The 57,671-nt window shown below is 70.4% G+C and carries 49 protein-coding genes (1 of these 49 running past the window's edge); 21 read left to right on the top strand and 28 right to left on the bottom strand.

Going from position 1 to position 57,671, the window contains the following annotated elements; genetic code table 11:
• Window positions 1-993 (top strand): HNH endonuclease signature motif containing protein (locus E3T33_RS14025; RefSeq protein WP_134575587.1); only part of this gene is annotated, 993 nt, incomplete at its 5' end.
• 49 nt (window positions 994-1,042) lie between these two features.
• Here E3T33_RS14025 and E3T33_RS14030 read toward each other — a convergent pair.
• The gene (locus tag E3T33_RS14030; protein WP_241982964.1) at window positions 1,043-1,882 is read right to left on the bottom strand and encodes a CPBP family intramembrane glutamic endopeptidase; all 840 of its coding nucleotides are present in this window, start codon (window positions 1,880-1,882) and stop codon (window positions 1,043-1,045) included.
• Between the two features lie 57 nt (window positions 1,883-1,939).
• On the opposite strand from E3T33_RS14030, the gene E3T33_RS14035 reads away from it, so the two are divergent.
• From E3T33_RS14035 to E3T33_RS14045, 3 genes are all read left to right on the top strand, one after another.
• Window positions 1,940-3,100 (top strand): M20/M25/M40 family metallo-hydrolase, encoded by a 1,161-nt coding sequence (locus tag E3T33_RS14035; RefSeq protein WP_134575588.1) that lies wholly within the window; start codon window positions 1,940-1,942, stop codon window positions 3,098-3,100.
• A gap of 191 nt (window positions 3,101-3,291) precedes the next feature.
• Window positions 3,292-4,527 carry an NRAMP family divalent metal transporter gene (locus tag E3T33_RS14040; protein WP_241982965.1) on the top strand — a complete coding sequence of 412 codons (1,236 nt, stop codon included), beginning with the start codon at window positions 3,292-3,294 and terminating at the stop codon, window positions 4,525-4,527.
• 10 nt (window positions 4,528-4,537) lie between these two features.
• Window positions 4,538-5,380 carry a putative hydro-lyase gene (locus tag E3T33_RS14045; protein ID WP_092323557.1) on the top strand — a complete coding sequence of 281 codons (843 nt, stop codon included), beginning with the start codon at window positions 4,538-4,540 and terminating at the stop codon, window positions 5,378-5,380.
• Between the two features lie 23 nt (window positions 5,381-5,403).
• On the opposite strand, the gene E3T33_RS14050 is transcribed toward E3T33_RS14045, so the two are convergent.
• The 6 genes from E3T33_RS14050 to E3T33_RS14075 form a co-directional block, all read right to left on the bottom strand.
• Entirely contained in the window at window positions 5,404-5,556 is a 153-nt protein-coding gene (locus E3T33_RS14050) for an LPXTG cell wall anchor domain-containing protein (RefSeq protein ID WP_134475482.1), read from the bottom strand.
• 70 nt (window positions 5,557-5,626) lie between these two features.
• Window positions 5,627-6,325, bottom strand: a complete 699-nt coding sequence (locus tag E3T33_RS14055; protein ID WP_134575590.1) for a GntR family transcriptional regulator — start codon at window positions 6,323-6,325, stop codon at window positions 5,627-5,629.
• 35 nt (window positions 6,326-6,360) lie between these two features.
• Complete coding sequence (locus tag E3T33_RS14060) at window positions 6,361-8,133, bottom strand: biotin carboxylase N-terminal domain-containing protein (RefSeq protein WP_134575592.1); 1,773 nt, start codon at window positions 8,131-8,133, stop codon at window positions 6,361-6,363.
• Window positions 8,134-8,138: 5 nt separating this feature from the next.
• A complete protein-coding gene (locus tag E3T33_RS14065; protein WP_134575594.1) occupies window positions 8,139-9,782 on the bottom strand; it encodes a 5-oxoprolinase/urea amidolyase family protein in 1,644 nt (547 codons plus the stop codon).
• A 1-nt stretch (window position 9,783) separates the two neighbouring features.
• Window positions 9,784-10,542, bottom strand: coding sequence for a 5-oxoprolinase subunit PxpA (locus E3T33_RS14070; RefSeq protein WP_092323578.1), 759 nt, complete (start codon window positions 10,540-10,542; stop codon window positions 9,784-9,786).
• Between the two features lie 90 nt (window positions 10,543-10,632).
• A complete protein-coding gene (locus E3T33_RS14075; RefSeq protein WP_092323551.1) occupies window positions 10,633-11,262 on the bottom strand; it encodes a hypothetical protein in 630 nt (209 codons plus the stop codon).
• Between the two features lie 63 nt (window positions 11,263-11,325).
• On the opposite strand from E3T33_RS14075, the gene E3T33_RS14080 reads away from it, so the two are divergent.
• A complete protein-coding gene (locus E3T33_RS14080; protein WP_092323550.1) occupies window positions 11,326-12,786 on the top strand; it encodes a PLP-dependent aminotransferase family protein in 1,461 nt (486 codons plus the stop codon).
• Between the two features lie 90 nt (window positions 12,787-12,876).
• On the opposite strand, the gene E3T33_RS14085 is transcribed toward E3T33_RS14080, so the two are convergent.
• Window positions 12,877-13,080 carry a dodecin family protein gene (locus E3T33_RS14085; protein WP_092323549.1) on the bottom strand — a complete coding sequence of 68 codons (204 nt, stop codon included), beginning with the start codon at window positions 13,078-13,080 and terminating at the stop codon, window positions 12,877-12,879.
• A 130-nt stretch (window positions 13,081-13,210) separates the two neighbouring features.
• Between E3T33_RS14085 and E3T33_RS14090 the strand changes: the two genes are divergently transcribed.
• The 5 genes from E3T33_RS14090 (at window position 13,211) to E3T33_RS14110 (ending at window position 20,347) form a co-directional block, all read left to right on the top strand.
• Window positions 13,211-16,423 (top strand): efflux RND transporter permease subunit, encoded by a 3,213-nt coding sequence (locus E3T33_RS14090; protein WP_134575595.1) that lies wholly within the window; start codon window positions 13,211-13,213, stop codon window positions 16,421-16,423.
• Window positions 16,424-16,528: 105 nt separating this feature from the next.
• Complete coding sequence (locus E3T33_RS14095; protein ID WP_092323546.1) at window positions 16,529-17,023, top strand: DNA starvation/stationary phase protection protein; 495 nt, start codon at window positions 16,529-16,531, stop codon at window positions 17,021-17,023.
• Window positions 17,024-17,070: 47 nt separating this feature from the next.
• A complete protein-coding gene (locus tag E3T33_RS14100; protein WP_134575597.1) occupies window positions 17,071-18,183 on the top strand; it encodes an acyl-CoA dehydrogenase family protein in 1,113 nt (370 codons plus the stop codon).
• The gene (locus E3T33_RS14105; RefSeq protein ID WP_134575599.1) at window positions 18,177-19,613 is read left to right on the top strand and encodes a PIG-L family deacetylase; all 1,437 of its coding nucleotides are present in this window, start codon (window positions 18,177-18,179) and stop codon (window positions 19,611-19,613) included. Before E3T33_RS14100 ends, E3T33_RS14105 begins: the two co-directional genes overlap by 7 nt.
• Window positions 19,610-20,347, top strand: a complete 738-nt coding sequence (locus tag E3T33_RS14110; RefSeq protein ID WP_092323542.1) for a glycosyltransferase family A protein — start codon at window positions 19,610-19,612, stop codon at window positions 20,345-20,347. Before E3T33_RS14105 ends, E3T33_RS14110 begins: the two co-directional genes overlap by 4 nt.
• Before the next feature lie 96 nt (window positions 20,348-20,443).
• Here E3T33_RS14110 and E3T33_RS14115 read toward each other — a convergent pair whose 3' ends face one another.
• The 8 genes from E3T33_RS14115 to hutH form a co-directional block, all read right to left on the bottom strand.
• Window positions 20,444-21,016, bottom strand: coding sequence for a HutD family protein (locus tag E3T33_RS14115; protein ID WP_134575601.1), 573 nt, complete (start codon window positions 21,014-21,016; stop codon window positions 20,444-20,446).
• 21 nt (window positions 21,017-21,037) lie between these two features.
• Window positions 21,038-22,216, bottom strand: coding sequence for an imidazolonepropionase (gene hutI, locus E3T33_RS14120; protein WP_134475426.1), 1,179 nt, complete (start codon window positions 22,214-22,216; stop codon window positions 21,038-21,040).
• Window positions 22,213-23,727: a formimidoylglutamate deiminase gene (locus E3T33_RS14125; RefSeq protein WP_134575603.1), complete on the bottom strand. Its 1,515-nt coding sequence runs from the start codon at window positions 23,725-23,727 to the stop codon at window positions 22,213-22,215. The genes hutI and E3T33_RS14125 overlap by 4 nt, the downstream gene beginning before the upstream one ends.
• Entirely contained in the window at window positions 23,724-24,938 is a 1,215-nt protein-coding gene (locus E3T33_RS14130; RefSeq protein WP_174775360.1) for an allantoate amidohydrolase, read from the bottom strand. Before E3T33_RS14130 ends, E3T33_RS14125 begins: the two co-directional genes overlap by 4 nt.
• Window positions 24,939-25,041: 103 nt before the next feature.
• Complete coding sequence (gene hutU / locus E3T33_RS14135) at window positions 25,042-26,697, bottom strand: urocanate hydratase (protein ID WP_134575605.1); 1,656 nt, start codon at window positions 26,695-26,697, stop codon at window positions 25,042-25,044.
• On the bottom strand, window positions 26,690-27,361 hold the full coding sequence (locus E3T33_RS14140; protein ID WP_092323538.1) for an IclR family transcriptional regulator: 672 nt from the start codon (window positions 27,359-27,361) through the stop codon (window positions 26,690-26,692). The genes hutU and E3T33_RS14140 overlap by 8 nt, the downstream gene beginning before the upstream one ends.
• A gap of 168 nt (window positions 27,362-27,529) precedes the next feature.
• Entirely contained in the window at window positions 27,530-29,257 is a 1,728-nt protein-coding gene (locus tag E3T33_RS14145) for a M23 family metallopeptidase (RefSeq protein ID WP_241982967.1), read from the bottom strand.
• A gap of 133 nt (window positions 29,258-29,390) precedes the next feature.
• A complete protein-coding gene (gene hutH, locus E3T33_RS14150) occupies window positions 29,391-30,941 on the bottom strand; it encodes a histidine ammonia-lyase (RefSeq protein ID WP_134575608.1) in 1,551 nt (516 codons plus the stop codon).
• Between the two features lie 97 nt (window positions 30,942-31,038).
• On the opposite strand from hutH, the gene E3T33_RS14155 reads away from it, so the two are divergent.
• Window positions 31,039-31,848, top strand: coding sequence for an IclR family transcriptional regulator (locus tag E3T33_RS14155; protein WP_092323535.1), 810 nt, complete (start codon window positions 31,039-31,041; stop codon window positions 31,846-31,848).
• Between the two features lie 91 nt (window positions 31,849-31,939).
• On the opposite strand, the gene E3T33_RS14160 is transcribed toward E3T33_RS14155, so the two are convergent.
• From E3T33_RS14160 to E3T33_RS14170, 3 genes are all read right to left on the bottom strand, one after another.
• Window positions 31,940-32,941 carry an alpha/beta hydrolase gene (locus E3T33_RS14160; protein WP_166784507.1) on the bottom strand — a complete coding sequence of 334 codons (1,002 nt, stop codon included), beginning with the start codon at window positions 32,939-32,941 and terminating at the stop codon, window positions 31,940-31,942.
• Between the two features lie 74 nt (window positions 32,942-33,015).
• Entirely contained in the window at window positions 33,016-34,161 is a 1,146-nt protein-coding gene (locus E3T33_RS14165) for an FUSC family protein (RefSeq protein ID WP_092323532.1), read from the bottom strand.
• Complete coding sequence (locus E3T33_RS14170) at window positions 34,136-34,594, bottom strand: GNAT family N-acetyltransferase (RefSeq protein WP_092323530.1); 459 nt, start codon at window positions 34,592-34,594, stop codon at window positions 34,136-34,138. Before E3T33_RS14170 ends, E3T33_RS14165 begins: the two co-directional genes overlap by 26 nt.
• 260 nt (window positions 34,595-34,854) lie before the next feature.
• Between E3T33_RS14170 and E3T33_RS14175 the strand changes: the two genes are divergently transcribed.
• On the top strand, window positions 34,855-37,068 hold the full coding sequence (locus E3T33_RS14175) for a DEAD/DEAH box helicase (protein WP_134575612.1): 2,214 nt from the start codon (window positions 34,855-34,857) through the stop codon (window positions 37,066-37,068).
• 171 nt (window positions 37,069-37,239) lie between these two features.
• Here E3T33_RS14175 and E3T33_RS14180 read toward each other — a convergent pair whose 3' ends face one another.
• The 3 genes from E3T33_RS14180 to paaI are packed head-to-tail and all read right to left on the bottom strand — an operon-like array spanning window position 37,240 to window position 39,668.
• Window positions 37,240-37,866, bottom strand: a complete 627-nt coding sequence (locus E3T33_RS14180; RefSeq protein WP_092323529.1) for a TetR/AcrR family transcriptional regulator — start codon at window positions 37,864-37,866, stop codon at window positions 37,240-37,242.
• Between the two features lie 32 nt (window positions 37,867-37,898).
• Window positions 37,899-39,218 carry a phenylacetate--CoA ligase PaaK gene (gene paaK / locus E3T33_RS14185; RefSeq protein ID WP_092323527.1) on the bottom strand — a complete coding sequence of 440 codons (1,320 nt, stop codon included), beginning with the start codon at window positions 39,216-39,218 and terminating at the stop codon, window positions 37,899-37,901.
• A gap of 24 nt (window positions 39,219-39,242) precedes the next feature.
• Window positions 39,243-39,668 (bottom strand): hydroxyphenylacetyl-CoA thioesterase PaaI, encoded by a 426-nt coding sequence (gene paaI / locus E3T33_RS14190; RefSeq protein WP_198414455.1) that lies wholly within the window; start codon window positions 39,666-39,668, stop codon window positions 39,243-39,245.
• Between the two features lie 128 nt (window positions 39,669-39,796).
• On the opposite strand from paaI, the gene paaA reads away from it, so the two are divergent.
• From paaA to E3T33_RS14220, 6 genes are read left to right on the top strand one after another with little or no spacing between them, the layout of a single operon-like run.
• Window positions 39,797-40,789, top strand: a complete 993-nt coding sequence (gene paaA, locus E3T33_RS14195; protein WP_092323526.1) for a 1,2-phenylacetyl-CoA epoxidase subunit PaaA — start codon at window positions 39,797-39,799, stop codon at window positions 40,787-40,789.
• Window positions 40,789-41,094, top strand: a complete 306-nt coding sequence (paaB, locus tag E3T33_RS14200; RefSeq protein ID WP_092323524.1) for a 1,2-phenylacetyl-CoA epoxidase subunit PaaB — start codon at window positions 40,789-40,791, stop codon at window positions 41,092-41,094. Before paaA ends, paaB begins: the two co-directional genes overlap by 1 nt.
• On the top strand, window positions 41,091-41,948 hold the full coding sequence (paaC, locus tag E3T33_RS14205) for a 1,2-phenylacetyl-CoA epoxidase subunit PaaC (RefSeq protein WP_092323523.1): 858 nt from the start codon (window positions 41,091-41,093) through the stop codon (window positions 41,946-41,948). The genes paaB and paaC overlap by 4 nt, the downstream gene beginning before the upstream one ends.
• Entirely contained in the window at window positions 41,945-42,472 is a 528-nt protein-coding gene (gene paaD, locus E3T33_RS14210; protein WP_277870651.1) for a 1,2-phenylacetyl-CoA epoxidase subunit PaaD, read from the top strand. The genes paaC and paaD overlap by 4 nt, the downstream gene beginning before the upstream one ends.
• Before the next feature lie 2 nt (window positions 42,473-42,474).
• The gene (gene paaE / locus E3T33_RS14215; RefSeq protein WP_092323521.1) at window positions 42,475-43,605 is read left to right on the top strand and encodes a 1,2-phenylacetyl-CoA epoxidase subunit PaaE; all 1,131 of its coding nucleotides are present in this window, start codon (window positions 42,475-42,477) and stop codon (window positions 43,603-43,605) included.
• A 26-nt stretch (window positions 43,606-43,631) separates the two neighbouring features.
• Window positions 43,632-44,405, top strand: coding sequence for an enoyl-CoA hydratase/isomerase family protein (locus tag E3T33_RS14220; RefSeq protein ID WP_092323520.1), 774 nt, complete (start codon window positions 43,632-43,634; stop codon window positions 44,403-44,405).
• Between the two features lie 81 nt (window positions 44,406-44,486).
• Here the strand turns inward: E3T33_RS14220 and E3T33_RS14225 are convergent, their stop codons facing one another.
• The 5 genes from E3T33_RS14225 to E3T33_RS14245 form a co-directional block, all read right to left on the bottom strand.
• Window positions 44,487-45,194: an ABC transporter ATP-binding protein gene (locus E3T33_RS14225; RefSeq protein WP_092323518.1), complete on the bottom strand. Its 708-nt coding sequence runs from the start codon at window positions 45,192-45,194 to the stop codon at window positions 44,487-44,489.
• Window positions 45,191-47,107 carry a branched-chain amino acid ABC transporter ATP-binding protein/permease gene (locus E3T33_RS14230; protein WP_092323517.1) on the bottom strand — a complete coding sequence of 639 codons (1,917 nt, stop codon included), beginning with the start codon at window positions 47,105-47,107 and terminating at the stop codon, window positions 45,191-45,193. Before E3T33_RS14230 ends, E3T33_RS14225 begins: the two co-directional genes overlap by 4 nt.
• A 4-nt stretch (window positions 47,108-47,111) precedes the next feature.
• On the bottom strand, window positions 47,112-47,984 hold the full coding sequence (locus E3T33_RS14235) for a branched-chain amino acid ABC transporter permease (RefSeq protein ID WP_166784508.1): 873 nt from the start codon (window positions 47,982-47,984) through the stop codon (window positions 47,112-47,114).
• 2 nt (window positions 47,985-47,986) lie between these two features.
• Window positions 47,987-49,171: an ABC transporter substrate-binding protein gene (locus E3T33_RS14240; RefSeq protein WP_092323514.1), complete on the bottom strand. Its 1,185-nt coding sequence runs from the start codon at window positions 49,169-49,171 to the stop codon at window positions 47,987-47,989.
• A 354-nt stretch (window positions 49,172-49,525) separates the two neighbouring features.
• On the bottom strand, window positions 49,526-50,419 hold the full coding sequence (locus E3T33_RS14245) for a DMT family transporter (protein WP_134575614.1): 894 nt from the start codon (window positions 50,417-50,419) through the stop codon (window positions 49,526-49,528).
• Between the two features lie 211 nt (window positions 50,420-50,630).
• Between E3T33_RS14245 and E3T33_RS14250 the strand changes: the two genes are divergently transcribed.
• Window positions 50,631-54,353, top strand: a complete 3,723-nt coding sequence (locus E3T33_RS14250; RefSeq protein ID WP_134575616.1) for an ExeM/NucH family extracellular endonuclease — start codon at window positions 50,631-50,633, stop codon at window positions 54,351-54,353.
• A 160-nt stretch (window positions 54,354-54,513) separates the two neighbouring features.
• Here E3T33_RS14250 and E3T33_RS14255 read toward each other — a convergent pair whose 3' ends face one another.
• On the bottom strand, window positions 54,514-55,170 hold the full coding sequence (locus E3T33_RS14255; protein WP_092323509.1) for a fasciclin domain-containing protein: 657 nt from the start codon (window positions 55,168-55,170) through the stop codon (window positions 54,514-54,516).
• A gap of 330 nt (window positions 55,171-55,500) precedes the next feature.
• On the opposite strand from E3T33_RS14255, the gene recQ reads away from it, so the two are divergent.
• Both recQ and E3T33_RS14265 read left to right on the top strand, forming a co-directional pair.
• Window positions 55,501-57,372, top strand: coding sequence for a DNA helicase RecQ (recQ, locus tag E3T33_RS14260; RefSeq protein WP_241982968.1), 1,872 nt, complete (start codon window positions 55,501-55,503; stop codon window positions 57,370-57,372).
• 3 nt (window positions 57,373-57,375) lie between these two features.
• Window positions 57,376-57,671, top strand: the 5' portion of a protein-coding gene (locus E3T33_RS14265) for a class I SAM-dependent methyltransferase (RefSeq protein ID WP_134575618.1). Its footprint extends 289 nt past the window's final position; the window shows 296 of its 585 coding nt (coding positions 1-296); its start codon is at window positions 57,376-57,378; the stop codon falls past the right edge of the window.

Below are 57,671 nucleotides of genomic sequence, written 5' to 3' on the forward strand. Positions count from 1 at the left end.
CCCGCCGAGGCAGCCAAGCAGCTCGAGCAGGAGGCGTTGCCGTCGGCCGGCCGGTTGACGGCGTCGCAGTTCGAAAGGAAGACCAGGAAGCTGCGGGAGCGGATCCATCCGGAGTCGATCACGGCCCGGCATGTGCGGAGCGTGGCCGACCGGGCGCTCAGGTTCGACCCGGCCCGCGACGGGATGGGCTGGCTGAGCGCCTACCTGCCGGCGTCGGACGCCCTCGGCATCTATGGCCAGGTGACGGACCGGGCGATCGCCCTGCAGGGGCCGGACGAGCCGCGCACGCTCACCCAGCTGCGGGCGGACGTGTTCCGCGACCTGCTCCTGCAGGCCGGCTGCGCGGGGACTGGTTGCACGCAGTCCGGTTGCACGCAGGCCGGTTGCACGGAGTCCGGTTGCACGGAGACCGTAGGGATGGCCGGCAGCCTGGGCGGGCTGCGGCCGAACCTGATCGTGACGGTCCCGATGCTCACCCTCCTCGGTGTCACCGAGGAGCCGGGCAGCCTCGACGGGTACGGGCCGATCGATCCCGACACGGCCAGGGCGCTGGCGGCGAAGTGTCCGAGCGCGGTGCGGATCCTGACCCACCCGGAGACCGGCGCGGTGCTCTCGGTGGGCCGGGACCGGTACACGATTCCCGCGTCGCTCCGCACGCTGCTTCAGGTGCGGGACGGAACCTGCCGGCACCCCGGGTGCAGCCGGGCGGCCAGCCGCTCGGACATCGACCACGGCCTCGACTGGGCATTCGGCGGACGAACCGACCACAACAACCTCGCCCACCTCTGCCCCGCCAGCCACGCCCTCAAACACGAGGCCGGCTGGAAAGTCAGCCAGGCCACCGACGGAACCGGCACCCTCACCTGGACAACCCCGACCGGCCACACCTACGTGACCGAATCGGAGACCATAATCGGCACCGCCATCAGCGCCGAACTCCGACAGAAGGCCACGCGAACCGACGCATCAGCTGGCCCGGCCCGCGAGAGGTGAAGGGGACGCCGGGCAAGAACGGGTGATTTCCGGGCGCAGGCCTGGCGGTTCAGTAGAGGAAAATGGGCAGCCACTCGCGGGTGTGGGCGTGCACGATCACCAGGAAGACCACCAGGTCGAAGAGGAGATGCACGCAGACGACATAGGTCAGGGACTTGGTGACCTTGAAGATGTAGCCCTGCAGCAGGGCGAACGGGAACGTCATCAGGGGTCCCCAGCTTTGGTAGCCGAGCTCCCAGAGGAACGAGGTGAAGATCACCGCCTGCAGCAGGTTCGCCTGCCAGTCCGGGAAGTGCCGCCGGAGCAGAGCGAACACCGTGCAGATGAAGAACAACTCGTCCCAGATGCCCACGAAGCCCACTCCGACGAAGAGGCGGCCGATCTCGTCGGGCGCGGTCACGGCCGGCCAGTTCTCGTAGGAGCCCGAGCGGATGAAGTACGTCGGCAGGATGAGCCAGCCCAGGATGACCACGATCACCAGGTACCAGCGCTCGAGCACGCTCCACCGCTGTTCGGTCCGGATCGGAAACCGGATCGCGTGCGTGCGGTAGACGTAACGCGCGATCAGGTACGGCCCGAGCACGGCCAGGCCGAGCACGATGCCCATCAGCGCCATGTTCGGGTAGCTGATGTCAGCCTCGACCGAGATCGTGCTGACGATGGCCAGGCCGAGCGCGATCAACAACAGGTCCCTGAACAGGGCGCGATTGATCACGAACGCGAGCAGCAGGGCGGCGCCCAGCACGACGTAGCCGGCGAGCTGGAACTGCAGGCCGAACAGCAGCACGGCGGATGCCGACACCAGGCCGGCCGGCACCAGCCCCCACGACGCGCGCGGCGGCATCCGCGTGGCCGTCCCGCTGCCAATCGGACTCTTGTCGACACCCATGGTAAAACCCTACCGAGTGCGCCCGGTTCACTCCCATCGGGCAGGTAGATTCGACGCGTGCCCCAGCGAGAACTTCCCCGTGACCTTGACCCCATAGCGGTCGCCCAGCAGCTCATCGCGATCGATTCGGTCAACCCCGACCTCGTGCCCGGCGCCGCGGGCGAGCACGCGATCGCGGCCTGGTGCTCCGACTGGTTCGCCCGGCAGGGGTTCGAGGTGCACCGGCTCGAGGACCGTCCCGGCCGTCCGTCCGTCGTCGGCATCGCGCGCGGAAGCGGGGGTGGGCGCTCGCTCATGCTGAACGGCCACCTCGACACCGTCGGTGTCGCCGGCTACGACGGCGACCCGCTCTACGGCGAGGTGCGGGGCGGGAGGCTCTTCGGCCGCGGCGCCTTCGACATGAAGGGCGGGCTGGCGGCCATCCTGGTGGCCGCGGCGCGCGCATGCGCCGCGGGCCTGGCCGGCGACGTGATCGTCACCCTTGTCGCCGACGAGGAGTTCGGCAGCCTCGGCACCGAGGAGGTGCTGCGCCACTTCCGGGCGGATGCCGCCATCGTGACCGAACCCAGCGAGCTCTGCCTCACCGTCGCCCACCGCGGCTTCGCCTGGTTCGAGGTCGAGCTGACCGGCCGGGCGGCGCACGGGTCGATGCCGGAGCAGGGCGTCGACGCTATCGCCCACGCCGGGCTCGTGCTCCGGGCCCTCGACGGACTGCGGGACCGCCTCGAATCGGCCCCGGCACACCCGCTGCTCGGCCAGGGCACCGTGCGCGTGTCGATGATCAGGGGCGGGGAGGACGCCGCGACGGTCGCGCCATCCTGCACGCTCACGGTCGAGCGGCGCACCCTGCCCGGAGAGGCTCCGGATGCTGTGGAGGCCGAGCTGGCCCTGCTGCTCGAGCGGTTGGCCGCAGCCACGCCCGAATTCTCCTTCCGCCTCACCCGGCTCGTGGCGCGCGGTGCATTCGAGGCCGACCCGGACTGGCCGATCGTACGTGCGCTCAGCGGCCAGGCCGAGCGCGTGCTGGGCGTCCCGCCCGCCCGCCGTGGCGAGCCCTTCTGGACCGACGCTGGCCTCATCCACGAGGCGGGCATCCCGTGCCTGCTGCTCGGGGTTCGCGGCGGCGGCGCGCACGCCGACAAGGAATGGGCGGAGGTGGCGTCGGTGCATCGGCTCACCGAGATCCTCACCGGCACGATCGCCGACTTCTGCGGCTGAGCCGGGGACGTGGACTGGTCAATCCCGAGGACGGCCTGTGCCGGCAGGCACCTCCAGTCCGCCACGTTCCGCCCCGGCTGATCAGCGACTTTGGCGCTGAGGTTGCGGTGATTGTTGAACAATCGTAGGCTTTCACGAAATCAGTGACCTCCGGTGCTGACGCATTTCCCCACAATGAAGTGAGCGCACCCATGGCCACGACCGCCGTACCAAAGCTTCAGCGTCCGAAGAAGACGCGTCCGAAGAACAAGCACAGGAGCGCCCTGCTCGGCGCGATGTTCCTGATGGCCACGAGCGCCGTCGGCCCCGGCTTCATCATCCAGACCACCACCTTCACGGTGCAACTCGGTGCGGCCTTCGCCTTCGCGATCCTGGTCTCGATCCTCGTCGACATCGCCGTGCAGCTGAACGTCTGGCGAGTCATCGGCGTGAGCGGCAAGCGCGCCCAGGAGCTCGCCAACACCGTGCTCCCCGGCGCCGGCTGGTTCCTCGCCGCACTGATCTTCCTCGGCGGACTCGTCTTCAACATCGGCAACATCGCCGGCACCGGCCTGGCCACCAACGTGCTCTTCGGCGTCGACGCGAAGATCGGCGGCATCATCTCCGCCGTCATCGCCATCGCCATCTTCCTGAGCAAGCGGGCCGGGCTCGCGCTCGACAAGATCGTCGTCATCCTCGGCGCCGTGATGATCCTGCTGATCGCCTACGTCGCGATCGTCTCGCAGCCGCCGCTCGGACTCGCGCTCAAGAACGCCGTCATCCCCGACAACGTCGACTTCCTGATCATCACCACCCTGATCGGCGGCACCATCGGCGGCTACATCACCTACGCCGGCGCGCACCGGATGATCGACGCCGGCGTCTCCGGACGTGAGAACGTTCGGGAGATCACCCGCAGCTCGGTGCTCGGCATCATCATCACCGGCGTGATCCGCGTGCTTCTGTTCCTGGCCATCCTCGGCGTGGTTGCCGGCGGAGTCGCCCTGACCGGCGACAACATGCCGGCCGAGGCCTTCCAGGCGGCCGCCGGCGAGGTCGGCCTCAAGCTGTTCGGAATCGTGCTCTGGGCGGCATCGATCACCTCCGTCATCGGGGCCGCGTACACCTCGATTTCCTTCGTGACGACCGCGAAAACCAGGCCGCGCACCCGCAGCATCGCCACGGTCGTCTTCATCGCGGTCTCGACAGTCGTGTTCACCCTGCTCGGCCAGGCCCCGGCCACCCTGCTGATCATGGCCGGCGCGATCAACGGGCTGATCCTCCCGGTCGGCTTCGCCGTCATCCTCTGGGTGGCCTGGCGCCGCCGCGACCTGCTCGGCGGGTACGTCTACCCCAAGGTGTTGCTCTTCATCGGCCTCGCAGCCTGGTTGCTCACGCTCTTCCTCGGCTACAAGTCACTCAGCGGCCTCGCGCTGCTGTGGGTCTAGGCGACACCGGATGCCTCCGCGCAGGCGGCCCGGCACGGCCGCGGTCCCGGGCGGCACGGCCTCACTCCCGGGCGACCCGGCCTCGCTCACCCCGGCGGAGGCCCGCGCCCTGTTCCGGGGCGGCCTCGCCTCGCCCACGGCCGGCTGGTCGCGGGGGTTCACCCAGGCGAACCTGATCATCGTCCCGCGGGCCCAGGCCTTCGACGTGCTTCTGTTCGCGCAGCGCAACCCGAAGTCCTGCCCCATCCTCGGTGTGCAGGGCGCCGGTGAGACGAGCGGTCCGCTGCTGCCCGGCGGCGACATCCGCACCGACCTGCCCCGGTACACCGTCTACGAGGACGGCGTGCTCGTGGCCGAACCCGGAGACATCACCGACTGGTGGCAGGACGACCTCGTGACCTTCATCATCGGCTGCAGCTTCACCTTCGAGGCGGCGCTGCAGGATGCCGGCATCCCGATCGCCCACATCGAGCAGGGCGTCAACGTGCCGATGTACCGCACCACCGTGCGCTCGGCATCCGCCGGCGCCCTGTCCGGGCCGATGGTCGTCTCGATGCGGCCGATCCCGGCCGCGCAGGTGGAGGACGCCGTGCGGATCACCGCCCGCTACCCGGCCGTGCACGGGGCGCCCGTGCACGCGGGGGACCCGACGGTGCTCGGTATCGCCGACCTGGCAGCGCCGGACTTCGGTGACGCCGTCGAGATCCAGCGCGGCGAGGTCCCGGTCTTCTGGGCGTGCGGGGTCACCCCGCAGGCCGCTGTGATGGAGTCCAGGCCGTCGCTGGCGATCGGCCACGCGCCCGGCTTCATGCTGATCACCGATGCCCGAGACTCGGACTACCTCGTCCCGTAGACGGTGTACGGCGCCGCGCGCCGCTATTTCGCCGTCTTGCGCTTCACCCAGCCGTACGCGGCGGTCGCCAGGAACAGGACGATTCCGATGACGGCGAGCCAGAACAGGCCCTCGATCACGAAACCGAGCACCGATAACACAAGCCAGACAACGAGCAGGAACACGATCAGGTTCATCATGGATGCCACGCTACTATGCCGATCCGGCGCGCACCGGTAATCAACAGCCGCCGGCTCGGCGCGGCAGTCAGCTCCGCCGGACGCTCGATTCCTCGGCGATCGCGGCCAGCAGCTGATCCTGGGCGCGGCCCAGGTAGCCGGTGAGAAGCGCGGCGGCCTCGGCGCGTTCACCGGCCTCGAGGAGCTCCACGATCCGGACGTTGTCCTCCACGTACGGCGCGTGGAAGGCGGTGTCGGCGACCATGGAGTGGAAGACGAGCCGCATCTCGGCGAGAACCTGCGTCATCAGGAGGTCGAGCCGGTCGCTGCCGCCGAGCGCCACAATCGCGGCGTGGAAGGCCTGGTTCGCGTCGGCCATGCCAGCCGCCGAGCCGGAATCGCGCGCGGCCCTGGCGCGCTCGACCGCCGCCCGCAGCGTCGTGAAGTCGGTCGCCGGCGACCAGAGCAACGCTGCCGGCTCCAGGTAGCGGCGCACCCGGTAGATCTCGCGGATGTCGTCCGCCGACGGCCGGGCGACGTACACGCCCCGGTTGGGGATCCTGGTGACGACGTGTTCGGCGGCGAGGGCGGAGAAGGCCTCGCGCAGTGTATTGCGGGAGACGCCGAGCGCCTCGCCGAGCGCCTCCTCGGAGAGCTTCGATCCGGGGGCGAGCTGCCCGGCCGCGATCCGTTCCCGCAGCACCGACGCCACCCACATCCCGGTCTCCGCGTGCCTGGCCCCTTCGCGGTGCAGGCGCAGTTCGGCCAGGATGTCCTCGAGAGTCATATGCCCACGCTATCGGGGGTCGGCTGCCCGGCGGCTCACGCGCGGATGGACGCGACGGCGGTGTCGAGCGTCACGATGTCGCCCGGTCCGACGAGGTGCGCGGCAAGGGTCCCGCTCCGGTGGGCGGCGACGGTGGTCTCCATCTTCATGGCCTCCACGACGAGCACCGGATCTCCCTCCGCGACCTCGGTTCCGGCAGCGACCAGCCACTTCACGACCGAACCGCCCATCGTGGAGCGCAGGGTGGCCGAGTCGACGAGGTTGCCGACGCCGTCGGATGCCGCGGCGCCGGTGCCAGGTCCGGCGACGGCGGCCCCGGAGCGGGCCAGGCCGCCGCTTTCCAGGGAACCGAGGAGCCCGGCCGGCAGGCCCAGCGCCATCCGTCGCCCGTCGAGTTCGATCGTGATCGTGCGGCGGACGGCCTCGGGCTCCGCCGGGGCGAACCGGGGGTCGCCCGCGAGCTGCTCGGCGAATTCGGATTCGATCCAGCCCGTGTGCACGCCGAGGCGGTCGGGCGAGGAGAACGCGGGCGTCTGCACCACCGCGCGGTGGAAGGGCAGCACGGTGGGCAGCCCGGCGATCTCGAACTCGGCCAGCGCCCGGCGGGCCCGGCGCAGGGCCTGCTGCCGGTCGGCGCCGGTGACGATGAGCTTGGCGAGCAGCGAGTCGAACTGGGGGGAAACGGCGTCGCCCGCGCGCACGCCGGTATCGACCCGGATGCCGGGCCCGGTCGGCGGGGTGAACCCCGTGACGGTGCCGGGGGAGGGCAGGAATCCGCGCCCGACGTCCTCCGCATTGATCCGGAACTCGATCGAGTGCCCGCGCGGCTCGGGGTCGTCATCGACGGGCAGGTCCCCGCCGGCGGCGATGGCCAGCTGCGCCAGCACGAGGTCGATCCCCGAGGTCTCCTCGGTGACCGGATGCTCCACCTGGAGCCGGGTGTTCACCTCCAGGAACGAGACCGTCCCGTCTTCGGCGAGCAGATACTCGACCGTGCCGGCGCCCGCGTAGCCGGCCTCGCGGCAGATCGCCTTGGCCGAGGAGTGGATCTGCTCGCGCTGGGCCGGGGTGAGGAACGGCGCGGGCGCCTCCTCGACCAGCTTCTGGTTGCGGCGCTGCAGCGAGCAGTCGCGGGTGCCGACGACGATCACGTTGCCGCGTCCGTCCGCGAGGATCTGCGCCTCGACGTGCCGGGGCCGGCTGAGGAAGCGCTCCACGAAGCACTCGCCGCGGCCGAACGCGGCCTGGGACTCCCGCACGGCCGAGTCGAAGGCCTCCTCGATGGCATCCAGCTCCCAGACCACCTTGAGCCCGCGCCCGCCTCCGCCGAAGGCCGCCTTGATGGCCACCGGGAGGCCGTGCTCCACCGCGAAGGCCCGCACCTCGGCGCCGGTTTCGACCGTGCCTTCCGAGCCGGCGACGAGGGGCGCGCCGACCCGGATGGCGATCTCGCGGGCGGACACCTTGTTGCCCAGGGTGCGGATCGCCTCGGGGCTGGGCCCGATCCAGGTCAGCCCGGCGTCCAGCACGGCCTGCGCGAAGTCGGCGTTCTCGGAGAGGAAGCCGTAGCCGGGGTGCACGGCGTCCGCGCCGGAACGGCGGGCGATCTCGAGCAGCCTGGCCTGGTCGAGGTAGGTCTCGGCCGGGCTATTCCCGTCCAGGGAGTACGCCTCGGTGGCGAGGCCCACGTGCAGTGCGTCGGCGTCCGCATCCGCGTAGACGGCGACGGACTCGAGGCCGGCGTCGTCGCAGCCGCGGATGACGCGGACGGCGATTTCGCCGCGGTTGGCGATCAGGACTTTCTGCATGGGTGTCACCTGTCGGTTGTGGTCTGGCGCGCGGGCGTCTCCGCGGGAACGGGAAGGAGCGGGTCGGCCCCGGGAGCCGGCGTGAACCGGATCCGTGCGCCGGTGGGGAGCTGGGCGGCCCGGTCGAGGTCGGCCGGAAGCACGACGCCGATCACGGGGTAGCCGCCGGTGGCCGGGTGGTCGGCGAGGAACAGCACGGGCAGTCCGGACGACGGCAGCTGGATGGCGCCGGTGACGGTGCCCTCGCTGGGCAACTCGCCCGGCCGCGACCTCTCCAGCGGTTCGCCGTCCAGCCGCAGTCCGATCCGGTTGGATCGGGCCGTGACGGTCCAGGTGGCTCCGGCGAAGCGTTCGATCGTTTCCGGATCGAACCAGTCGGAACGCGGTCCAGGCACGAAACGCAGCTCCGTCAGCTCGGCCGGCGGTTCGGATTCGATGCCTGGGGCGCCGACGACGCTCGAGGGCGGTGCGGCCAGCACGCGGAGCCGGGTGCCGGAACCGAGCGGCTGCGGTCCGATCCCGGAGAGGGTGTCGGTGGAGCGGCTGCCGAGCACGGGGAGAACGTCGAGCCCACCGCGGAAGGCGAGGTAGCTTCGCACCCCGGCCACGGGGGGCCCGACTGTGAGGGTTTCGCCGGCCAGCAGCGCGAACGGGGTCCCGGTGGGGACCGCCCGTGCGCCCGTCGGACCGTCGATGGCGAGCGGGACGCGCGCGCCGGTCACGGCCAGGACCTGGTCGGTGACGGCCTCGAGCGCGAGCCCGCCGAGGGCGTTCTCGAGCCCGGCGGCGTCGACGGGATTGCCCGCGAGCCGGTTGGCCCTCCGCAGCGCACCTCGGTCGAGGGCGCCGCTGCCGGCTACGCCGAGCGCGGCCTGGCCCTCGCGGCCGAGGTCCTGCACGGTGGTCTGCAGGCCGGGGGAACGCACGATGACGCCGTCCGCCGGCGGCTCGGCGCCGTCGATCACGCGCGCCGCTGCGAGGCCGGAGGCGAGGTCTGAGGCGAGGCCGCCCGCCGCCAGCACGAGCTCACGCACGGGCCGGAATTGCACCCGGTTTCCCGGCCGCACCAGGGCGGGCTGTTCGCGGCCCAGGTCCCACATCGGCGCGGTCGTGCGGCCGATCAGCTGCCACCCGCCCGGGGATGCCCGCGGGTAGACGGCGGAGTAGGTGTCGGCAAGGGCCACGGATCCGGCGGGAACCGCGCTTCGCGGCGTGGCTCGCCGGGGAACCGTGAGCGACGTCGTCTCGCCGGCGAGGTAGGCGAAGCCTGGAGCGAATCCGCCGAAGGCAGCGGTCCAGGTTTGCTCCGAATGGGCGGCGATCACGCCGTCGACGCCGAGCCCGGTGAGCTCGGCAACTCGGGCGAGGTCCTCACCGTCGTAGACGGTGTCGATGATCACGAGCGTGGCGTCGGCAGCCGTGACCGTGTCGACGTCCAGCAGGCGCAGCCGGGCGGCGAAACCGCGGGCCGCGGCAGGGGAGACGGCCGAGACGAGTACGGTCTCGGCGGCGGCGATCACGTCCAGCTGCCCGTCGAGCGGGTGCTCCTGCAGCTGGGCCTGCAGGCTGAGGACCTGGGCGAGGCTGTCCAGTTCGACCAACACCGCGCGGTCGCCGACGGGGCGGATACCGCGGATCTGCCCGGCCATGTCAGACGAAACTTTGGATTTCGATGCCGGAGCCCAGCAGGGCGGCGCGGACGGCGGCGGCCATCGCGACGGCGCCGGGGGTGTCGCCGTGCAGGCAGATGCTCTCGGCCCGGACGTCGATGATCGTGCCGTCGATGGCGCGGATCTGGCGGTCGACGGCCAGGCGGAGCACGTGGTCGGTGACCTCGCCGATGTCGCGCAGCACCGCCCCCGGCCGGGTCCGGGCGACGAGGGTCCCGTCGGCGTTGTAGGCGCGGTCGGCGAACGCCTCGGAGACGGTGCGGAGCCCGGCGGCCCGGGCCGCACGCTCGATCTCGGAGTTCGGGAGCACCATCACCGGCAGGCTCGGATCGACCGACACGATGGCATCCACGACGGCCCTGGCCTGCTCGGGGTGGTGCACGATCGTGTTGTAGAGGGCGCCGTGCGGCTTGACGTAGCTGACCGTGGTTCCGGCGACCCGGGCCAGCGATTCGAGGGCGCCGATCTGGTAGATGATTTCGTCGGTGAGGTGGTCGGGGGCCATGTCGATGAACCGGCGGCCGAAACCGGCCAGGTCGCGGTAGCCCGGATGCGCGCCGACCGTGACGCCGGCCAGGGCGGCGGCCGCGCAGGTGGCGCGGATTGTGCTCGGATCCCCGGCGTGGAAGGCGCAGGCGACGTTGACGCTGGACACCGAGGCGATGATCGCCTCGTCATCGCCGAAGGTCCAGTTGCCGAAGGATTCTCCGACGTCGCTGTTCAAATCAATGGTGGACACCGTCATCCGCCTTCCTCAAGAAGTCTTCCTAAGGATGCACCATTTCCGGTGATTGTTCAACAATCTGGGGCAAATCGCCGGCGGGCTCGATCACCGGGCGGGCACGGCCACCGGAACCGGCGAGGTCGGCAGGGCGGCCTCCGCCGGGCGCCTGATCGCGAAGAACGGGATCGTCCAGTGGCAGAGCGGCCCGATCAGCACGGCGAAGAGCACGGTGCCGATGCCCACGTTCCCGCCGAGCGCCCAGCCGATCCCGAGCACGACCACCTCGACCCCGGTGCGCCCGATCCAGATCTTCCAGCCGGTGCGCTTGTGCAGGCCGGTCATCAGGCCGTCGCGCGGGCCGGGGCCGAAGTGCGCGCCGATGTAGAGCCCGGTCGCCGCGGCGAGCACGAGCAGGCCGGCCGCGAAGAGCAGGATCCGGGCCCAGAGGTCCAGGCCCTCGGGGATCAGCCGGAGGCCGAGATCCGCGGCGGGGCCGACCAGGAGAGCGTTCAGCACGGTGCCGATGCCCGGCTTCTGCCGAAGCGGGATCCAGAACAGCAGCACGATGCCGCTGGTGAGGATCGTGATCAGACCAAAGCCGAGGTGGGTGTGCCGGTCGATGCCCTGGGTGAGCACGTCCCACGGGGCGACGCCGATCGCCCCGCGCACGATGAGCGCAATACCGATTCCGTAGAGGAAAAGGCCAATAAGGAGTTGAGCGATGCGCCGGGTCATGAAAACCAATCCAATTGCACTATTGGTCTGTTATCAAGTAGCCAATCTCACTACAGTGGCCCCATGGCGGTGAACCAGGTGAGTGCCCGGTCGCTCGAGGCGCTCCTCGGCGAGTGGCGCAGCGGGGCGAGCGCCTATCTCGCCCTGGCCGACCGCATCCGCCTGCTCACCCTCGACGGGCGCATCCCGACCGACACCCGCCTGCCCGCCGAGCGCGACCTCAGCGCACGACTCGGGCTCAGCCGTACGACCGTGACCGCCGCATACCGGGAGCTGCGCGACGCCGGCGCCCTGGTCAGCGTGCGCGGCTCGGGCAGCAGGGTGCGGCTGCCCGGCGCGGCGCGGGCGCGGGCGGACGACCCCCTGGGCGGCATCCTCGACTTCAGCAAGGCCACGATGCCGGCCCTGCCCGGCCTCGCGGACATCGCCGCGCTCGCCGCCCCCGAGCTGGCGGGCCACCTCGGTGACTCGGGCTTCGACCCGGTGGGGATCCCCGAGCTGCGCGCCGCGATCGCCGACCGCTATGCGGCCCGCGGGCTGCCGACCGACCCCGAGCAGATCATGGTCACCCTGGGCGCGCAGCACGCGATCGCCCTGCTCGCCCGCGTGTTGATCGGCCGGGGCGATCGCGCGCTGATCGAGATGCCGAGCTACCCGCACGCCTACGAGGCGCTGCGAGGGGCGGGGGCGCGCCTGGTGCCGGTCGGCGTCTCGGCAGCCGGGCCGGGCGAGGATGCCGCGGCCGGCGGCTGGGACGAAACGGCGCTCCTGCAGACCCTGCAGCGCAGCAACCCCGTGCTCGGCTACCTGATGCCCGACTTCCACAACCCGACCGGGCGGAGCATGCCCGTCGACCAGCGGGAGCGGGTGCTCGCCGCCGCTGCTCGGGCGGGTACCGTGCTCATCGCCGACGAGACGATCGCCGAACTCGACATCGACCGGGTGGGCGATTTCCTGCCGTTCGCCGCCTACGCCGAGTCCGTGCGGTCGGGGACCGCCGTGTCGATCGGCTCGGTCGGCAAGACCGTCTGGGGTGGCCTGCGGATCGGCTGGATCCGCGCGGACCGCTCTCTCATCCGCAAACTCGTCTCGGCCCGGGCCGCGAACGACCTCGGCACCCCGATTCTCGAGCAGCTCATCGTGGCGCGCATCCTGTCCGACCTGCCCGCCATCCTCGCCTTGCGGTCCGACGAACTCCAGAGCGGCAGGGACCACCTGGAGGGGCTGGTGGCCGACCGGTTCCCGGACTGGCACGTACCGCACGTCGACGGCGGGATCACCGCGTGGGTGAACCTCGGCATCCCGGTCAGCTCCCGGCTCGCGCTCGCCGCGCGCACCTACGGCCTCCTCGTGCCCGCCGGTCCGCAGTTCGGCATCGACGGAGCCTTCGAGCGGTTCCTGCGGCTCCCGTTCTGCTACAGCCCCGAGGAGATGGACCGCGCCATCGACGCGCTCGGGCTCGCCTGGGATTCGCTGCTGCGGCATCCGATGGCCGACACCGGCTACCTCGCCGACGTCGTCTAGCGTTTCGGCCGCGCCCGCCCTGAGGGGTCGCAAATCGACCTTCCCTGGCCGGTTGAAGGTCGATTTGCGACCCCTCAGGGGCCGGCCCGGCTAGTCGTCCAGCACGAACGTCACTTCGATCACGACGTCCCACGCCGTGATCGCGCCGCCCTCGACGACGACCTTCTGCTCCTTGACCCAGGCGCCGGAGATGCCGCGCAGGGTCTTGTGGGCGCGGGAGATCCCCTCCGAAACGGCGTCCTCGAACGACGTGTCAGACCGGACACTCAGGGTGGTCACGCGGGCGACAGTCATGGTTCCTCCTCGTAGATGCGGGCTTGTTCGGTCGACACTACGCCCGCGCGACCGGCCGCAACAGCCCGCCGGCGCGGGAGAGGACGCGGGATTCGAGATTCTGCACGGACTGCAATGAGATACTGGGCGGGTGCACATTCTCGCCGTATTGAGTATGAAAAATCGGGCGCTCATTGCGCTGATCACGATCGTCGCTGCTGTTTTCGGCAGCCTCGCCCTGACCAGCCTCAAGCAGGAGCTGATCCCGTCCCTGCAGCTTCCGCAGCTGCTCATCACGACGAGCTACCCCGGCGCCTCGCCCGAGGTCGTCAACGACGACGTGTCGACACCGATCGAGACCGCCATCCAGGGCATTGCCGGTCTCGAATCCACCTCGACGACGAGCAGCACGAACTCGTCCCTGATCAGCGCGACCTTCACCTACGGCACCGACCTGGTCAAGGCCGAATCGAAGATCAGCCAGGCCATCAACCGGATCAAGTCCACCCTCCCGGAGAACATCGACCCGCAGGTGCTCAGCGGCAGCATCGACGACTTCCCGGTCCTGTCCGTGGCCGTTTCGGGCGGCGATGCCGAGACGCTGGCCGACGATCTCCGGCGCAGCGTGCTGGGCGACATCCGCGACGTGGAGGGCGTGCGCGACGCGGCGCTGGTGGGCGACGTCGGCCAGCGCGTGAACATCACGCCGGATGACGCGGCCCTCGCCGCCCGGGGACTCACCAGCCAGGCGATCACGCAGGCACTCGCCCAGAACGGATCGCTCCTGCCTGCCGGAGCGATCACCGAGGGCGACAAGACCCTCTCCGTGCAGACCGGCACGAAACTCGGCTCCGCCGAAGACATTGCGGCGCTGCCGATCCTGTCCGGCCTGAAGGGCGACGCCTTACGCAGGACGATCGGCGACGTGGCCACGGTCGAGCTGGCCGCGAACCCGGAGACGAGCATCTCCCGGGTGAACGGCGAACCGGCGCTGACGATCTCGGTGACCAAGGTGCCGGCCGCGAACACCGTCGAAGTTTCGGAGGCCGTGCGCGCCCTGCTCCCCACCCTGGAGGCGGCCGTCGCCGGCACAACCTTCACGGTCGTGTTCGACCAGGCCCCGTTCATCCAGGAGTCGATCGACTCGCTGACCCAGGAGGGAATGCTCGGCCTCCTCTTCGCCGTGCTCGTGATCCTGGTCTTCCTGCTCTCGGTGCGGGCCACCCTGGTCACGGCGATCTCCATCCCGACCTCGGTGCTCATCACCTTCATCGGGCTGCAGGCGGTGGGCTACTCGCTCAACATCCTCACGCTCGGCGCGCTCACGATCGCCATCGGTCGCGTGGTCGACGACTCGATCGTCGTGATCGAGAACATCATGCGCAACCTCGTCGCGGGCCCGGATCGCGCGGCGACAATCGTGCGGGCGGTGAAGGAGGTCGCGGGCGCCATCACCGCGTCGACCGTAACTACGGTCACGGTTTTCCTGCCGATCGCGTTCGTCGGCGGCTCGACCGGGGAGCTGTTCCGGCCGTTCGCCCTCACGGTGTCCCTCGCCCTGCTCGCCTCGCTGCTCGTGTCACTGACGATCGTGCCGGTGCTTGCGTTCTGGTTCCTCAAGCCGCCCAAGCCGGCGGCCGCGGCGGCGCCGGAGGTCGAGCAGACGGTGGTAGAGCCCGTCGAGACCGGGATCGCGCCAAGCTCGATCACCGCTCCAAGCTCGATCACCGCGACAGCGACGGCGACCAGGGCCGAGGCCGCAGCCACGGCCATCGAGTCGCTCGAGCACCCGAGCCGACTGCAGAAGAGCTACCTGCCGGTCATCCGCTGGACCCTCAAGCATGCCGTCGCCACCCTCCTCCTCGCGGTGCTCGTGCTCGGCGGCACGGTCGCCCTGCTCCCGCTGATGAAGGTGAACTTCCTCGGCTCGACCGGGCAGACCACCTTCCGGGTCATCCAGACCCTGCCCGTCGGCACGAGCCTTGCCGCGCAGGACGAGGCCGCCGCCGTCGTCGAAGGCACGCTCCAGGAGGTCGAGGGCATTGAGATCGTGCAGCTCTCGATCGGCGGCAGCAGTGCCGAGGCGGCCTTCCGCGGCGGCTCCACCTCGAACGCGGTGACCTACTCGATCACGACCGATGACACGGCCGACCCCGACGAGGTGCAGGACGAGGTCCGGCAGGAGCTGGCGAAGCTCGACGACATCGGCGAGATCTCGGTGGCGTCCGCGGGCGGCTTCGGCGGATCATCCGACATCGAGGTGCAGGTCACGGCCGCCACCGGCGCGGACCTGCAGACGGCGACGGATGCGATCCTGGCCGGAGTGCAGGACCTCGACGCGATCAAGCAGAGCACCAGCAACCTTGCCGCCTCGCGCCCGTACATCGCCGTCACGGTGGACCGGGATGCCGCCGCCCGCGCGGGGCTGAGCGAGCTCGCCCTCGGCACCCTCGTCTCGCAGGCGATGCAGCCGAGCGTGATCGGGTCGATCGTGATCGACGAATCGAACCTGTCGGTCTACCTCCAGGCGGCGGACTCGCCCGCGACTACGGCCGAGCTCGCCGCCCTGCCAGTCCCCACGGCGTTCGGCCCGGTGGCGCTCGACACGCTCGCGACCGTCGAACAGGTCGACGGGCCGTCGACGATCACAACCACGAAGGGCCTCCGCACGGCGACGGTTTCGGCCACGCCGGACAGCGACGACCTCGGCACGGCCAACGCCCGGATGGCCACCGTGCTCGAGGATACCGAGCTGCCGACCGGCGCCACCGCGACGCTCGGCGGCGTGACCGCCGACCAGACCGAGGCCTTCCAGCAGCTGGGCCTGGCCATGCTCGCGGCCATCCTGATCGTCTACGTCGTCATGGTGGCCACCTTCCGGTCGCTGTTGCAGCCGCTGCTGCTGCTCGTCTCGGTGCCGTTCGCGGCGACCGGGGCGATCGCCCTGCAGGTCATCACCGGCATCCCGCTCGGCGTTCCGTCGCTGATCGGCGTGCTGATGTTGATCGGAATCGTGGTGACGAACGCGATCGTGCTGATCGACCTCGTGAACCAGTACCGCCGGAGGGGGCTCTCGGTGCGCGAGGCGCTCATCTACGGCGCCTCACGGCGTCTTCGCCCGATCCTGATGACGGCGCTCGCCACGATCTTCGCGCTGCTGCCGATGGCGGCCGGACTCACGGGGCAAGGCGGCTTCATTTCGCAGCCTCTCGCGGTCGTCGTGATCGGCGGACTCGTCTCGTCGACGCTGCTCACCCTCGTGGTTCTGCCGGTGTTGTACTACGTCGTCGAGGGTCGACGCGAGCGCCGGGCCGAGCGCCTGGCCCGCCGCGTTGCCGGCGCCCCGGCCGTGCCAACCGTCTAGGCGAGCGAGCATTGCCCCCTGCTATGGTTTTTCTCAGAACAGCAGGCGGGGGCAATGGCCGGCGTACGGTCTACCCCGTTCCAACGAGCGAGAGGGGCACCACCAATGAAGGCATCCGCAGAACTCGGTTCCAACATGCAATCCGTCCTGGTCGATCTGATCGAACTGCACGTCCAGGGCAAGCAGGCCCACTGGAGCATCGTGGGAAAGAACTTCCGTGACCTGCACCTGCAGCTCGATGAGATCATCGCCGACGCGCGGATCTTCTCCGACGAGCTGGCCGAGCGGATGCGCGCCCTCGACGCCCTGCCCGACGGACGCAGCGAGACGGTCACAAAAGACACACACCTGCCGAAGTTCCCCGCCGGCGAAGTCGACACGGCCGACGCCGTCGGCCTGATCACCGAGCGCCTGGACGCGACGGTTGGTAACATCCGTGCCGTGCACGACGCGATCGACGAGGAAGACCCCACCAGCGCCGACATCCTGCACGGCATCATCGAGAAGCTCGAGCAGTACGCCTGGATGGTCAGCGCCGAGAACCGTTCGCCGCGGAAGTCCACCGCGAAGGCCCCAACCCGGCCGGCCGGCAAGGCCTGAGCGGGCGCACACCGGAAGCCCGAGGCCGAAACTGACAGAGGGCAGGGATGACTGACGAGCAGGACCGCGCGCCGGTGTGGCTGACCGGGACGGGAGACCGATCCGGGTCGGGAGACCGCACGAAGCGCCGAGACAGCACGGAGCACGCACGCCTGGGAGAGCTGGCCGCGGCCGCCTCCTCCGTAGAGGGTGACGCCGGGCGGGCGCTGGCCCTCGCTCGGCGCCTGGGCGCATCCGTTGCCGGCCCGGGTGACGGCAACACGCGGCAGCTCTTCGAAGCCCTCGCCACCCTCGCGGCCGCGGACCTCACGGCGGCTCGGGTGGCCGAGGCGCACCTGGACGCGCTGTCCATCCTGGGCCAGGCGGGCGTCGACCCCGCCGGCCTCCCGGGGGCGCCGGCGGGAGGGGGCACCTGGGGAGTCTTCGCCGCCGAGGCCCGCGGAGCCCGGCTCACGGCTCGCCAGGCCGACGGCGGCCGCTGGCTGATCGACGGCACGAAACCGTGGTGCTCCCTCGCCGGGTCGCTCAGCCACGCGCTGGTGACGGCTCACACCTCCGAGACGAGCCGGCGGCTGTTCGCGGTCGACCTCGCCCACCCTGGGGTCGTCGTGCACGAGGGCACCTGGGTGGCCCGCGGGCTCCCGGCCGTGCCGAGCGGCCCGGTCGATTTCCGGGATCTGCCGGCCGTCCCGGTCGGGGACGACGAGTGGTACCTGCGCCGGCTCGGATTCGCCTGGGGCGGAATCGGGGTCGCGGCCTGCTGGTGGGGCGGCGCGGTCGGGGTCGCGCGCCGTGTCTTCGCGGCGGCCCGCGAACGCGAACCCGACCAGATCGCGCTTGCGCACCTGGGCGCGCTCGATGTGCTCCTGAGTGCCGCCGGCGGCTCGCTGGCCGCCGCGGCGACAGCGATCGACGCCGGAACGGCCGCCGGCGTGGACGGCGCCATCCTCGCCGCCCGGGTGCGCGGCCTCGTGGCCCGCACGGTCGACGAGGTGATCGCCCGCACGGGCCACGCGCTCGGGCCGGCGCCCCTCGCCCTCGACGCCCGGCACGCGCAGCGCGTCGCCGACCTGCAGCTGTACGTTCGCCAGCACCACGCCGAACGTGACGACGCTGCGCTCGGACGGATGCTCCTGACGAACGCCCCTGCGCCATGGTGACCTTTGGCCATCAGGATGTCGGCACCGCCGAGGCCGTCTGGGCTGCGGGCCGCGGTGCTTCGGCCGAGGACCTCCCGATAGACGACCTCCAGAGGCTCGTGGTCGTGGCCGCGCACCCCGATGACGAGACCCTCGGTGCGGGCGGCCTGATCGCGCGGGCCGCACGGGCCGGAGTGCCGGTCACCGTGGTCGTGCTCAGCAACGGGGAGGCCTCCCATCCCGGCTCGACGACCCACTCCAGGAAACGCCTCTCCGCCCTGCGCCGACGCGAGGTCGCGTCCGCGGTGGCGGCGCTCGCCCCCGGGGCCCGCCTGTGCCTGCTCGACCTGCCCGACGGCGCTCTCGCCGAGCACGGCGAGGAGGCGGCGCGCGCGGTGGCGGCGGAACTCGGACCGGGAGGACCCGGCGCCTGGATCGTGGCCCCGTGGCAGGCGGACGGGCATCCGGATCACGCCGCCGCCGGCGCGGCCGCCCATGCCGCAAACCGCCTCGCTGCCGCCCTGGGTGCTCCCGCACGAGTGTTCGAGTACCCGATCTGGGCGTGGCACTGGTCCACGCCCGGCGACCCGGTGTGGCCGGTGACGGCGCTCCGCACCCTCGAGCTGGAGCCGCAAGATCGGGAGCGGAAGTCCCGGGCCATGCAGCTGCACCGCAGCCAGGTGGAACCCCTGTCGGAGCGGGCCGGCGACGAGGCGATCATCCAGCCGGCCTTCGGCCAGCACTTCAGCAGGGGCTACGAGACGTTCATCGAGTCCACGGAGCCCGAGTCCACGGAGCCCGAGTCCACGGAGCCCGAGTCCACGGAGCCCGAGGCGCGGCCGGCCGAGAGCCTGGCCGAACCGTTCTTCGACGAGTTCTATGCCGGCGAAACCGACCCGTGGGGCTTCGAAACGCGGTGGTACGAGAAGCGCAAGCGGGCACTCACCCTGGCGGCGCTGCCCCGCGAACGCTTCACCGCGGCGCTCGAACTGGGCTGCTCGATCGGAGTTCTCACCGCCGAGCTCGCCGACCGCTGCACCACCGTGGACGCCGTGGACATCGCCGAACAACCGCTCCGGACCGCCCGCGCCCGGCTTGCCGGTCGCCCCGGCGTCACGTTCACGAGGCGCACGCTCCCGGGCGAGTGGCCGGAGGGGAGCTTCGACCTGATCGTGCTGTCCGAGGTCGGTTACTACTTCTCACCGGCCGAGCTGCGGGACCTGCTCGAGCGGTGCCGCGCCGGACTCGCGCCCGACGGCGTGCTCCTCGCCTGCCACTGGCGGCATCCGGTGGGGGAATATCCGCTGACCGGCGACCGGGTGCACGAGGAACTGGGCCGGCTGGAGGGGCTGGAACGCACCGTGGCGCACCGGGAACGGGACTTCCTGCTCGAGGTGTTCGAACCTGCGCCGGCGCGCTCCGTCGCCCAGCGGGAAGGACTGGCGCCATGACCGGCCGGGGCCTGATCGACGAGCTGGTCGTCGTGATTCCCGCCCGGAACGAGGAGGAGCTCCTGCCGCGCTGCCTCGACGCGATGACCGCGGCGATCGCCGAGGTGCACGCCGTGCGTGATCTGACCCCACCGATGGTGTCCGTCGTCATCGTGCTGGATCGCTGCACTGACCAGACCGCCAGGGTCGCCGCGGGCTGGCCCGACTTCGCCCGCCTCCACACCGACCGCGGGATCGTCGGCGCCGCCCGCCGGGCCGGGGTGCGGCATCTTCTGCCGACGCCCGCTCACTTCACCGGCAACACCTGGATAGCGACGACGGATGCCGACTCAGCGGTGCCGCCCAACTGGCTGACGGCCCAGCTGGCGTTCGCCCGCAACGACGTGGACCTCGTGCTCGGAACGGTGGAGCCCGACGACTGCCTGCCGGAGGCGGCCCGGGACCGGTGGGCCGCGCAGCACCGGCTTTCGGAGGGGCATCCGCACATTCACGGTGCCAACCTCGGCGTGCGCGCCGATCGATACCGCCAGGCCGGCGAGTTCGCCTGCATCCAGCGGCACGAGGACGTGTCGCTGGTCTCGGCCCTGCGTGCACGCCGGGTGAGCGAGATCCGCACCGCGCTCATCCCGGTGCTGACCTCGGGGCGGCTCGACGGGCGCGCGCCGGACGGGTTCGCCGGCTACCTGCGCGGGCAGGCGGACGGTCTCGCCGGTGGGGCGGAGTCACTGGTCTGACCGGGTCGGGTTGGGCGCCGACTTTGCCTGTTCCGGTCGAGTTTGACTGGTGTGCCGGGGCAACTCGACCGGAACCGTCAATCTCGGCGGAGGAGGTCAGTGACGGATGCGCGCCACCCGGGCCAGGGCAACGCGCGCGGTTCCCTCGAGCTGGGCCCGCCCGGCGTGCTCGAGCAGCACGGCATCCAGCGCGGTCAGCGTGCGCTCGCCCAGGCGGAGGGACCCGTCCAAAACCACGAGCGCGAGGTCTTCCCCGTCTCCGGCCTCCACCGTCCAGAGCCCGGAGAAGTGCACCGAACGCAGCGACCCGGCGCACCGGCCACGCCTGGTCATGAGGTTGAGGTTGAGGTCGAGCGTCGGCGAGGTCACCGCAACGGCAGCCACCTCGTTCTCGCCCGGGAACCCGTGCACGTCGAATTGCCCGAGGTGCACAGGGACGCCCCCGTCGACCAGGTCGAGCCCCTGCGGCGAGATGGCCATCAACATCCGGTCGACGCCCGGGTAGCCGGAGAACGGGTTGTCCCCGGCGACGGTCGCGATGCTCAGCCGCCAGTCGAACCCGGCCGGGCCGCCCCCGATCGGACGCGCCGCCACCTCGCTGGTCACGCCTCCGCCGTTCCGCCACGGCTCGGGACTCGGCTGGCCGCGGTCAGCACCCGCACCGCGCACGGCTCGGACACCGCGGACGGCTCAGACACCCCGGTGCCCGAACTCGAGTCGCACTCCCCGCCGCCACACCGCAGCCGTCAGGGGCACCCCCGGGCGGTAAGCGAGGTGGGCAACGGATGGCGCGTCGAGCACCTGCAGGTCGGCCAGGCCGCCCACGCGGAGCGACCCCACCGCATCCGTCCCGTGCTCGCGGCCCACTGCCCGGGCGGCCCCGCGGGTCGCGGCACAGACGGCCTCCTCGATCGTCAGCCCCATTTGCAGCACCGCCGTCGCCACGCAGTAGGGCATCGATGTCGTGTACGACGTGCCGGGGTTGCAGTTGGTGGCCAGGGCGATGCTCGCGCCGGCGTCGAGCAGCCGCCGGGCCGGCGGGAACGGTTCGCGCGTGGACAGGTCGCAGGCGGGGAGCAGCGTCGCCACCGTCGACGACGACGCCAGCGCGTCGATGTCCGCGGCCTCCAGGTGGTTGCAGTGGTCGACGCTCGCAGCGCCCAGCTCGACCGCGAGCCGCACCCCGCCGCTGAAACCGAGCTGGTTGCCGTGCACGCGCAGGCCGAGGCCGGCGGCGCGGCCGGCGAGCAGCACCTCGCGGGTCTCCTCCACGTCGAAGGCGCCCGCCTCGCAGAACGCGTCGATGTACTGCACGAAGGGGGCGACCGCCGCGAGCATCGGGCCGGTCACGAGGTCGAGGTAGTCGCGCCGGTCGACGCCCTGCGGCACGACGTGCGCGCCGAGGTAGCTGACGACGTCGGCCACGGCCGCCGCGGCGCTCGCCGAGCGGGTTTCGCTCTCGAGGTCGAGGCCGTAGCCGGTCTTGGTCTCGAGGAACGTGGTGCCCTGCGCTTCGGCCTCCCGGCGCAGCCGCGCCGCGTTGCCGATCAGCTGTTCCTCGGTCGCCGCGCGCGTCGCCTGCACCGTGGTGTTGATCCCGCCGGCCTCGTAGCGCTGCCCGGCCATCCGGGCCTCGAACTCCGCCGCCCGGTCGCCCGCGAAGACGAGGTGGGTGTGCGTGTCCACCCAGCCGGGGAGCGCGGCGCGACCGCCGACATCCGTGCGTCGATCGGCCGCCGGCGCCTCGGCCGCCGGGCCCATCCAGGCGATCCGCCCACCCTCGATGACCAGCGCGGCACCCCGCAGGCGTGCTCCGTCATCGGCCTGGGTGGTCAACTCGCGGATGCCGGTGATCAATTCGGTGGTCATGCGGTGTCTCCCGAGGTGGCGTCATGCGTGGGCAGCGCTGCGTCACGGGTGGGCAGGGCTGTTTCGAGGGCGGCGAGGGCCTCCCGCAGCAGTGTCTCCGGCAACCGGTCGGCGGCGCCGTCGGCGGAGACGAGATCGGCGGGCACGAGCCGCCCGGAGTCGGCGACGATCACGCCGTGCACGATCACCCGCAGCACGTCGGATGCCGTCGCGGTGAGCGGAAGCTGGGCCGGCGCCGACCCGACGGTGCGGACGCTCCGCGTCGACAGCTCGACGAGGTCGCACAGGTCGCCCGGGCGCAGCCGGTTCTCGCCGAGCCCGAGGGAGGCGTAGCCGTTGGTCGACGCGGCGGCCAGGAGGGAGGCCGGGTCGAACCGTCCGCGCTCGCCGGAGGCCAGCCGTTCGCCGGCCTCGAGGCCGCGCATCTCGAGCATCGGGTCGACGACGGCGTTCTGGTCGGAACCGAGGGCGATCGGCGCGCCGGCATCGCTGAGACGGCGCGCCGGGCCGATCCCGTCGCCGAGGTCGGCCTCCGTGGTCGGGCACATCACCACAGTCGCGCCGGCGGCCCCGATCAGCGTAACGTCCTCGTCGCTGAGGTGGGTGGCGTGCACGACACTCAGCCGCGGCGTGAGCGCGCCGAGGCCGGCGAGCACGCCGGCCGGCGTCCGGCCGTATTCGGTCAGGCAGTCCGCGTTTTCCTGCGGCTGCTCGGAGAGGTGGATGTGCAGCGGCACCGCCGGAGGCAGGCCGGCCAGCACCTGCCGAATCGCGTCCGGCGGTACGGCCCTCACGGAGTGGATTGCCGCGCCGAGGCTGACCCGGGCGTCCGGATCCGCGCCGAGGGCCTCGCCCAGGGCGTTCCAGCGTTCCAGCCAGCCCGCCGCCGAACCATCGTCGAAGGCGCGCTGCTCCGGCGCGAGCGGGCGCCCGATGCCGCCGGCCAGGTAGACGGTGTCGAGCAGCACGAGACGGATGCCCACATCGCGCGCCGCCGCCGCCAGCGCGAGCTCCATGGCGTGCTCGCGCGGGTACCGGGAGCCATCCGGGCGGTGGTGCACGTAGTGGAACTCGCCGACCGCGGTCCAGCCGCTGACCAGCATCTCGGCGAACACGGCTCGGGCGAGCGCGTAGTACCGGTCGGGGTCGAGCCGGCCGGCGGCGAGGTACATCGCCTCCCGCCACTGCCAGAAGTCGCCCCCGTCCGCGTGGGTGCGGCCGCGGAGCGCGCGGTGGAACGCATGCGAATGCGCGTTGGCCATGCCCGGCAGCACGGTGCCGAGGCGCACGTCACCCGGCAGCGGCTCGGCGCCGCCCGTGACGCCGGACAAGCGTCCGTCGGCGCCGACCTCGAGGCGGACACCGGGCGTCGGCACGCCGTCGACGAGCAGGGTCTCGCACCAATAGGCGACCGGCTCCGGCGCGCCGGTCGCGTCACGCGGCGAAAGGCTCGCCGCGCCGCTTCCAGCCGCGCCGCTCGCACCTGCGCCGCTCGCGCCCGCCCCGCTCACAGCAGCGTCCGCAGCAGCTTCTCGAGCGCCTCGACGCCGGCGACGCAGTCGTCGGCCGTGGCGAACTCCTCCGGCGAGTGCGAGATGCCGGTGGGGTTCCGCACGAAGAGCATCGCGCTCGGCACGCTCGCCGCGAGCACCCCGGCGTCGTGGCCGGCCCCGGTCGGCAGGGCGGGCACGCCGCCGAGCGCCGCACTGAACCGGTCGCGCAGCTCGGGGTCGAAGTGCACCGAGCCGGCCCAGGATTCCTCGACAACGGCGACGGAGCATCCGTTTTCCGCCACGGCCTCGTCGACCAAGGCGGTGATCTCGCCCAGCAGCGCGCGGGTCTCCTCGTCGGTCTCGGCCCGGGCGTCAAGCCAGGCCTGCACGCTCGACGCGATCACGTTCGTGCCGCCGGGGACGATGTTCATCCGGCCGACGGTGGCGCGCGTGCCCGGGCGAGCCGAGGCCGCGTCCTGCACCGCGAGCACGGCGCGGGCGGCCGCCACCATCGGGTCGCGCCGGTCGGCCATCAGGGTGGCGCCGGCGTGGTTGCCCCGGCCGGTCACGGTGAGGCGCCAGCGGCCGTGGGCGAGGATCGACGAGGCCACGGCCACCGGCTGCCCGAGCTCGATCAGGCCGCGGCCCTGCTCGACGTGCAGTTCGACGAACAGGCCGATCCGCTCCAGTGCCTCCCGGTCGGTTCCGAGGTGCGCGGGGTCGAGTCCGGCGCGAACGGCTGCCTCGGCTAACGTCACCCCGTCGGCGTCGACGAGGGCCCGGGCGCGGTCTGCGCCCAGCGCCCCGGTCATGAGCCTCGAGCCGAGGCAGGCGATGCCGAACCGGGAGCCCTCCTCCTCCGCGAAGACGAGGATGGCGCAGGGGCGCGACGGCGTGAAGCCGGCCGCCTGCAGCCGGGCGATGGCGTCGAGCGCCGACACGACGCCGAGCGGGCCGTCGTAGGCGCCGCCGCCGGGGACGGAGTCGAGGTGGCTGCCGGTGACGACGGCATCCGGGCCGGGAGTTCCCCACCAGGCCCAGATGTTGCCGTTGCGGTCAGTCTCGATATCGAGCCCGATGCGCCCGGCGCGTTCGACGAACCAGGCGCGCAGTTCGAGCTCGGCGGCCTGCCAGACGTGCCGGGAGTAGCCGCCGCGGCGGGCATCCCGGCCGGTCCCGGCGATCTCGTCGAGGCCGGCCAGCATGCCGTCCGCGAGGAGCTCGCTCATCGGTGGACCGCCTTAATCCCGTGAGGGGTCGCATATCGACCTTCGTTGGCCCCGGGAACGTCGATATGCGACCCCTCACGAGGGAAACGAGCCGGCGTGGTCATCAGGACTCCATCATCGGCACGCGGAGGCCCCGTTCCCTGGCGACCTCTTCGGCTCGCCCGTAGCCGGCGTCGACGTGGCGCATCACGCCGGTGCCGGGGTCGTTGGTGAGCACGCGCTCGATCTTCTCGGCGGCCAGCGCGGTGCCGTCGGCGACGATGACCTGGCCGGCGTGGATGCTGCGGCCGATGCCGACGCCGCCGCCGTGGTGGATCGAGACCCAGGTGGCGCCCGACGCGGTGTTCAGCAGGGCGTTCAGCAGCGGCCAGTCGGCGATCGCGTCGGAGCCGTCCTTCATGCCCTCGGTCTCCCGGTACGGCGAGGCGACCGAGCCGGAGTCGAGGTGGTCGCGGCCGATCACGATCGGTGCGCTGAGCTCGCCCGAGGCGACCATCTCGTTGAACTTGAGCCCGGCGAGGTGGCGTTCCTTGTAGCCGAGCCAGCAGATCCGGGCCGGCAGGCCCTCGAAGTGCACCAACTCCCGCGCCTTCGTGATCCACCGGCGCAGGTGCTCGTCCTCCGGGAACAGTTCGACGATGGCCTTGTCGGTGGCCGCGATGTCGGCCGGGTCGCCCGACAGCGCCACCCAGCGGAACGGCCCCTTGCCCTCGGCGAAGAGCGGGCGGATGTACGCGGGCACGAACCCGGGGAACGCGAACGCGCGGTCGTAGCCGCCGAGTTCGGCCTCGGCGCGGATCGAGTTGCCGTAGTCGAAGACCTCGGCACCGGCATCCTGGAACTCGACCATGGCCTTCACCTGCTTCGCCATGGATGCCCGTGCCCGCTCGGTGAACTCCTCGGGCTGAGCGGCCGCGTAGCTGTGCCATTCCTCCACGCTGACGCCCTCCGGCAGGTAGGACAGCGGGTCGTGCGCGCTGGTCTGGTCGGTGACGATGTCGATCGGAACCTTGCGGGCGAGCAGCTCGGGGAACACGGTCGCGGCGTTGCCGACCAGGCCGACCGAGAGGGCGCGCTTCTCGGACTTGGCGGCGAGCACCCGGGCGATGGCGTCGTCCTGGTCGGTCGCCAGTTCGTCGAGGTAGCCGTGATCGACGCGGCGCTGCAGCCGGGACTCGTCGACGTCGACGATGAGCACGGCGCCCTCGTTCATCGTGACGGCGAGCGGCTGCGCGCCGCCCATGCCGCCGGCGCCGCCGGTGAGGGTGAGGGTGCCGGCCAGTGTCCCACCGAACCTCTTCGCGGCGACGGCGGCGAAGGTCTCGTAGGTGCCCTGCAGGATGCCCTGGGTGCCGATGTAGATCCACGAGCCGGCCGTCATCTGGCCGTACATCGTCAGGCCGAGGGCCTCGAGCCGGCGGAACTCCGGCCAGGTGGCCCAGTCGCCCACGAGGTTGGAATTGGCGATGAGCACCCGAGGCGCCCACTCGTTGGTACGGAACACGCCCACCGGCTTGCCGGACTGCACGAGCAGGGTCTCGTCCTTCTCCAGAGTGGTGAGGGTGCGCACGATGGCGTCGTAGGCCTCCCAGCTACGGGCGGCCTTGCCCGTTCCGCCATAGACGACGAGGTTCTCCGGGTGCTCGGCGACCTCGGGGTCGAGGTTGTTCATCAGCATCCGCAGCGCACCCTCGGTCTGCCAGCTCTTCGCGGTCAGCTCGGTTCCGCGGGCGGCGCGTACGGGGCGGGATTCAGACATCGGTGTCTCCTTGGGTGGATGCGCCGAGGCCGGCGGATACGCGGGCGGCCGCGGTGACGAGCAGGGGGCCGTAGCGTTCGATATCGGCGGGGGCGACCCGGTAGCTGGGGATGACCAGGCTGAGGGCGGCCACGACGCGATCGGCGGAGCGGATCGGGGCGGCGATTGCGGTGACATCGGTTTCGACGCCGCGTTCAACGACGACATAGCCCTCGGCGGGCGTCCGGCCGGCCAGCACCTGGCCGGAGGCCGACTGGTCGAGCGGAACCGTTCGGCCGACCCAGCTGGCGTGCCGGACCGAGTGCGTGCCCTCGACGATGGCGAGGTACAACGCGGTGTGGGCGTGGCCTTCGACACTCAGGTAGACGGATTCGCCGGTCGCGGCGACGAGGTCTTCCATCACCGGGCGACAGAGCGGGGCGAGGGACTCGTTGCTCAGGGACTGTGCGCCGAGTTGGATCAAACGGCTGCCCGGCCGGTAGCCGCCGTCATCGTCCTTCCGAACAAACCCGCTCGTCTCGAGGGTGCGCAACAGGCGAAGCGCGGTGCTCGGCGAGAGGTCGACGGCGCGGGAACTCGCGGACAGGGTGAGGCCGTCCCCATCGCAGATCACGGCGAGCAGGCTGAGGGCGCGTTCCACGGTGCGGGTGGATGACTCGGCCACGGTGCTGCTCCTTCGATGCTTGGTCTGTCACCTAGTAAAATACAAATGTCACGCAATGGCAAGACGTGGGCCGCGCACCGTGCCCCGCTCCGCGGATGAGGCGCCACGCCGACGCCGAACGCGCCCTACCGACGCCGAACGCCGACCGCCGAAACCGGTCGCGTCGGGTCAGCGGCCGAGAACGACTCCGCGCTCGGCCAGATACGCCTGGCCATCGACCCGCGAGCCGTTCACCCTCACTTCGAAGTGCAGGTGGCATCCGGTGGATGCGCCGGTGCTGCCGACGCCGGCAATGACCTCTCCGGCGATGACGGCGTCGCCGACCGCCACGAGGGTCTGGCCGGGGGCCACGTGCGCGTACCCGGTCTCCACCCCGTTGCCGTGGTCGATGAGGATCCAGTTGCCGTAGGTGCCCACGGAACCGACGGCCACGACCACCCCGGAGTTCGCCGCGTAGATCGCCGCTCCGCAGGATGCCCCGATGTCGGTGCCGTAGTGAACGGCGCCCACACCGGGAACGGGTCGCGTGGGCCTGGGGCCGAAGACGTCGTTGATGCTGCCGACGGCGGGCGTCACCCAGCCCTGCGCGGTCGGTCGTCCGGCCGGCATCGCCGCGAGCGTGTTGGCGATCGGGGTCAGCCCGGACATCCCGACCGGAGCGCTGACGGACAGGAGGGCCAGCCGCGCGGTGGCGGCCTGCAGGGCGGCCTCGGCCGCCTGCATGGCGGTGAGGGTTTCTGCGATCGGGACGTTCTGCACGGTCTGCTGGGCCGTGGCCTCCTGCTCGGACAGGGAAAGCGCCCGCAGGGTGTCGGCCTCAGAGCGAGCGCGGATGGCGTCGATGCTGCCGGTCAGCTGCGCCAGTTTGTCGAGTGTGCCCAACTGGTACAGCAGGTCGGCGCCGTTCTGCGCGCCGAGCAGGACGTCGGCGGTCGCTGTGCCGGACTGGTGCTGCGCCAGGGATCGAATCAACGCGGCCAGGACACGCTTGGACGCATCAGCGGTGGCAGCGGCCTCCTCGGCCAGCGCGTGGACCAGGTCGACCCGGGCCAGGGCGGCGTCGAACTCGGCCTTGGCCGACGCGTAGCCGAGCTTCGCTGCGTCGTAGGCGGCCTGGGCGCTCGCCACCTCGGCCAGCGCTTCGGCATACGCTGCCGCCCGCTCCGCCGCAGTCCGTGCTGCTGCTGCCTGTTCCTGCGCTGCGCGTTCGGCCTCGGCGCGGGCGGCGGCTGCGGCGGCGGCGCGCTCCGCGAGCAGGGACGCTGACGGCCGGTTGACTTGCTGAGGGATGGGGTCGACTTCGGCCGCCGGAGTTGGCGGGGAAGGTGGTGCCGGCGGGGCCGGCGCATTGGGCGTGCCGGGCGCGGGGTCGGGATCCGGCTCCCCCGCGGGATCGACCGTGGGTTCGGGATCCACCGCGGGTTCGGGATCCACCGCGGGTTCGACAGTGGGTTCGGGATCGACAGTCGGTGTCGGATTGCCGCTGGGGTCCGGGTCTGCGACGGGTTCGGGGTCCGTCCCGGGGTCAGGCTCTCCGCCGGGGCCGGGATCGCCACTGGGATCCGGCTCCACGACGGGTGGGGTGTCGGTGACGGGCGCCGGCACGGGGGCCGCGTCGACGAGAGGCGCCGTCGGGTCGGCGCCCGACAGGTCCGGGGTCGTCGGTACGACAGCCGGGTCGGAAATCGCCGGGTCCGAAATCGCCGGGTCGGAAATCGTCGGGTCCGAGGCTGCCGTCGGCGCAGGGTCGGGCGCGGAATCCGCTGCGCTCGCCATCGCGGGGGCCCCGAAGACCACGAGCGATACCGCGAGAACGACTGCGATCGGAAAGCCCATGCGGCGCGACATCCCGACGCCCGGGAGGCGCTGGGGGATACCGTTCGGCTGCTGCAACATCACGATCGTCAATCCATCTTCGGGGTATGGATGGTTCGGTGCGCCGGAGCAGGACAGGCCGGCGTGGCGCCAGTATCGCATGGGGGCATGGGGGGCACAACCACCCGTCTGGCGGTCCCCCCGGCGACGTCCGTCAGTGCAGGGCGGGGGCAACCTTCCCGGCGGCATCCCGCACCGCACCGGTCTGGACCAGCCCGACGATCGCCTCGATTTCCGGCGACAGGAACCGGTCGTGACCCGGCCCGTCGGCGGCCGTGCGCACCAGGTCGCGCACGGCCGCGGTTGCCGGGCCGGGGAGCAGGGGCGCCCGCAGGTCGAGCGACCGGGCGGCGGTCATGATCTCGATCGCCAGCACGCGGCCCAGGCCGTCGATCGACTTGCGGAGCTTGCGTGCGGCCGCCCAGCCCATCGACACGTGGTCCTCCTGCATGGCCGACGAGGGGATCGAGTCGACGGATGCCGGCGCCGCCAGCCGCTTCAGCTCCGACACGATCCCGGCCGCCGTGTACTGCGCGATCATCAGGCCGGAGTCGACGCCGACCTCGTGGGCGAGGAACGGGGGGAGGCCCTTGTTCCTGGACGCGTCGAGGTGGCGGTCGGTGCGGCGCTCGCTCATGCTGGCGACATCCGCCGCGGCGATGGCGAGGAAGTCGAGCACGTAGCCGACCGGGGCGCCGTGGAAGTTGCCGTTGGACTCGACGCGGCCGTCGAGCGTCACGACCGGATTGTCCACCGCGCTCTCGAGCTCCCGGCCGGCGATCATCGCGGCGTGGCCGGCAGTGTCCCTGGCCGCGCCGTGCACCTGCGGCGAGCAGCGCAGCGAGTACGCATCCTGCACGGTCGGGTCCTCGGGCCCGGCGTGGCTGGCGAGCAGGGGGGAGCCGGCAAGCAGGGCGCGCAGGTTCGCCGCGCTCAGGGCCTGGCCCACTTGGGGGCGGAGGGCCTGCAGGTCGGCGGCGAACGTGGCATCCGTGCCGAGGAGTGCCTCGACGCTCATCGCCGCGGCGATGTCGGCGGTCGTCAGCAGCAGGGCGAGGTCGTCGAGAGCGAGCACCAGCATGCCGAGCATGCCGTCGGTGCCATTGATCAGGGCCAGCCCTTCCTTTTCGGCGAGCACGACCGCTTCGATGCCGGCCGCCCGCAGGGCGTCGCCGGCGTGCAGCCAGGTGCCGGCGGCATCCCGCACCTCGCCCTCGCCCATGATCGCCAGCGCGCAGTGAGCCAGGGGGGCGAGGTCGCCCGAGCAGCCGAGCGAGCCGTATTCGCGCACGATCGGGGTGATTCCGGCATTGAGCAGGGCGGCGTAGGTCTGCGCCGTGGCGGGGCGCACGCCCGTGCGCCCGGTCATCAGCGTCGAGAGCCGCAGCAGCATGAGCGCGCGCACGACCTCGCGTTCGACCTCCGGCCCGCTGCCGGCCGCGTGCGACCGCACGAGGCTCGCCTGCAGCTGGGCGCGGCGATCCGCGGTGATGAAGGTCGTGGCGAGGGCGCCGAAGCCGGTCGAGATGCCGTAGTGCGGGTCGACGTCCTCGGCCAGCGCGTCGATGATGCGCCGGGTGGCGGCGACCCCCTCGAGCGCGGTCGGGTCGAGCGTGATCGGGGCGCCCTGACGGGCCACGGCGACGACGTCGGCGAAGGACACCGGGCCTGTGCCCACGGTGACGGATGCTGCGGAGAAGGTCATACTCCGATTGCACACCACCGACGGCCCCGTCAAAACGTGTCTAGACTCGGAACCGTCCGGTATCCCGGACACTTCACGGACCGGGCAGGGCGAACGGATGGCGCAGGCGGAGGAATCGACACCGCCCCAGGGGTCGGCGCGGTCCAAGGTTCCCGCGGCGGAGGGCACGCTGCGCATCCTGTCCCACCTCGCGACCCAGCGCGGGCCGGTGCCCGCCTCCGCCATTGCGACCGCGCTCGGCCTGCCCCGGTCGACCGTCTACCAGCTGCTCGCCGTGCTCGCCGAGCGCGGCTTCGTCGTGCACCTGCCCGAGGAACGGCGCTACGGGCTGGGCCTGGCCGCCTTCGAGCTGAGCACGGGGTTCTCCCGCCAGGAGCCGCTCTCGCACCTCGGCCGCCCGCTGGTCGCGCAGCTCGTTGACCGGCTCGGCGAGAGCGCGCACCTCGTCGTGCTGCACGGCCGCGACGTCATCTACCTGGTCGAGGAACGCGCGCCCCGCAGGCCGTCGCTGGTGACGGATGTCGGGGTGCGCCTGCCCGGACACCTCACCGCGAGCGGCCGCGCGCTCCTGGCCGCGCTGCCGGCGGCCCAGCTGCGGGCGCTGTACCCCAATGCGGCCGCCTTCCAGGAGCGGGACGGCCGGGGGCCGCGCACCTCGACCGAGCTGCGCCGCCTGCTCGACCAGGTGCGCCGCCAGGGGTACGCGCAGGAGGACGGCGAGATCACCGCCGGCATGGCCTCGGTCGCGGTGGCCGTGCGCGACCACGCCGGCTGGCCGGCCGCGAGCATCGCGGTGACCTTTCCCCGCGACGCGATCGCGGAGTCGGAGTGGCCGGCCCTGGCCGAGAGGATCTCGGGCACGGCGGCCGAGCTCTCCCGGCGCATCCGTGGCCGGCAGGCGGTCTGAGGGGAACGCCCCCGGGAGTCTCCCCGCTCAGTTGCGGACCAAGTACCTTCAATTTCACAACGGAGGTACTTTCTCCGCGACTCAACCCGTATTAGGTGCCGAGGTGCCGGTGCAGGAACGCGGCGACCTTCACGCGCATGGCCGCGTCGAGGATGCCGATCGAGTGCAGGGTGCCGGGCACGGTCACCAGCTCGTTCGGGATGCCGAGCCGGTCGAGCCTGGAGGCGTACCCGATGGACTGGGCGAGCGGGATGAACTCCTCTGCGGCCGCGCCGATGAAGACGGGTGGGTCGCTCGGGTCGAGTTCGCGATGCGGCGATGCGGCGCCGGCCTGCGGGCAGTCGGCCAGCGAGTCGCAGCCGAGGTAGCTCTGCACGATCCGCTGCAGCCCGGCGGGCGCGTTGCCGACCACGAGCGCCTCGTGGCCCAGGTCGGTCGGACCGGAGAGCTCTGCGACCGCGGCGACGCGCGCGCCCTCGGTCAGGGACCCCGATCCGCGCGCGCCGAGGAGGGCGGCCAGGTTGCCGCCGGCCGAGCCGCCGAACGCGCCGATGCGGTCGGGGTCGATGCCGTACTGCGCGGCGTTCTCCGCCTGGCGGATCCACTCGACCGCGAGGCCCAGGTCGTCGATGGCGGCCGGGAACAGGGCATCCGGCACGAGGCGGTAGTTCACCGAGTAGGCGACGAATCCCTCGCTGGCGAGCCAGGTGCACACGGCCCGCCAGTCGGAGTTGCCCTTGTCGCCGCGAGCCCAGCTGCCGCCGTGGATGGAGACGACGGCCGGGCGCAACCCACCCGCCTCGGCGTCGCCGGTGGGCGAGCAGACGTCGAGGGTGAGCAGCGCGCCGTCCGACTGGGTGCCGTACACGACATCCGTGGCCACGCTGATGCCGTCTGGCCGGCTGAAGGTGCGGATGCCGACGACCTCGGTCGTGACGAGTTCGCTCCGGGTGGCGCCGGGCTCGTCGGGCGTGACCGGGTGCAGTTCGGTGTGGAACCCGCCGAGGAGGGCCGTGGCCGCCACGGCGATTCCGCCCGCGCAGGCGATGGCGAGAAGCCGGATGCGGCGGGACGGGCGACGACCAGGTGTCACGGCTGCTCCGGGGTGAATGGTGGGGGCGGGTGAGATGAGGATAGTTCCCCTCATGCCCGGGCCGCGAATCCCCTTCAGGGGGCAGGGGTGGGGATGTCCTCGGCGTCGCGCTCGACGCTGGGGCGCAGGGCGACGAGGATGCGCCGCAGGTCCATGTCGATCGCGGACGCGGCGCTGATCGTCTCGGCTCCGGAGTGCCGTTGCCGCTCCAGCTCGGCCCTGAGCGATTTCAGTCCCGCCTCGGCCTCGTCGCGGGGCGGCGCCAGCACCCCGGTGCCGGAGTCCCACTCGTCCAGGATCCGGGCCACCGAGCGGATGGCGGCGCCGAGGGAAGGCCGCAGTTCGGCGGGCACCTCGACCGGGAGCGGGTCGCCCCAGACCGCCCCGGCGAGCACGTCGGTCAGGTTCCGCACATGGAAAGACACCGTCTCCAGCGCTGCCACGTCGTCATAAGCGGCCAGCAGGTCCCGGCGGTGGATGAGTGCGCGCGGGTTGCCCTTGCGGCTTTCGTCCGCGTGCATGACCGCCGCACGCACCTCGCTCGCCGTCCGGCTGAGCATGTCGCCGCGTGTCGCCCAGACTTCGTGCTCCGGCGGCCAGCTCTCGGTCAGGGCTTCACTGATCTCGCGGAGGTGTCGGGCCAGGGTGGTGCGGAAGCGCGAGAGCTCTGCCGCGGCGGCGTCCTGCCTGAGCGGCGGCAGGATCAGCAGGTTGACGGCCAGGCCGACGGAAATGCCGAGGCACACCTGCACCAGGTACCCGATCGAGTACGAGTCCGCGTTCGGCCCTCCCACGATCAGCACGAACAACGCGGTGACGGGCACGAACTCCCGGGCCGTGGTGATCCGGCGGCTTCCCGAGATCAGGAATCCAATGCCGACCACGAGCGAAATCGTGAAAACATTCGGCTCGCTCAGCAGGATGACCGTGCCCGCCAGGAGCACGCCGATGGCCAGCCCGGCCACGGTCTGCAGGCCGTTCTTCACCGAACCCATCAACGTGGGAGCCATGCTCACCAGCGCCCCGAGCGGGGCGTAGTACGGGTAGTCGTTGGCGACGCCCGGCAGATACGGCGCGATCGACCACGCGATCCCGACGGCGAGGGCGGCCTTTGCCGCCAGGAGAAGCTCCGGATGCTGCACCCCGGCTTTCAGCCGTGCGGCGGCCCGCTTGCGGCGGCCGTTCTCCTCCCGGTCAGAGGCTTTTTGCGAAACAGACACTGAATTCCTCCCCGATGTACGGGCCGAACTGGGCGATCTCCCGGTAGCCCTGCCGGCGGTAGAGCGCGAGGGCGGCGGCGTGCAGCGGCCCGGTTTCGAGCACGACTTCGCGGATGCCGCGGGCGGCGGCATCCGCTTCGATCCGGACGAGCAGGGCGGCGCCGAGACCGCGCCCGCGGCCCTCCGGATGCACGAACATGCGCTTGAGCTCGGCCGTGTCGCCGGGGCTCGGAACGAGGGCGGCGATGCCGAGCGCCCGGCCGGTCTCGTCCCGTGCCGCATAGAAGGTCACGCCCGGCTGCTCGAGCTCGTCGACTCCGAGCAGGAAGTTGCTCTCCGGCGGATAGAGCGACTCGGCGTACTCCGCGCTCAGACCCAGGAGGGCCTCGATATCGTGATGCCGGGGTGATTCAATGGCGATCGTCGTACGCATTGATACAGGGTAAACCACGATTGTCCGTGACTTTCGGGCAACAATCGGGTAACGTAGACAAGTCGGCTCTTGACACCGCGCTATTTTCACGTGTGCGCGGATGGGTTTGTAAGTCAGGATGGGCCGGTTTCCCAGTAATCCGCTGGTGAAAAATCACTGTATGTGAACGGCCCGGCCATCGACTGCCCGGGTGCTCAGGTTGCGTCGCGTATGTGCGTCGTCGTTCTGCCATGTACTCAACACAACCCAGAAATACCGTTATGCCTTTTGACAAGAAGCCAGCAAAGAATTTCGACCCGAAGTACGCCTCGAAGGGCGGCCCCAGCAGGGGCGGGTCCAACTCGGGCAGCAAGAGCCCCGGTCATCGCGGCTACCGTGCTGACGAGGGTGCGCCCAAGAAGCAGCGTTGGAACGCGGACGAGCGCGCAGCCCGCGCCTCGGAGCGTCCGTCCGGCGATCGTCCGGCCTACGGCACCCGCAACGAGCGTCCGGCCACCGGCCAGCGTAACGAGCGTCCTGCCTACGGCGACCGCCCGAACCGCACCGAGCGTCCGGCCTACGGCGACCGCGCCCCGCGCACGGACCGCCCCGCCTACAACAAGGACCGTCCCGCGTACGGCGACCGCGCCCCGCGCGCCGACCGTCCCGCGTACAACAACGACCGTCCCGCGTACAACAACGACCGTCCGTCCTATGGTGACCGTCCGAACCGCACCGAGCGCCCCTCGTACGGCGACCGTCCGGCGCGCACGGACCGTCCGGCGTACAACAACGACCGTCCGTCCTATGGTGACCGTCCGAACCGCACCGAGCGCCCCTCGTACAACAACGACCGCCCCTCGTACGGCGACCGACCGGCCCGCACCGACCGTCCGGCCTACAACAGCGACCGTCCGGCCCGCACCGACCGTCCGGCGTACAACAACGACCGTCCCTCCTACGGCGATCGCCCGGCCCGCACCGAGCGCCCCTCGTACGGTGACCGTCCGGCCCGCACCGACCGTCCGGCCCGCACCGACCGTCCGGCGTACAACAACGACCGTCCCTCCTACGGTGACCGTCCGGCCCGCACCGACCGTCCGGCGTACAACAACGACCGTCCCTCCTACGGCGACCGTCCGCCCCGCACCGAGCGCCCCTCCTACGGCGACCGTCCGAACCGCACCGACCGTCCGGCCCGCTCGGAGCGCGACGGCGGCCACTCCAGCAACTTCTACCCGGACCGCGACTCCAAGCCCAAATTCGCTGCCGGCGACGACGTCGTACTCGAGCGTCTCGAAGCCATCGCGACGACGGCATCCGATGTCGTCGGCGTGACCTTCGCCGACCTCGGCCTCGGCGAGAACATCGTGCGTGAGCTCGGACTGCTCGGCGCATCGGCGCCGTTCCCGATCCAGGCCGCGACCATCCCGGATGTGCTCGCCGGCCGCGACGTGCTGGGCCGCGGCAAGACCGGCTCCGGCAAGACCATCGCCTTCGGCGCTCCCCTCGTCGAGAAGCTGCTGGAGAACAACGGAGCCAAGGACCGCAAGATGGCCCGCAAGCCCCGCGCGCTCATCCTGGCCCCGACCCGCGAGCTGGCCCTGCAGATCGACCGCACCATCCAGCCCATCGCCCGCAGCGTCGGCCTCTTCACCACCCAGATCTACGGCGGCGTCCCGCAGTACCGCCAGGTCAGCGCCCTGCAGCGCGGCGTGGACATCATCATCGGCACCGCGGGCCGCATCGAGGACCTGATCGAACAGGGTCGTCTCGACCTCAGCGAGGTCATCGTCACCGTCCTCGACGAGGCCGACTACATGTGCGACCTGGGCTTCCTCGAGCCGGTGCAGCGCATCCTGCGCCAGACCAAGAAGGGCGGCCAGAAGCTGCTCTTCTCGGCCACGCTCGACAAGGGCGTCGCCCAGCTGGTCAAGGAATTCCTGACCAACCCGGCCGTGCACGAGGTTGCCGGTGAAGACCAGGCCTCCTCCACGATCGACCACCGTGTGCTCATGATCGAGCACCGAGACAAGAGCGCCATCATCGGCCAGCTCGTCGACCGCCAGGGCAAGACGCTGATCTTCAGCCGCACCCGTGCGTACGCCGAGCAGCTCGCCGACCAGCTCGAAGACGCCGGCGTGAAGGCGACCAGCCTGCACGGCGACCTGAACCAGGCCCGCCGTACCCGCAACCTGGCCATGCTGACCAGCGGTCGCGTCAACGTGCTGGTGGCAACGGATGTCGCAGCCCGCGGCATCCACGTGGACGACATCGACCTGGTCATCCAGGCCGACGCTCCCGACGAGTACAAGACGTACCTGCACCGCGCCGGCCGCACCGGCCGCGCCGGCAAGAACGGCACGGTTGTCACGCTCATCCCGAAGCAGCGTCGCCGCCGCATGGACGAGCTGCTGGGCCGCGCCGAGATCGAAGCCAGCTTCGACTCCGCCACGCCTGGTGACTCGGCCGTCAGGGAGCTCGCGAACATCTAGCACCCGCTCACCGATCAGGGGCATCCACCATTGGGGGGATGCCCCTGATCTCTTTAACGCCCGCTTCCCACCCTGAGGGGTCGCAAATCGACCTTCCCGGCGTACGGGAAGGTCGATTTGCGACCCCTCACCGGGCGAGAAATGCCATCAGTCAGGTCAGGTCAGGTCAGGTCAGGTCAGGTCTTCGACGCGGTTCATGGTCGGCATCCGCAGGCCGTCGAGCGCCACGGCAAGCACGTCGTCGGCCAGGTGAGCCGGGTCCTCCGCGCCCTCCGGCCGGTACCACTCCACGATCGAGTTGACCATGCCGAACAGCAGCCGGGTCACGATCCGCGGATCGATGTCGCTGCGCAGCGAGCCCTCATTGCGGGCCTCGACGACGAGGCCGGATACCGCCCGGTCGAAGGCTCGGCGACGCTCGAGGGCGGCGCGCTCGACGACCGTGTTGCCCCGCACCCGCAGCAGGAGAGTCACAAACGAAAGATTGGCGGCCAGCACCTCGACCGCGCCGCGGAGCACGTGCGCGAGCCGGTCGATCGCCCGGCCGGTCCGGGATTCCGGGTCTTGCAGCACGCCCTCCAGCGCGTCGAGCGCCTCGTCCAGGGCGAGCTCGAGCAGCTCCTCCTTCGACGCGAAGTGGTGGTAGATCGCGGACTTCGACAGGGCGAGTCGGGACGCCAGAACCCCCATCGACGTGGCGTCGTAGCCGAATTCGTTGAAGGCGTCGACGGCGATCTCGAGGATGGCGCGCTGGTCGTAACCGGGGCGCCCGCGCTTGCTTGCTGGTTGCTCAGACATCGCCGATCAGTCTCTCACGAGCCTGTGGCCGATTACCGCAGGTCGTAGACACGCTTGTGCTTGCCCGTGCTGCGCTCGAGCGAGCCGGGTTCGACGATCAGCACGTTCACGCTCGAGCCGATCTGGTCCTTCACCCGCTCGATCAGGATCGCGCAGGCCCGGTCGGAGGTGGAGGCATCCGAGTTCTCGTGCCGTTCGATGCGCACGGTCAGCTCGTCCATCCGGCCCGGCCTCGTGAGCTCCAGGATGAAGTGGGGGGAGAGGTGCTCGATCCCGAGCACGATCTCCTCGATCTGGGTCGGGAACAGGTTGACCCCGCGCAGGATGATCATGTCGTCGTTGCGTCCGGTGACCTTCTCCATCCGGCGCATGCCGGGCCGGGCGGTGCCGGGCAGGAGCCGGGTCAGGTCGCGAGTGCGGTAGCGGATCACCGGGAACGCTTCCTTGGTCAGCGAGGTGAACACGAGTTCGCCCGTTTCACCGTCGTCCAGCACGTGCCCCGTGTCGCCGTCGATGATCTCGGGCAGGAAATTGTCCTCCCAGAGGTGCGGGCCGTCCTTCGACTCGATGCACTCGTTGCCGACGCCCGGGCCCATGACCTCGCTCAGGCCGTAGATGTCGAGGGCGTCGAAGTCGAGTCGTTCCTCGAGCTCGCGGCGCATCTGGTTCGTCCACGGCTCCGCGCCGAGCACGCCGGCCTTGAGGCTGGAGAGACGGGGGTCCATGCCGGCCGCGACCATCGCATCCGTGATGGTCAGCAGGTAGCTGGGGGTGCTCATGATGACGTCGGGCTCGAAGTCCCGGATCATCTGCACCTGCTTGTTCGTCTGGCCGCCCGACATCGGGATGGCGATGGCGCCGAGCGCCTCGATGCCGGCGTGGGCGCCCAGCCCGCCGGTGAACAGGCCGTAACCGTAGGCGTTGTGCACCTTCATGCCCGGCCGTACCCCCGAGGCGCGCAGGCTCCGTGCGACGAGGCCGGACCACATCCGCAGGTCGTTCTTCGTATAGCCGACCACCGTGGGGAGGCCCGTGGTCCCCGACGAGGTGTGGATGCGCGCGACCTGGTCCATCGGCACAGCGAACATCCCGAACGGGTAGGACACGCGCAGGTCTTCCTTCGTGGTGAACGGCAGCTTGTTCACATCGTCGAGCGTGCGGATGTCGTCCGGGTGCACGCCGACCTCGTCGAACTTGCGGGTGTACAGGGGAACGTTGGCGTAGGCGTGCCGCACGGTGTGCTGCAGGCGAGTGAGCTGCAGCGACTGGATCTCGTCGCGGGACATGCGCTCTTCCGGATCGAGCTCGTCCGTGGCGGGCGCGTGCAGGCGGGTCTTGGTCAGCGTTGACATGGTGCCTCCGGGCGTCGTGGGGATTTAGTCGCGTGCCCGTTCGGGCACGGGAAGGTTGGTGGTGCGGCTGCGGCCGCGGAATTCTGCCACCGGCGCGTTGTCGTCGTCGGTGACGCTCACGTCGTAGATGCCCGATCGCCCGCTCTTCGTGCGGAGCATGGCGGTGGCGGTGAGGGTCTGGCCGCTGGTCGTGGGCTTGAGGAACGCGATGTCGGCCCCGGCCGCGAGGGTGACGTGGTGGCTGTCATTGCAGCAGATGGCGAAGGCGGTGTCCGCGAGCGCGAAGACGATCCCGCCGTGGGTGACGTCGAAGCCGTTGAGCATGTCGTCCCTGATGATCATGGAAACGACCGCGAGCCCGGGTTCAGTGCGCTGGACAATCATGCCGAGGCCGGCGGATGCCCGGTCCCGCTCCATCATGGCGAGGTTGCCGGTGGGTGAAGCATCCATGTATCTGGTTCTCCTCGTTGAGTGACCGTACGCGCGGCAACAGACGGTTGCCGTGCCGTTGGTGACACCATATACTAACTGAACGATCGGTTGGTAATGATAGCCGGACCGGGAGAGACCAGGAGTCGATGATGACCACCCCAGCAGAGCCTTACGCACTGCCCACGGAAGCCTCCGTCGAGGTTTCCGCCGAGGAGCACCAGTTCAACGAACTGATCGCGGCCGACTCGCGGATCGAACCTCGCGACTGGATGCCGGAGGGCTACCGGAAGACGCTGGTGCGCCAGATCTCCCAGCACGCCCACTCCGAGATCATCGGCATGCAGCCGGAGGCGAACTGGATCACCCGCGCGCCCAGCCTCAAGCGCAAGGCCATCCTGATGGCCAAGGTGCAGGACGAGGCCGGCCACGGTTTGTACCTCTACTCCGCGGCGCAGACCCTCGGCACCACCCGGGATGAGATGACGGATGCCCTCATCGCCGGCAAGGCCCGCTACTCCTCGATCTTCAATTACCCGAGCCCCACCTGGGCCGACATGGGCGCGATCGGCTGGCTCGTCGACGGCGCCGCCATCTGCAACCAGGTGCCCCTCTGCCGGGCCTCCTACGGACCGTACGGTCGCGCCATGGTGCGCATCTGCAAGGAAGAGTCCTTCCACCAGCGGCAGGGCTTCGAGATCCTGCTCGAACTGATGAACGGCACGCCCGCGCAGCGGGAGATGGCCCAGGACGCCGTCAACCGCTGGTACTGGCCGGCGCTGCAGATGTTCGGCCCGCCCGACAACGACTCGCCCAACTCGGCGCAGTCCATGGCCTGGAATATCAAGCGATTCTCCAATGACGAACTGCGCCAGCGCTTCGTCGGAATGTGCGTCCCGCAGGCCGAGGTGCTCGGCGTGACCCTGCCCGATCCCGACCTGCGCTACAACGAGGAAACGAAAGAATACGACATGGGCGAAATCGACTGGACCGAATTCCACGAGGTGCTCGCCGGCCGCGGCCCGGCCAACGCCCGCCGCCTGCAGCGGCGCCGTGAGGCCCACGAGGACGGTGCGTGGGTGCGGGAAGCCGCCGCCGCGTACGCCCGCAAACAGGCCGTCCGGTCGAAGGCGGTGGCATGATGAGCGCCCCCGGAACGTCCGAGAAGGAGATCTGGCCCCTCTGGGAGGTCTTCGTGCGCGCCAGCCGCGGAATCAGCCACACCCACGTTGGCTCCCTGCATGCTCCCGACGCCAGCCTGGCCGTGCGCAATGCGCGTGACCTGTATACCCGCCGCGGCGAGGGTGTTTCGGTGTGGGTCGTGCCCGCCGACGCGATCACCACCAGCGACCCCGACGCGAAGGGCGCCTTCTTCGAATCGCCCGCCGGCAAGAACTACCGTCACGCCAGCTACTACTCCAAGAGCGAAGGGGTGAAGCACCTGTGACCGGGACGAACACGGCGGATGCCGCCACCAACGCCGACCACGACCACGGACACGGACACGTCGAGGTCGATTCCGTCACCCTCTCCGCCGAACTGGTAGAGGGCGCATCCGTCGCCTCGCACGACGTGGCCGAGTACGCCCTGTGGCTCGGTGACGACGCCCTGATCATCGCCCAGCAGCTCGGCTGGTGGATCTCCCGCGCCCCCGAACTCGAGGAAGACGTCGCGCTCGGCAACATCGGCCTCGACCTGCTCGGGCACGCTCGCTCCCTTCTGCATTACGCCGGCGCCGAATCGGGCCGCAGCGAAGACGACCTGGCCTACTGGCGCGACGAACCCCAGTTCCGCTCCGCGCACCTGTTCGAGCAGCCCAACGGCGACTTCGCGCACACGATCGCGCGCCAGTTCATCGCCGCGCACTACCTGTTCGAGCTGTACACGCGGCTGCAGGCATCCGGCGACGCCACCCTGGCCGCGATCGCCGCCAAGTCGGTCAAGGAGGTCGATTACCACCGCGACCACTCCGTGCAGTGGATCCTCCGGCTCTCCCTCGGCACCGAGGAATCCCGCCGGCGCATGATCACGGCTCTGTCCGACCTGTGGCCCTACGTCGAGGAGCTGTTCGCCGACGAGCCGCTCATCGACCGGCTCGAGGGCGTCGCCGTCAGGCCGTCCTCGCTCCGCCAGGCCTTCGACGACGCGATCGTCCCGGTGCTGGCCGAGGCGGAACTCGAGGTACCCCGCGGCTTCATCTCCTCCGGCGGCGGCCGGGGCGGCAAGCACTCCGAGAACCTCGGTTTCATCCTCGCCGAGATGCAGGTGCTCGCCCGGGCGCACCCCGGAGCGTCCTGGTGACCCTGCCCTCGGTTGCCCGACCTCGCCCCGTCGACGAGGCCTCGCGCCGTGCCTGGGACATCGCGGCGCAGGTCGTGGACCCGGAGATCCCCGTGCTGACCATCGAGGACCTCGGCGTGCTCCGCTCTGTGGCCGTCGGCGAGGGCGGCGCGGTCACGGTTTCCCTGACGCCTACCTACAGCGGATGTCCGGCCCTCGAGGCCATGCGCGACGACGTCACCTCCGCCCTCCGCGCCGCCGGGTACGCCGACGTGTCCGTCGACCTGGTGCTCGCCCCGGCCTGGACCACCGATTGGATGAGCGAGGAGGGGAAGGCGAAATTGCAGGAGTACGGAATCGCGGCCCCGACCGGGCACTCGTCCGTTCGCCCTTCCGGCGCCGTTCGGCTGCAGCTGGCCGTCAAGTGCCCCCGGTGCTCGTCCCTGAACACGCGGGAACTCGCCCGCTTCGGCTCGACGTCGTGCAAGGCCCTCTATGAGTGCCGCGACTGCCTCGAACCGTTCGACTACTTCAAGGTGCTCTAACCATGGCAGCAACAAATCTCGGCGCCCCGCGCTCCGGTGCAACGAAGCACCGCGCGAAGTTCCACACCCTGTCCGTCGCCGAGATCCGTCCGTTGACGGCCGACAGCGTCGAGGTGACCTTCGCGGTGCCGGAGGACCTGCAGGGCGAGTTCGACTATGTGCCGGGGCAGCACCTCGCGCTCCGGGCCACGGTCGACGGCCACGAGCTGCGGCGCAGCTACTCGATCTGCCGGCCGCCGACCTCCGGCTCGGTCAGCGTGGCCATCAAGCGCGACCTCGGCGGAGCCTTCTCCACCTGGGCCAACAGCGAACTGGCCGTGGGGCAGCGCCTCGACGTGATGAGCCCGCAGGGCACCTTCACGACCGCGCTGCACGAGCTCGACGGCAAGCACATCGTCGGCATCGCCGCCGGGTCCGGCATCACCCCGCTGATGTCGCTCGCCCACACGGTGCTCGCGCACTCCGACAGCTCCCGGTTCACCCTCGTCTACACGAACCGCACCGCCCTCGACGTCATGTTCCTCGACGAACTGGCCGACCTCAAGGACAGGTACCCCGCGCGGCTGGCGCTGCACCACGTGCTCTCCCGCCAGCAGCGTTCCTCCACCCTGCTGTCCGGGCGGATCGACGAGGAGAAGCTCCGGCTGATGCTCGACACGATCATCCGCCCCGCCTCGGTCGACGAGTGGTTCCTCTGCGGACCCTTCGAGCTGGTGCAGCTGTGCCGCGACACGCTCGAGAGCGCCGAGGTAGAGCCCGAGCACGTGCGGTTCGAACTGTTCACCACCGGCGAGCCCTCGGCCGCCGGCGGTGACACCGGGCGACCGGTCATCGTCGCCCCCGGCGACAAGACGTACGAGATCGAGTTCACCCTCGACGGGGAGAGCGCCACCGTCACCACGCCGGTCAACGCGAACGAGAGCATCCTGAACGCCGCCCTCCGCGTTCGCCCCGACGTGCCGTTCGCCTGCGCCGGCGGGGTCTGCGGCACCTGCCGTGCCAAACTCGTCAGCGGTGACGTGACGATGACCGAGAACTACGCCCTCGAACCCGAGGAGCTGGCCCGCGGCTACGTGCTCACCTGCCAGTCACACCCGACCACCGACAAGGTCGTCGTCGACTACGACGGATAGCGCGAAGGCGCAGTAAGGCGGATGCCGTGATCGACCTGACCATCCAGGACGACGTTGCCCACGTGGTGCTGAACGCGCCCGAGAAGATGAACTCGCTCGATCCGGCGGCCCTCGCCGAGCTCGAGGCCGCCTACGCGAGCGCAGAGGCCGCCGGAGTGCGCGCCCTGGTGCTGCGCGGCGAGGGCCGCGCCTTCTGCGCCGGCCGGGACATCTCCGGCGTCGACCCCGCGACCGACGACGTGATGGGCTACCTCGGCGGACTCGTGACCCCGTTGCTCGAGCGGATGAGCGCGTTCCCCGCGCCCACCTTCGCGATCGCCCACGGGGCCTGCCTGGGCGTCGGCCTCGGCCTCCTGATCGCGACGGACGTCGTCTACGTCGCCGACACCGCGAAGATCGGTTCCCCGTTCGCGAATCTGGGGGCCACGCTCGATTCGGGCGGCCATGCCCTCTTCGTCGAACGGCTCGGCGCGCACAAGACGCTCGACCTGATCTACACCGGACGGCTCATGTCCGGAACGGAGGCCGTCGCCTCCGGCCTGTTCAGCCAGGTCTTTCCGGCAGATGAGGTCCTGGCGGCGACGGTCCGGGCGGCCACCCGGGCGGCCTCAGGGGCCACGCAGGCGTTCCTCGCCAGCAAGGAGCTTGTGCGGGCGCTCCGCGACGAGCGCCTGGGCCTCTGGCAGAGCATGTCCGCCGAGAACGCGGCCCAGGCGGCCCTCTGCGCGACCGCGGATTACCGGGAGGGCTTCGCCGCCTTCCAGCAGAAACGCACACCCGCGTTCACCGGCCGCGCCTGACCGGCTCCCACCCGCAGAAGGAGGGGCGCGCACCCGCGGGTGCGCGCCCCTCCTTCTCGTTCGCGTGCGCCGCGCGGCCGGCTACACCGACGCGCCGCCGAGGTAGGCGTTGTGCACCTCGGGCAGTTCGACGAGTTCGGCCGGCGTGCCCGTGAGCGCGACCCGTCCGCGGTGCATGACCACGGCGCGGTGCGCGATCTTGAACGAGGCGCGCACGTTCTGTTCCACGAGCAGCACGGCGAGCTGCTTCTCGACACAGAGCCGGGAGAGCACCTCCATGATCTCGGAGACGACCTTCGGCGCGAGGCCGATGGACGGTTCGTCGAGCATGATCGCCGTCGGATCCGCCATCAGGCCGCGCCCGATGGCGACCATCTGCTGTTCGCCGCCCGAGAGGGTGCCGGCGGCCTGTCCCATGCGGGCCTTGAGCCGGGGGAACAACTCGAGCACCGAGTCGACGTCGCCGTGGCCCTTCTTCGTCCAGGCGCCCAGCATCAGGTTGTCGCGCACCGACAGGGTCGGGAAGACCAGCCGGTTCTCGGGGACGTGCGTCAGGCCGAAGCCCGCCATCTTCTCCGTAGGCTTGCCCGTGATGGTGCGTCCCTCGAGGGTCACGGTGCCCGCGGTGGGTCGGATGAGGCCGCTCACGGCGCGAAGCAGGGTCGTTTTTCCGGCCCCGTTCGAACCCACGACGGCGAGGATTTCCCCTCGGCTCACCTCGAACCCGACCTCGTGCAGCACCGCGAGCTGCCCATAGCCGGCGTTGAGACCGGAAACGATGAGCGTCATGCGTGCTCCTCCAACTCGTTCAGTTCGGCTTCGGCCTCGTCGAGGTCAGTGCCGAGATAGGCGACGACAACGGCCGGATCATTACGCACCGTCTCCGGATCCCCGTGCGCGATGAGCACTCCGTCGTCGAGCACCGCGACATGGTCGGCGAGTGACATCACCTGGGCCACATCGTGCTCGACGAGCACGATCGTGAGCCCGGCAGTCCGCAGCCGGCGCAGGAGCTCGGCCATCACGTCGCGCTCGTGGCCGGACAGTCCGGCCATGGGCTCGTCGAGCAGCAGCAGCGCCGGCTCCGCGGCCAGGGCCCGGCAGACTTCCATCATGCGCTGCTTGCCGAACGGCAGCGCGGAGGCCGAGTCGTCCGCGGCATCCGTCAGCCTCATCGACTTCAGGATTTCGTAGGATGCGGCCCGGTGGGCGCCCTGCTCGTGCGCCTGCAACCCCAGCATTCCGCGGAGCACGCCGGCGCGTCCCTTGCGGTACCGGCCCATGTACACGTTGCCGACGACATCCGTCGAGGTGAACACCTGCAGGTTCTGGAAGGTGCGGGTCAGGCCGTGCGAGGCCGCCACGTGCGGCTTTTTGCCCGAGATGACCTGGCCGAGGAACGTGACCGTGCCCGCAGTCGGCGTCAGCGCCCCGGAGATCATGTTGAAGCAGGTCGTCTTCCCGGCGCCGTTCGGGCCGATCAGGCCCAGGATGGTACCGGCCGGCACGGTGAGGCTCACGTCGTTGACGGCGACGACGCCCCCGTACCGCTTGGTCAGGCCGGAGATCACGAGGATCGGTTCGCCGGCTGCGACCGGCGTGCTCACCGCCGGGAGCTGCGGGATCGTCGTGTCGTCCTCGGCGGCGGTGGCATGTGCGTCAGCGGCCCGGCGGTTGCGGGCGAAGGGCAGCTTCCGCCAGAGCGTGATTGTCGCCTGGTAGAGGCCGCCGGGCAGGAGCAGGATCACCAGGATGAGCACGATGCCGTAGCCGAGCAGCTGCACCTCGCCGGTCGCGCCGGGGAAGATGGCCGGGATGACCTCGCGCATGCCCTCTCCGAGGAACTGCACGAGGAACGCGCCCGCGACCGCGCCCCAGACCGACCCGAGACCGCCGATGACCACCATCAGCAGGATCGAGACCGACAGGTGGAACTCGGCCGTTGTCGGGCTCACAATCGCGACCTGGTAGGCGTAGAAGACGCCGCCGAGTGCGGCGAATCCGGCGGACAACACGAACACCTTGAGCCGCAGCGCATACGTGTTGACGCCGAGGCTCTCCGCCGCGAGTTCGGAGTCGTTGACCGCCGAGAGCGCACGTCCGGCGCGGCTGCGGGTCAGGTTGAGGGCCAGGACCAGCCCGATCACGACGAACGGCGTGATGAACCAGAGGAAGAAGCCGCTGTTGTCGATGGGGATGCCGAACACCGTCGGCCGGGGGATGCCGTAGATGCCTGTCGTTCGACCGGTGACGTCCCATTCGCGCACCGCGATCATCACGATGAAGCCGAGCCCGAGCGTGGCCAGGGCGAGGTAGTGGCCGCGGAGGCGCATCAGCGGAAGCCCGACGAGCAGGGCGACCAGCATGGCGGCTGCCACGCCGATGGCTGCCGCGACCGGGCCGGGGAGGTCGAGTTTGGTCAGCATGATCGCGTGCGTGTACGCGCCGATCGCGAAGAACGCCGCCTGCCCGAGGCTGACCTGTCCGGCCAGTCCCATCAGCAGATTGAGCCCGATGGCGGGCAGCGCGAAGATCATCGCGAAGACGACGATGTTCATCATCGAGGAGCTGGCCGTGAAGGGGATCACGAGCATCAGGGCGACGAGGATGCCGCCACCGATGAGCGTGCCCTTGTTGTTCGTCCAGAAGCTGGCCCGGGGGGCGAGTTTGCCCACGAAGGTTGGTTTGGTGGAATCTGTCATGTCGCTACACCCTGACCGCTGTGGGCTTGAGAACGAGACCCTGTGGCCGGACGACCAGCACAAGGATGAGGATGAGGAAGGCCGCGCCGTCCCTCAGGCCCGAGCCGACATAGCCGGCCACGTAGGCCTCGATCACGCCGAGCAGGAGGGCTCCGATGATCGCCGCGCGGAAGGAGACGAAGCCGCCGAGGACGGCGGCGACGAAGCCCTTGAGGCCGAGCAGCACGCCGCCCGACCAGAGCGAGAGGTAGATCGGGGAGGCCACCACGCCGGCGACACCCCCGACGAAACCCGCAATCGCGAAGGCCAGCACGGACGCGGCAACGGGGGAGATCCCCACGATGCGCGCCGCAACCGGCTGCTCCGCGCACGCCCGCAGCGCCTTGCCCCAGCGCGATTTCTCGTAGAAGAGCACGATGCCGCCACCGACCACGATGAGCGCGCCCATCATCCAGAACTCCTGCGAACGGATGCTCACCCCGCCGATGAGGAGGTTCGTCCCCGGGAACAGGGGTACCCCCCGGGCCTCCGGGCCCCACGCCAGCAGCATGATCGCCTGCAGGAGCGTGGAGATTCCGAGGGTCAGGATGATGGACAGGAGCGGAGTCAGGTTCTTCACCCGCGATATGACCAGCCGTTCCATCGCGATCGCCACGAGGGTGACCGAGAGGATGGCGACCAGGATAGCAACGATGAGCGGCATGCCCGCCGACACCAGCCAGATGGAGCCCAGGCCGGCGAGCATCGCGAACTCACCCTGGGCAATGTTGATCACATGGCGCACGGTGTAGACGGCGATCAGGCCGACGGCGAGCAGGGCGTACACAGATCCCTGTGACAGCCCTGCCACCGTCAGTTGCAGGAAATCAGTGAGCACGGTCAGTCCTTGACGAGGTTCCAGCGGCCGTCCTGCGCCTCAGCGAGGATCAGTGCGGATGCGTCGAGGCCCGAGTGGTTCTCCGGGCTCATCGTGAAGACGCCGGAAATTCCGGTGAACTCGGCCTTCTCGAGCTCGTCGCGCAGGGCGTCGGCGTCGGTGCCGGCTTCCTTGATCGCGTTGACCGCGATGTGCCAGGCGTCGAACGCGTGGCCGGCGAAGCCGGAGGGCTGCTCACCGTACGCCTCGCTGTAGTCGGCTTTGAACTTTTCGATGACCTCGCGCTGGGGGTTGTCGGCATCCAGCTGGTCGGCGACGAGCAGACGGCCCATCGGCGCGATGACGCCGTTGGCCGCGTCACCGGCCGCGTCGAAGAACGCCTGGTTGGAGATGCCGTGCGAGTGGTAGACCGGCTTGTTCACGCCGAGCTGCACGTATGCCTTCTGGGCCAGTCCGGCCGAGGGGTTGATGCCCCAGATGATGACGGCGTCGGCGTCGGAGGAGCGAACGCCGGTCATCTGCGGGGTGAAGTCAGTCGCGCTCGGCTCGAAGGACTCGGTCGTGACGAGGGTGATGCCGCGCTCGGAGCCGAGTGCGGTGATGTAGTCCGCGATCCCTTCGCCGAATCCGGTGGCGTCGCGGACGAGGGCCAGCTTCGTGTAGCCCTTTTCCTTGGCGTCATTGAGGATGGTCTCGAGCACGACGACATCGTTCTGCGCGGTCTTGAAGACCCACTCGGAACCCTCGACGATGGCCACATTGGCGGCGACGGAGATCATCGGGATCTTCGCGGCTTCGGCAATGGGGCGCATGGCCAGGCTGGGGCCGGTGCGTGACGCGCCGATGATGATGTCGACCTTGTCGCTCTCGATCAGCTTGCTCGTGGCCTTGGCGGCGCCATCCTCGGTCGACTGGTTGTCCACGATGGTGAGCTCGACCTCGCGGCCGTCAATGCCGCCGTCGTCGTTGAGCTGTTCGGCCAGCATGTTGAGTGTGTTCTGCTCGGGGACGCCCAGGCTGGCACCCACTCCCGTGACGTCGAGCACCGCGCCGATCTTGATCGGCCCCTTCTCCGCGTCGCCGTCGGGGGCGCTGTCGCCGCCGAGGTTGGCGGTGCTGCATCCGGACAGGGCGAGGGCCGTGACGAGCGCAAGCGGCGCGATAACGCGCAGGCGAGACTTCTTCATTGAATCTCCTTCGGTGGGGACGGGCAATTAGTGACCGAACAGTCGGTCACTAATTGGCGTGCTTTCACAGTAGCCGTGGCCAATCGCCGGGTGCAAGCGGTGAGCACCCCCGGCGGGTAACGAGTTGGTGACGGAAGGCCCGGCATTGTTCCGGCGTGTTGCTGCGCGTTTCGCCCGGACGCGCGCAATAACATCCATGTATCACCGGTCCGCATGCGGGACGGGGACACCCGTTCGCCTCTCCGCCACAATTCGGGTTTGTGGTCGAAAGAGCAAACGATCAACACCTGTGGGGCGCCGAGCGCCCCACAGGTGCAATCCCGCCCCAGGTGAGCGCTCCCGTGGACCTTCGCCTTACGCGACGGAGAGCATCGCGGCAGCGGCCAGCGCCAGGGCCAGTCCCGCCCACTGCACGGGGGCGATGCGCTCCCGGAGCACGAGCGCGGCGAGCAGGATCGTTCCGGCCGGATACATCGCGGTGAGCACGCTCATCACGCTCAGTTCGCCGGCCCGGATCCCGAGGAGCAGCAGGAAGTTGGCGACCACGTCGACCACGCCGCATGCCACCGCCAGCGCGAGTCCCGCCCGGAGGGTGGCCGTCGCCTCGGGGGAGCGGGGCAGAGGCGCAACCCGCAGGGATCGGCGCCGGTTCCACGCCACGAAGGCGATGACTCCGAGCACGCAGAGCATGATCCCACCATTCACCGCCCGGTTGAGCACGAGCGGCACCAGCCCGCTGTCATTTGGGGTGAGGTCGATCATGATGATGAAGGCGCCAATCATGATCCCCGAGCCGATCGCCATCAGCACGCCGGTAAGGCTCGGCCGCACGGCGCCCCGCTCCGGCACGAAGCCGACCAGCACCACCGCGACCAGGGCGAGCCCCAGCGCCCAGTAGCCGATCGGGGCGAGCAGGTCGCCCCCGATCAGGCCGACGGTCGCCGGCACGACCGCCGACACGACGGCGGTCAGCGGGGAGAGGATGCTCATCGGTCCGACCGCGAGGCAGGCGTACAGCAGCGAAATCGCGATCGCGCCGCTGACGCCGGAGAGCGCGCCCCAGGCAACGGCCTCGGCCGACCAGGTTCCGCCGACGATGGGGAATGCCAGGAGGAGCACCACGAGGCCGGTGAGCGCGGCGACGGCCGTCGCCAGCATGGCGCTGATGCGCTTCGCGGCGAGGCCGCCCAGGAAGTCGGCGGCACCGAAGATGAGTGCCCCGGTGAGGCCGTAGAAAGCGGTGAGCATAGAGGTTCAGCCTAGAGCGTCGGCGGGCACCCGCATTTGCGCACCGTACGGCGTCCGGCAACTTAAGAGCAGACGACGAACGTTGCGCATCCGTAGACCCGCTGGGCGCTCGTCCCTAGACTCTGGCTACCCCCAGCCGGGTGGCCCTACAAGGGGCGACGGTCCGTGGGCGCCCGACACCCATGGTCACCCACCCAAGGAGCTCAAGGTTATGAGTCACGTCGTCCCACGTACCCCCATCGAACTGCTCCCGCAGGGCGCCGCACGGCGCGCCCGCCGGGGCCGGGCCGTCGCCCTGGCGACGGCCGCGGCGCTCGGCCTGTCCATGCTCGCGGCCACTCCCGCGCACGCGGCCACGGTCACCCACACGATTGCCGCGGTCCAGGGCACCGGAGCGGCGAGCCCGCTCGTCGGAGCGACCGTCACCGTGGAGGGCATCATCACGGCCGACCACCGCGTCGGCGGCTACCGGGGCGTCTACCTGCAGAGCGCCGGTTCCGGTGGGCCAACGGACGCGACGCCGGGCGCCTCGGACGGCGTCTTCATCTTCCTCGGATCGGCCAACCCGGCCGTCGCCCTCGGCGACCTGGTGCGGGTGACCGGTCCGGTGAGCGAGTACTTCGGCCTCACCCAGGTCACCGGCTCTGCGGCGGGCGCGGTTGAGCTCGTCACCGCCGCGGTCGGCGTGCCGGCGGCAACCGCCCTGCCCGACACCCTCGTCGGCAGCGGCCGGGAGCAGCTGGAAGGCATGCTCGTCGCGCCGGCCGGAACCTACCTCGTCAGCTCGAGCCACCAGCTCTACAACTTCGGCACGCTCTGGCTGTCGGCCGGCACCAGGCCGCTCGTCAAGAGCACCGAGCAGGCGCCGCCCGGACCCGACGCGACCGCGATCGCGGCCGCGAACCGGGCCAACCGGATCCTCCTCGACGACGGTTACAACATCCAGATCGGCAATGCCGCCCACATCGGCGACCAGCCGTTCTTCACGGCCGGCCAGGTCGTGCGCGTCGGTGACACGGTCACCTTCCCCGGCGGGCCCGCCGTGCTGTCCTATGGTTTCAACGACTGGCGGCTGCAGCCGATCATGCCGATCACCGATGCCAGCGACGCCGAGGACAAGCCGGTCTTCGCCGCGTCGAACCCGCGCCCGGCCGCCGCCCCCGAGGTGGGCGGAGACATCCAGGCCGCAGCCTTCAACGTCTTCAACTACTTCACGACCCTGAGCAGCGAGAACCCGGCCGCCCGCGGCGCCGCCACCCAGGCACAGTTCGACATCCAGAAGTCCAAGATCGTTGCGGCCATCAACGGCCTCGACGCTGACGTGGTCAGCCTGATGGAGATCGAGAACTCGGTCAAGCTCGGCAAGCCGATCGACAGTGCCCTGGCCGACCTGGTCGCAGGGCTGAACGCCGCGCTCGGGAAGAAGAACGTCTGGGATTACGTTCGCACGCCGGCCGCGTTGGGCGACCCGGCGATCACCGACGCGATCACCAACGCGATCATCTACAAGAAGTCGGAGCTGACGCCGCGCGGTGCCAGCCGCACCCAGATCGACGAATCCGTCTGGGACATCGCGCGCGAACCCATCGCCCAGACGTTCACCTTCGGCCCGAAGGTCGTCACCGTCGTGGCCAATCACTTCAAGTCGAAGAGCGGATCCGGCGCCGAGCCGGCCGACGGCCAGGGGAAATTCAACGCCGAGCGCGTCGAGCAGGCCCAGGCCCTCGTGACGTTCGTCGGCGACCTGCAGGACTCCTCGGAAAGCGACGATGTTCTGCTGCTCGGCGACTTCAACGCCTACTCGCAGGAAGACCCGATGAACGTGTTCACCCAGGCGGGCTACGTCGACCTGGTGAGGGCGAAGACCACCGGCCAGTACACCTACACCTTCGACGGCGAGCTCGGCTCGCTCGACCACGCGGTCGCGACGCCCAGCCTGGCCGCCTCGGTCACGGGCGCCGGCGTGTGGGGGATCAACGCGGCCGAGTGGGGTGACCGCGGCTACGCATACCCGGCGGCCGAGGCCGGCACCCCGTTCCGCTCCAGCGACCACGACCCGATCAAGGTGGGCATCTCCAAGAAGGTGCTCCCGGTGGAGGTCAGCGTCGTCACCGTCAACGACTTCCACGGTCGACTCGAGCAGAGCGGAGCCTCCGGCGGCGCCGCGACGCTCGCCGGAGCGGTGAAGCAGGTGCGCGCCAAGAACCCCAACACGGTCTTCGCCGCCGCCGGCGACCTGATCGGGGCGTCGACGTTCACCTCCTTCATCCAGCAGGACAACCCGACCATCGACGCGCTCAACCTGGCCGGGCTCGACGTTTCCGCGGTCGGCAACCACGAGTTCGACCAGGGCTTCGCCGACCTGAAGAACCGGGTCATGCCGCGGGCCCAATGGGAGTACCTGGGTGCCAACGTCTATGACAAGAACACCGGAAAGCCGGCCCTCCCCGAGTACTACGTGGAGGACTTCAACGGCGTCTCCGTCGGCTTTATCGGGGCGGTCACGAACGAGCTGCCCTCGCTGGTGAGCCCGTCCGGCATCGCTGACCTCGAGATCCGAGACGTCACCGTGGAAACCAACCGCGTCGCCGACAATCTCCGCGACAAGAACCCCGACAACGGCGAGGCCGACGTCGTCATCCTGCTCGTGCACGAGGGTGCCGCGACGACGAATGTGAGCACGGCCACCGACGATTCGTCGTTCGGTCGGATCGTGACGGGCGTCGATGCCGACGTCAACGCCATCGTCTCCGGGCACACTCACCTTGCGTACAACCACGTCATCAACGGTCGGCCGGTCGTCTCGTCCGGGCAGTACGGTGAGTTCTTCGGTCAGATGAACATCTCCTGGGACCCGGTGGTCAAGAAGCTGGTCTCGATCAACAACTCCATCCTGCCGCTGATGGATTCGACGAAGAACCCGCCGGTAGCCCTCTACCCGGCAGACGCCGCGGTCGCCCAGGTGGTCGCAGCCGCCGTGGCCCAGGCGGCACCGCTCGGCGCGGTCAAGGTCGGCCAGGTCACGGCCGATTTCAACCGGGCCAAGCAGTCCAGCGGCAGCGAGAACCGCGGCGGGGAGTCCACACTCGGCAACTTCGTCGCCGACGTGCAGCTCTGGGCGACGGCGCCGGCGGGAGCCGAGATCGCGTTCATGAACCCCGGTGGGCTCCGGGCCGACCTGAAGTTCCTGAGCTCGGGAGCCGGCGACCCCGACGGCAACGTCACCTACAAGGAGGCCGCGGCCGTCCAGCCGTTCGCCAACACGCTGGTCACCATGGACCTCACCGGTGCGCAAATCCGGCAGGTCCTGGAACAGCAGTGGCAGCCCGCGGGCTCCAGCCGGCCGTTCCTCAAGCTCGGTGTGTCGAAGGAACTGACCTACACGTACGATCCCACGGCGGCGGCGGGCGGCAGAATCACGCACGTCTTCCTCAACGGGACCCAAGTGCAGCCGGCCGACACTCACCGGGTCGTCGTGAACTCGTTCCTCGCCTCCGGCGGAGACAACTTCACCACGCTCGCATCCGGAACGGTACGGGCCGACTCCGGCAAAGTCGACCTCCAGTCGATGGTCGACTACTTCGCCGCATCCGGAACGGCTTCACCGGACTACGCGCAGCGCGCGGTCGGTGTGAAGCTCTCCGCCGCCGATGCCAACGGGTACAGCGCCGGGGACATCGTGACGGTCACGTTGTCCTCGCTGTTGTTCAGCGCGGGCGAGCCGGTTCTGGGCCTCGTGGGCGTTGCGCTCGCCGGAAACTCGCTGGGCACCGCACCGATCGATCCGGCGATCGTGACCGGGACGGATGAGGTGGGCCGGGCAACCGTGTCGATCACCATCCCGGGCGGCGTCACCGGAGCCCAGCAGCTCCTGGTGACCGTCCCGGGCGCCGGTACCAGGGCAGTCGTCCCGATCACCATCACCGCGCCGTAGGTGTGAGCCTGCCCCGCCGCAACACCTCTGGTTGAGTTGCGGACAAAGCACCTTCACTTTCGCAGCGAGGGTACTTTCTCCGCAACTCAGCCAGGAGGGGCGACGGGATAACGCGAGAGGCCCGCCACCCCCTGGGGGTGGCGGGCCTCTCGCATGGGGACTACTTGGTCGGCATCAGCACCGAGTCGATGAGGTACACGGTCGCGTTGGCGGTCTGAACGCCACCGCAGATCACGTTCGCGTCGTTGACCTTGAGGTTGTCGCCGCTTCCGGTGACCTCGACGGTGCCGCCCTGGACGGTCGTCTGCATGCCGGCGATGGCGTCAGGGGCGATCTGGCCGGGAACCACGTGGTAGGTCAGGATGCTGCTGAGCGTCGCTGCGCCCTCGGGGGTCTTCAGGGTCTCGAGGGTCGCGGCGTCGATCTTGGCGAATGCCTCATCAACCGGAGCGAAGACGGTGAACTCGTCACCGTTGAGGGTGTCGACCAGGTTGACGTCCTTGTTGATCTGACCGGAGACCGCGGCAGCCAGCGTCTTCAGGAGCGGGTTGTTGGATGCGGCGACCGCGACGGGGTCGGCCGACATGCCGTCGATCGAGCCGGCACCATCCGGAACGGCCTCGCCGTAGGCGGCGCAGCCGGTTCCGACGAGGTTGGCTGCCGGGTCGTTCTCCATGGCGGGGGCTTCGCTCGTAGTGGACTTGGGCTCCTTCGCCGTGTCGGCGCTGGTGGCGCCCATGGAACATGCGGACAAGCCGAGCACTGCGATCGAAGCAATGGACACTGCCGTCAGCGTCTTACGTGTAATGAGTCGCATTGGAGATTCTCCTTGGATGAGGTGGCCCACCTGGTGTGCGGCCTTCACAGCTTCATTCGGAGCCCCTGCCGATCCGGTTTGGGGGAATGTGGAAGGCAATCTCAAAACCGGTCTCCTCCGAACACCCTCCGACAGGCGCCGGGGGATGGCGCCGGGGGTCCCGGGTAGAGTGGCCGGGTGAGCTGGAACGCCGAAACACCGTGGGATCCTGACGAGTTCGAACCACCCGAGGACTTCGACGCGCCGCCCCCGCCGGACACCTACTCCGACCAGGCATCCGGGCCGATGGATGCTCCCGGCGCCGGCGCCGGCGGCCCCGGCGCCGCGCGAATGGCCCCGCCCGCGCCGATCGCGGCGACCGTGAAGTTCGCGACCGCGGCCGAGGCGCTGCACACCGTCTTCGGCTACGACTCGTTCCGCGGCGAGCAGGCCGCCATCATCGACCAGCTCATCGGCGGCGGCGACGCGGTCGTGCTCATGCCCACCGGCGGCGGCAAGAGCCTCTGCTACCAGATCCCGTCGCTCGTGCGGGCTGGCACCGGCATCGTCGTCTCCCCGCTGATCGCCCTCATGCAGGACCAGGTCGACGCCCTCACCGCCGTCGGCGTGCGGGCGGCGTTCCTCAATTCCAGCCAGGATGCCGCCTCCCGCGGCCAGGTCGAACGCGACTACCTCGCCGGCAACCTCGACCTGCTCTACGTCGCCCCGGAGCGGCTCTCCTCCGAGGCCACCAAACGGTTCCTCGACCGGGGCGCCATCTCCCTCTTCGCCATCGACGAAGCCCACTGCGTGTCGCAGTGGGGGCACGACTTCCGCCCCGACTACCTCGCCCTGTCCGAGCTGGCCGACCGGTGGCCCGACGTGCCGCGCATCGCGCTCACGGCCACGGCCACGGATGCCACGCACAAGGAGATCACCACCCGCCTGCAGCTGGGCGACGCGAAGCACTTCGTCGCGAGCTTCGACCGGCCGAACATCCAGTACCGCATCGTGAGCAAGCTCGAGGTGCGCAAGCAGCTCCTCGCATTCATCCGTTCGGAGCACGCGGACGACGCGGGCATCGTCTACGCCCTCAGCCGCAAGACCGTCGAACAGACCGCCGAGTTCCTGCGGGCCAACGGCGTCAATGCGATGCCGTACCACGCGGGACTCGACGCCGGCCTGCGCGCCCGCACCCAGTCGCGGTTCCTGCGCGAGGAGGGCGTCGTCATCGTCGCCACGATCGCGTTCGGCATGGGAATTGACAAGCCCGACGTGCGTTTCGTCGCCCACATCGACCTGCCCAAGTCGGTCGAGGGCTACTACCAGGAGACCGGCCGCGCCGGCCGCGACGGTGCCCCCGCGACGGCCTGGCTCGCCTACGGCCTGCAGGACGTCGTGCAGTTGCGACGCATGATCGACCAGTCGCCCGGCGACATGGCGCACCGCCGCAAGCTCTCCGCGCACCTCGACGCCATGCTCGCGCTCTGCGAAACCGTGCACTGCCGACGGGTCAACCTGCTGCGCTACTTCGGCCAGCCGAGCGAGCCCTGCGGCAACTGCGACACCTGCCTCGAGCCGCCCGTCGGCTGGGACGGCACCGTCCCCGCCCAGAAACTGCTTTCCACCGTCGTGCGCCTGCTGCGGGAGCGCAATCAGCGCTTCGGCGCCGGGCACCTCATCGACATCCTCCGCGGCAAGACGACCCCGCGCAGCACCCAGCACAAGCACGAGCAGCTCGCCACCTGGGGCATCGGCGCCGACCTGAGCGACCAGCAGTGGCGCGGCATCGTGCGCCAGCTGCTGGCCCAGGGGTTCCTCGCCCCCGAGGGCGAATACGGCACGCTGGCCCTCACGGATGCCGCGGCCGACGTGCTCGCCGGCACCCGCCCCGTGCAACTCCGCACCGAGCCCGACCGTCCCGACCGCCCCGCTCGCCGGTCCGCGGCTGCGAAGAGCGTGGCCAGGGCCGGCGTCGCCGACCTCACCCCCGGGCAGGAGACGCTGTTCGAGGCGCTGCGTGCCTGGCGCTCGGCCGCGGCGAAGGAGCAGGGCGTCCCCGCCTACATCGTCTTCGGCGACGCCACCCTGATCGCCGTCGCGGCCGCCGGCCCGGCGACACTCGGCGAGCTCGACGGCATCAGCGGGATCGGCGCGAAGAAGCTCGAGGCCTACGGTGAGGCGCTGCTGGGCGTGGTCGCGACGGGCGTGGGCGCGGCGTAGCGCATGGACTGGACCGGCTACTACGACGCGCAGGCCGGTCGCGCCGTGCGGTCGGTCGTGCTTCAGGCCCCCGCCAGTCGGGACGACGCCCCACCCGGCGTGGCGATCGACATCGGCTGCGGCGAGGGAACCGAGACCCGTCACCTGCTCGCGAACGGATGGCGCGTGCTCGCGATCGACGCGGACCCCACCTCCGAGGCGCGCGTGCGCGCGGGCCTTACGCCCGAACAGCTCGCCCGCCTGACCTTCCGCCGCGCCCGATTCGAAGACGTCGGCGTGCTCCCCGCCGCCGACCTCGT

Source organism: Cryobacterium sp. TMT1-2-1, assembly GCF_004403955.1.
Taxonomy (GTDB): domain Bacteria; phylum Actinomycetota; class Actinomycetes; order Actinomycetales; family Microbacteriaceae; genus Cryobacterium; species Cryobacterium psychrotolerans.

Excerpts from the sequence above, each read along its gene's own strand:
- E3T33_RS14255 (WP_092323509.1), bottom strand. The coding sequence starts at position 55,170 with ATGCGACTCATTACACGTAAGACGCTGACGGCAGTGTCCATTGCTTCG.
- E3T33_RS14105 (WP_134575599.1), top strand. The coding sequence starts at position 18,177 with ATGGTGACCTTTGGCCATCAGGATGTCGGCACCGCCGAGGCCGTCTGG.
- E3T33_RS14085 (WP_092323549.1), bottom strand. The coding sequence starts at position 13,080 with ATGACTGTCGCCCGCGTGACCACCCTGAGTGTCCGGTCTGACACGTCG.
- E3T33_RS14145 (WP_241982967.1), bottom strand. The coding sequence starts at position 29,257 with ATGTTGCAGCAGCCGAACGGTATCCCCCAGCGCCTCCCGGGCGTCGGG.
- paaB (WP_092323524.1), top strand. The coding sequence starts at position 40,789 with ATGAGCGCCCCCGGAACGTCCGAGAAGGAGATCTGGCCCCTCTGGGAG.
- paaK (WP_092323527.1), bottom strand. The coding sequence starts at position 39,218 with ATGTCAACGCTGACCAAGACCCGCCTGCACGCGCCCGCCACGGACGAG.
- E3T33_RS14060 (WP_134575592.1), bottom strand. The coding sequence starts at position 8,133 with ATGCAGAAAGTCCTGATCGCCAACCGCGGCGAAATCGCCGTCCGCGTC.
- E3T33_RS14055 (WP_134575590.1), bottom strand. The coding sequence starts at position 6,325 with ATGACTCTCGAGGACATCCTGGCCGAACTGCGCCTGCACCGCGAAGGG.
- E3T33_RS14170 (WP_092323530.1), bottom strand. The coding sequence starts at position 34,594 with ATGCGTACGACGATCGCCATTGAATCACCCCGGCATCACGATATCGAG.
- E3T33_RS14030 (WP_241982964.1), bottom strand. The coding sequence starts at position 1,882 with ATGGGTGTCGACAAGAGTCCGATTGGCAGCGGGACGGCCACGCGGATG.
- hutH (WP_134575608.1), bottom strand. The coding sequence starts at position 30,941 with ATGACCTTCTCCGCAGCATCCGTCACCGTGGGCACAGGCCCGGTGTCC.
- E3T33_RS14155 (WP_092323535.1), top strand. The coding sequence starts at position 31,039 with ATGGCGCAGGCGGAGGAATCGACACCGCCCCAGGGGTCGGCGCGGTCC.
- paaI (WP_198414455.1), bottom strand. The coding sequence starts at position 39,668 with ATGGATGCTTCACCCACCGGCAACCTCGCCATGATGGAGCGGGACCGG.
- E3T33_RS14230 (WP_092323517.1), bottom strand. The coding sequence starts at position 47,107 with ATGACAGATTCCACCAAACCAACCTTCGTGGGCAAACTCGCCCCCCGG.
- hutU (WP_134575605.1), bottom strand. The coding sequence starts at position 26,697 with ATGTCTGAATCCCGCCCCGTACGCGCCGCCCGCGGAACCGAGCTGACC.
- paaE (WP_092323521.1), top strand. The coding sequence starts at position 42,475 with ATGGCAGCAACAAATCTCGGCGCCCCGCGCTCCGGTGCAACGAAGCAC.
- E3T33_RS14175 (WP_134575612.1), top strand. The coding sequence starts at position 34,855 with ATGCCTTTTGACAAGAAGCCAGCAAAGAATTTCGACCCGAAGTACGCC.
- recQ (WP_241982968.1), top strand. The coding sequence starts at position 55,501 with ATGGCCCCGCCCGCGCCGATCGCGGCGACCGTGAAGTTCGCGACCGCG.
- E3T33_RS14130 (WP_174775360.1), bottom strand. The coding sequence starts at position 24,938 with ATGAGCGAGCTCCTCGCGGACGGCATGCTGGCCGGCCTCGACGAGATC.
- E3T33_RS14040 (WP_241982965.1), top strand. The coding sequence starts at position 3,292 with ATGGCCACGACCGCCGTACCAAAGCTTCAGCGTCCGAAGAAGACGCGT.
- E3T33_RS14240 (WP_092323514.1), bottom strand. The coding sequence starts at position 49,171 with ATGAAGAAGTCTCGCCTGCGCGTTATCGCGCCGCTTGCGCTCGTCACG.
- hutI (WP_134475426.1), bottom strand. The coding sequence starts at position 22,216 with ATGACCACCGAATTGATCACCGGCATCCGCGAGTTGACCACCCAGGCC.
- E3T33_RS14250 (WP_134575616.1), top strand. The coding sequence starts at position 50,631 with ATGAGTCACGTCGTCCCACGTACCCCCATCGAACTGCTCCCGCAGGGC.
- paaA (WP_092323526.1), top strand. The coding sequence starts at position 39,797 with ATGATGACCACCCCAGCAGAGCCTTACGCACTGCCCACGGAAGCCTCC.
- E3T33_RS14045 (WP_092323557.1), top strand. The coding sequence starts at position 4,538 with ATGCCTCCGCGCAGGCGGCCCGGCACGGCCGCGGTCCCGGGCGGCACG.
- E3T33_RS14100 (WP_134575597.1), top strand. The coding sequence starts at position 17,071 with ATGACTGACGAGCAGGACCGCGCGCCGGTGTGGCTGACCGGGACGGGA.
- E3T33_RS14180 (WP_092323529.1), bottom strand. The coding sequence starts at position 37,866 with ATGTCTGAGCAACCAGCAAGCAAGCGCGGGCGCCCCGGTTACGACCAG.
- E3T33_RS14110 (WP_092323542.1), top strand. The coding sequence starts at position 19,610 with ATGACCGGCCGGGGCCTGATCGACGAGCTGGTCGTCGTGATTCCCGCC.
- E3T33_RS14080 (WP_092323550.1), top strand. The coding sequence starts at position 11,326 with ATGGCGGTGAACCAGGTGAGTGCCCGGTCGCTCGAGGCGCTCCTCGGC.
- E3T33_RS14075 (WP_092323551.1), bottom strand. The coding sequence starts at position 11,262 with ATGACCCGGCGCATCGCTCAACTCCTTATTGGCCTTTTCCTCTACGGA.
- E3T33_RS14245 (WP_134575614.1), bottom strand. The coding sequence starts at position 50,419 with ATGCTCACCGCTTTCTACGGCCTCACCGGGGCACTCATCTTCGGTGCC.
- E3T33_RS14065 (WP_134575594.1), bottom strand. The coding sequence starts at position 9,782 with ATGGCCGGGCAGATCCGCGGTATCCGCCCCGTCGGCGACCGCGCGGTG.
- E3T33_RS14225 (WP_092323518.1), bottom strand. The coding sequence starts at position 45,194 with ATGACGCTCATCGTTTCCGGTCTCAACGCCGGCTATGGGCAGCTCGCG.
- E3T33_RS14050 (WP_134475482.1), bottom strand. The coding sequence starts at position 5,556 with ATGAACCTGATCGTGTTCCTGCTCGTTGTCTGGCTTGTGTTATCGGTG.
- E3T33_RS14095 (WP_092323546.1), top strand. The coding sequence starts at position 16,529 with ATGAAGGCATCCGCAGAACTCGGTTCCAACATGCAATCCGTCCTGGTC.